Consider the following 57241-nt stretch of genomic DNA (forward strand, 5'->3'; position numbering starts at 1 on the left):
GGCGCAAGGCCAAGGCGGCCGCAAAGCCCGAAGTCCACAAGCAGATCGCCAAGGCGCAGGGGTTCCAGCGTCCCAAGACCAAGGCCGTCTCCGCAACGGCCAAGACCAGCCCCGCCAATGGTTTCGCTCTCGACATGAACGACGACGAGGCGATCGACGCCGACTTCAAGCGCCAGAGCGTGGGGTAGGCCGAGCGTCTTCCCTGCTCGAGGCCGGCCGTCTCCACGGCGGCCGGTGCTTGAGCGGGCAGCTAACTGCAAGAACCGAACGCCATTGTGTCCTCCGTGATGAAGAAAAACATGCACGCATCAACCCAAGCAGCGATATCCGGTGCGCTCAGCGACCAGCACTTCGTCTATCTGGCGAAGCTGATCGAGGAGAAGGTCGGCATCCGCCTGCCGCCGAACAAGCGGACCATGGTCGAGGGGCGTCTGCGCAAGCGGCTGAAGGCGCTCGGGCTCTCCAATGTCGAGACCTATGGCGACTACCTGTTCGAGGACGGTGCACTCGACCAGGAATTGCCGCACCTCATCGACTGCATGACCACCAACAAGACGGACTTTTTCCGCGAGCCCAATCATTTTAACGTCCTCGTGGAACGGATCCTGCCGGAGCTCTTCCAAGGGTCGATCCCGGGACAGGGCCGGGACGTCAAGGTCTGGAGTGCTGCTGCCTCGATCGGCGCGGAAGCCTTCACCATCGCCATGGTGCTGGATCAGGCTCTGCGCGGGTATCCGCGGGCCACGTATTCGATCCTCGGCACCGACATCTCCACCGACGTCCTGCGCCAGGCGACCCGCGCGATCTATCCGTTGGAGATGATCGCGCCGGTCCCGCAAGAGCTGCAGAGGCGCTACTTCATGCGTGCCCGCGACGCGCGCCGCGCGGAAGTCCGCGTGGTGCCGGAGCTGCGCCGCAACGTCACCTTCAAGCATCTCAATCTCATGGATCCGACCTATCCGGTCGACCGGGATATCGATGTGATCTTCTGCCGGAACATCCTGATCTACTTCTCAAAGGCTATTCAGGACGTGGTCGTGTCCAGGCTCATCTCTCATTTACGACCCGGAGGCTATCTTGTGCTGGGTCATTCCGAGTCGATGGCCGGTGGCGGCCAGCCCGAGATTGCCCAAGTCGTGCCGACCGTCTTCCGCAAGAGAGCATCCTCAAAAGAGCAACCGCAATGCCAGCCGCCCCAAAAGCGCCGATACGCGTCCTGATCGTCGACGATTCCGCGGCCGTACGGCAGGTGCTGACAAGCATCCTCGACGCCGAGCCCGACATCGAGGTGATGGCGACGGCCGGTGATCCGTTCTCGGCTGCCGAGAAGATCCGCCGCGAGATTCCCACCGTCATGATTCTCGACATCGAGATGCCGCGGATGGACGGTCTGACGTTCCTGCGCAAGATCATGGCGCAGCGTCCCATTCCGGTCGTCGTCTGTTCCGCTCAGTCCCGCTCGGACGTGGTTTTCGAGGCGCTCGAGGCCGGTGCGCTCGACGTCATCGGCAAGCCGCGCGTCGACACCACCCAGTTCCTGATGGAATCGCGAACGCGTGTTTGCGATGCGGTTCGCGCCGCCGCCCGCGCCAAGATGGACAAGGCCCGGCCCATGCGCTCCAGCCCGGTCGCGGCGAAGCTGACAGCCGACGTCATCCTGCCGCCGCCGCGTCCGACTGCCAAGACGCAGGGCACCGCAGACCGCATCGTGTGCATTGGCGCTTCGACCGGCGGGACGGAAGCGTTGCGGGACCTTCTCGTGGCGTTGCCGGAGGACAGTCCGGGGATCGTCATCGTGCAGCACATGCCTGAGCATTTCACGACGGCGTTCGCGCGCCGCCTCGATGGCCTGTGCCGCATCAACGTGCGCGAGGCGGTGGAAGGCGACGAGGTGCTGGCCGGCCGCGCGCTGATCGCGCCCGGTAACCATCACATGCTCCTGAACCGCATCGGTACCGGCTTCCGCGTCAGCATCAAGGACGGCCCGCTGGTGTCGCGCCACCGCCCGTCGGTGGACGTGCTCTTCCGCTCCGCGGCGCAATATGCCGGATCGAACGCCATGGGCATCCTGCTCACCGGCATGGGCGACGACGGCGCCAAGGGGTTGCTCGAGATGAAGACCGCCGGTGCCTTCACCATCGCCCAGAACGAAGCCACATGCGTCGTGTTCGGGATGCCGCGGATCGCCATCGAACTTGGCGCCGCCAACAAGGTGCTTCCGCTCGATCTGATCGCGTCCGAGATCCGAAGGACCCACCATGCCCATGCGTGATATCGGCAGCGACGATACGGCGCTCGAAGACCTGAGAAGCGCCGAGTCGCTTCTCGATGGAGTCTTCGCCGGCCGCACTCGGACGTTCGTCGCCGCCGGCGACGAGCTGGTCGAGGCGATCGGGGCGTTCCGCGGGCTGTCGTCGGTGTTCGACGCGCTGCCGACGGTGCTTGACAACGACGAGCTGCAGAGTGGCGCCACGACCCTCGAGGCGGTGGCGCACGACTGCACGGCGATTCATGATCTGATTCCCGGGCAGCTCGATGCCGTGGACAAACTGTTCGCGGCTAACGCGAACATCGGCAAGCGCCTGGACCAGTTGCGCGACAATATCAAGATCGTTGCCTGCATCGCCATCAACGCCCGCATCGAAGCCTCGGCGTTGAAGTCCAACAGCCAGGAGATGCTGACGTTCACGTATGACGTCGCCAAGCTCGCCGCGACGGCCGAGGCCATGATCGATCAGTACAGCCAGGAACAGCGTAAGGCGCATCAGGTCCTGCAATCGGCACACGATGTGGTGTCGGAGCTGTCCCGCCATCACCGCGCGCAGCTCGGTGCCATCGCCAACGAGGTGCAGAGCAACCTGCGTTCCGTCGAAGCGCGCCGGACGGTCGTGCTGAAAGAGGCCTCTTTCATCGGAGACCGCTCGCGCCAGATCACGGTTTCGATCGGCAAGATCATCACCGCGTTGCAGATTGCCGACATCACCAGCCAGCGTTTTGCCCACGTGCACGAGGCCGTCAGCTTGCTGATCGAAGGTCTTGGTGCGGGCGACGGAACGGATGGCAAAGACTGGTGGGCGGGGTTCGGGCCGGAAGAACGCCGCAGCATTGCCGCGAACGTCGCCTTGCTGCAGATCTCCCAGATCGACCACGCGCTTGCGGATCTCGGAGCCGAGACGCAATCGATCGAGACCGAGATCTCCAAGCTCGCCCGCGATGCCGCCGCAATGGCCGATCAGGGCGCCGCGCTCTACGGTGGGAGCGGCGATGTAGCCCGATCGTTTCTCGGTGAACTCGCGGACCGGATCAACGTCGCCGGGCGGTTGCTTTCCGGATGTAATTTGGCGTTCAGCCGCGTCAGTGAGCTGAACGAGAATGTGGGCGTAAGTTTCGCCTCGCTCCATGCCAAGGCTGCAAGCCTGCAAGGTATCGTCGGGATCGTAAACGGCGTTCGCCTGATCGGTCTCAACGCACATTTGAAATCGGACGGTCTCGGACACGAGGGCCGCACGCTCAGCGCCATTTCGCGCGAGCTGCGGACATCGGCCGATTCCATCACGGGGCATGCGCGCTATCTGATCAGCGAGATGGATTTCACGCTCGCGCAGTTCGACGAGCTGAAGACGCACAATGGCGCCGTCAGCACGGAGCGGCTGCGGGGATTGGTCGACGGCATGGCCGGCGCTCTCGATGCTTTCCAGCACGGCGGCGCGCGGCTTGCGGAAGCCCTGACCTCGCTGTCGCGCGAGGGGCAAACGGTGCGCAGGAACCTCGAGACGGCCATTTCCTGCATCGGTCAGCGAGACGATCTCGAGGCCCGTCTCAAAAACGCGCGCGACATCCTCGCCAAGGTTGGTGCTTCGGCCGGTAGCTCCGGGCAAACTCCCCGAGCCGACGCAGCAATCGCGACGTACTTCGCCGACCGCTACACGATGGCGGCGGAACGCAACGTGCATTCCGCGCAACAGACTGGAGATTGCCGCGCGTCGGGCAGCGCGGTCGCGCAGTCGGCGGACGAAGATCTCGAGAGCATTCTCTTCTGAGCGTCAGCATGACGGGATGGAAATACCGTTCAGTATTCTGCCGCATCAGATCGAATGAAAGTTGGGTTCACAGGCACGACATTTTTAATACCTGCGCTGCATAGTCGCGGGTGATTGGCTTTCAGTGGGTAGCAGCCGGTCCCACGATCGGTGTGGCTCCATGAAGAGGAGATTTTGCGGTGGGTCCTGCGATTCAAGCCCCGTTCGTACTCAATTGCGAGGGGTCGCTGACCCTGGCAAACGCTGCGCAAACCCGTCGGCGTCTGCTCGACGCGCTGGATAGCAATGAAAGCGTTCTCGTCGACATCAGCGATGCTGAGGACCTGGACATCACCTTCGTCCAGCTGCTGATCTCCGCGCGGAAATCCGCTGAATCGCAACACAAAGATCTCCGTCTCGGTGCGCCGGACCACAGCGAAGGCTCCAAAATCATCGCACGCATCGGCGTGGCGGCGGCCGATCTTCCGCCGCACGGCGACGTGCCCGTTGCAAACCCTGCGCCGGCAGTCCGCATCGATCACGCCGACCAGATCGACGACATCGACCAGGTCACGGTCGCAACCTTGGTCAACGAAATCGGACCGGCCGCCGTCAGCCAGTCTCTCGGCGTTTTCTTTGTGCAGATGATTGCGCGTTTGGACGTCTTGCGCGGCCTGTCAGAAGCAACGGATCTCGCCGAGATCCGGCGCGAAACTCATCTCTTGAAGGGCACCGCCGGGACTTTCGGTCTGCGTGGGCTGGTGGCCAATGTCGCGGAATTCGATCGCACGGCCGGCTCGCTGGGTGCTGACGGTTATCGGGTCGCGGTCGAGCGCATGGCGGAAACCCTCCGGCGGGCGCAGGTGGCTCTGCAGCCGACGCTGGCGACAGTGTCCTAATCGAGATCGGCATACGCGGGAGGCGGTCATGCGAGTTCTTGTTGTCGACGACAGTGCAACGACGCTCGTCCTGATGTCGCAGATCGTCGCTTCCATCGATGCCACGGCGTTGACCTTTGACGATCCCATCAAAGCGCTGAGCGAGGCCCCGCGCTTCGATATCGATCTGGCCGTCGTCGATTTCGAGATGCCGGCGTCGATTGACGGCGTCGAGCTGATCAAGCGGCTTCGCGCCATCCCCTGCTTCAGCGACCTGCCCGTGGTGATGGTGACCGCCTGCGACCGGCCGGCCATTCGCTATGCGGCCCTCGACGCTGGCGCGACGGATTTTTTGCGCAAGCCGATCGATCCCATCGAGGTCAAGTCGCGGCTCCGTAACCTTCTCAAGCTGAGGGACGCGCAGAACAAACTCCGCAACAAGGTGTCCTGGCTTGCTGACGAGGTCTCGCAGGCGACGCGTGCGTTGTTGGAGCGCGAGGAGGAGATCATCTACCGCCTTTCGCTGGCCGCGGAATATCGCGATACGGAGACCGGCTCCCACATTGCTCGCATGGCCCGCTATTGTCTGCTGATTGCCGAAGGTCTCGGACTGGACGCGGAGGATTGCCGCACGCTCTATCTGGCGGCGCCGATGCACGATATTGGAAAAATTGCCGTCGCCGATTCGATCCTACTCAAGCCCGGCAAACTCACTGCCGAGGAGCGCGCGGTCATGGAGTATCATACGCTCCACGGCTCCAAGATCCTCTCCGGCAGTAAATCGCCTCTCATTCGCGTCGCCGCGGAGATTGCCGTATCGCATCACGAGTGGTGGGACGGAACCGGCTATCCGAATCGCCTGAAAGGCACGGACATTCCGCTCTTCGGCCGGATCGCGGCGATTGCCGATGTGTTTGACGCCTTGACGAGCGAGCGGCCGTATAAGGCGGCCTGGTCGCCCGAGAAGGCGCGCGCGTCCATCATCGAAGCGTCGGGAACGCACTTCGATCCCGATTGCGTGGCGGCGTTTCTAGCATGCTGGGCCGATATTCTCGGTGTCGTCGGAACCGACGACCGCGACATTTGCAAAAAGTGGATGGCGACGGATCCTGCCGTTTCGAATTCTCCATCGGATCAGCCCGAAGCGGTCGCCGTCGCGCACCTGTCCTGAAGGGCCGGACAAGCTCAGAGCGATATGATGTCCAGGCTGCGGAGTCCTTATCGTCCGTGACGAACCGGATTCGAACGAGCCGCAGTCCTATTCCCGCATCTCGCTCTAAGCGGACCGGAACCGACTATCGCCAGCGGCCACAAATCGCATGATCGCCTCGCGGAGCTCCTCAACGCTATCGACGTGAACATCCGTGCTCAAGGCGCGAACCTGTACGTGGCTGTAGCCGTAGGAGACCAGGATCGCCGGTATTCCTGCTGCGATCGCTGCGCTGCTGTCGTTACCCGTATCGCCCACCATGAGTGCTCTTTCGCGGCTTCCGCCGGCGAGAGAAATCGCCTCGAGCAGTGTCAGAGGATCCGGCTTTTTGGGCCGGTCGTCCCGGTGCCCTACGACGGCATCAAAAAGGGCGCGAAGATCCAGTTGTTCGAGGATCTCGGTAGCAATGCCCTCAACCTTATTCGTGCAAACCGCGGTGTGCACCTCCACGTCCCGGAGATCCTCGATCATCGTCCTCATACCGGGATAGACCTGCGAGTGCCGCACGGGCGTCTGCCGGTAGGCGGCAATGAATTGGCGATAAACGACCGCCGCCTTCTCGGCCGGAAGGCTGAGCCGCTTGGCGACAAGAGCGCGCCAAAAGAAGCCGCTCAACCCCTCGCCCATCATGGCCGCTGCTTCTTCGGTTCGGGTCGGGCGGCACCCGTATGGCGCAAGCGCGCAGTCGAGGGCCGCCGCGATGTCGTCAACCGTGTCGACGAGGGTGCCGTCGAGATCGAATACAATTGTCGGCGCGGGAGGTCGCCTGCTCATGAGCGCGTACTCCGTCGATTGCCGCTCGCGTGAACGTCCGGTTTCCGAATGCCGGGCCCGGACCTTTCGAAAGAGTCGACGATCCAAACGGCAATCTTGTTCCCTCGGAACACGGGAACTCCGCGACTTTCCAAATCAACGCGTGGGTGCGCCGGGGGCGGGGCGCACGTGGCCAACCGGCACACGGTGATACGAGGGGCACAACTCAATCAATGGAAGCCAACGGCGGACTCACGCTCTCCAGCGGCTTGCGTTCGGCCGCAATTCCCCAAATGAACGCGATGACGGCCGCAACGATCATCAGCAACGCGCCGAGCAGATAGCCGGCAAAAACGCTTGTCCGCGAGCCTGTCTCGATCAGGAGGCCGAACAGCCAAGGGCCAATGGTGCCACCAACTCCCGCGCCGATCGCATAGAAGAAGGCAATGGCCAGCGCCCGGATCTCCAATGGGAACGTCTCGCTGACAGTGAGATACGCCGCGCTCGCCGCGGTTGATGCGAAAAAAAACACCACCATCCAGGCCGCCGTCAGCTGCCCTGCCGAGAGAAGCTCGCGGGCGAACAAGGCTCCGGTCAACGCCAGCAGCAGGCCGGACATCGCATAGCTGAAGGCGAGCATTTGCCTACGGCCGATCGTGTCGAAAAGGCGTCCCAGAACGATAGGACCCAGGAAATTGCCGGCGGCGAACGGCAGGATGTACCAGCCCACGTGCTCGGCCGGGATAGCGTAGAAGTCGGTGAGAATGAGCGCGTAGGTGAAGAAGATGGCGTTATAGAAGAATGCCTGCGCGCCCATCAGGCTCAAGCCGACCAGTGTCCGCTGCCGCTGGGCGCGGAAGAGCGTCGAGGCGACTTGAGACAGCGGCGTATGAGTTCGCGGACGAATGCGGATGGAGGGAAATGGGCCCGCAGGTAGGGTGTGACCACGATTTTTGAATCCGATCTCGATGGCCGACACGATGGCTTCCGCCTCGCCGGCACGGCCGTGCGTCACGAGCCAACGCGGGCTCTCCGGGATCCAAAGTCGCAAAATGAAAATGAACAGTGCAAGCCCCGCGCCGATCAGGAACGCCAGGCGCCAGCCGACATCGGGATCGAAGGTGGCGGGATCGAGCAGCACGATGGACCCTGCCGCACCGATCGCCGCGCCGACCCAGAAGCTGCCGTTGATGGCGAGGTCGGTCCAGCCGCGCACCCGCGCCGGCACGAGTTCCTGGATTGTCGAGTTGATGGCGACATACTCACCGCCGATACCGGCGCCGGTTAGGAACCGGAAAGCCATGAAACTCCAGGCATCCCAGGACAGGGCGGTGGCCGCCGTGGCGAGCGAATAGACCGCAAGCGTGATGAAAAACAATTTCTTGCGGCCAAGCCTATCGGTCAGCCAGCCAAAGAACACGGCGCCCAACACTGCCCCTGCAATATACGCGCTGCCCGCGAGGCCGACGTCGGTATTGCTGAACTGTAGCGTCGGACTCTGCTTCAATGCACCGGAGACAGCGCCGGCGAGGGTCACCTCAAGGCCATCGAGGATCCATGTGATGCCGAGCGCGACAACCACGAGGGTGTGAAATCGCCCCCACGGCAAGCGGTCGAGGCGCGCCGGAATGTCGGTTTGCACGACTGCATTATCTTGCGTTGCCTGTTGTTCCATGCAGCTTTGGGCCCCATCGACGACCCTCGATAAACGCCGTGGGCCGCCCGGCGTTGCCTGCAGTGTCTCCGATCGCAGCTCAGCTGGATTGAGCATCAGTCGCGAGCGAGCGCGTGACGAGGAGCCGGTTTACGAGTGAGGATGCGAGCGAGCTCAGCGTGGAGCGACGACCGAGAGGCGGCGGGCTACGTGCCCGGTGGGACCACAGCGCACAATATGCGTTCAGCATGTGAGAGAGATGGGATCTAACCCATTGAAACGATTGGCGCGCCGGAGCGGATGAAGATGAGAACTACAATTTGGTCGTGGCGTTAGGATAGCTCCAGCTTCAGTTGCGTCGGGAGTGACCGATTTCATATGCATGTGCGCAAGCGCTGCAGGGTGGTCGGTGGTCCGGCACTTCGGCCGAGCCACGTGTCCTGCGCCCTGTCCAATGCTGAGTACGACTCCGCGTTGACAGTCTTAGATCGGCGCGCGGAAGGCCGACAGGCCCTGAGCGGATCCGGTTCGTCACGGACGATAAGGACTCCAACCGCCACGAGACCTCACCGTCAACCCGGTATCGAGCGTGGCTGATTCCACTTATGATGAAGAAGACGGAGCCGCCGAGACGCTAAGCGCTTCGGCTTCCGACGCCCGTGCGTTCGACCTCTCGGCTCGTTCGCCACTTCTGCAGCCGATGATGAGCGCCGCAACTGGGCAGGTGGCACTTCGGCATGTTGCTGCCCCTCAGGTTCGCGCCAGCTCTCGGCCGCTAGGAGGCGGAACGTGGAATTCGGCAGGCACTTGGCGACAACGCAGGTAAGAGCCCCGGCCATAGGTTCCACGGCGGTGAAGCGCTTGCTCGTGGCGCGATCGCTGCGCAATTTCGGCGATGGTTTTGTAGCGTTGATCTTGCCGGTCTACCTGACGGCGCTCGGCTTTTCACCGTTCGAGGTCGGTCTGGTTGCCTCGGCGGCGATGCTCGGCTCCGCTTTGCTGGCATTTTTTATCGGCTTCCTGGAAGCCCGATACTGCAATCGCCAGCTCTTTCTCGCGATGGCCGGCCTTACGATCGCGACAGGCGTCGCGTTCTCAGTTTTCGATGACTATTCCGTGCTCCTCATCGTGGCCTTTGCCGGTACGGTGAACCCGTCGACCGGCAGCGCCAGCCCGTTCATGCCGCTTGAGCGTACCGTGCTCGCGCGTGAGGTCTCGAGTGCCGAGCGCACCAGGACATTCGCCAGCTACAGCTTCATAGGTGCGCTGGCAGGCGCCATGGGAGCACTCGCCGCCGCCACACCGGATCTGCTCGGGCAACTCGGACTTGGGCAGATCGCCGCGCTCAAAGCCATGTTTGTCGTATACGCGCTCCTCGGCCTCGCAGGCGCCCTCGTCTACGCGGGTATTCCCGCCCGCCACCCTAGTTTTTCACAAGATCGGTTTTCCCAAGAACGGCCGGCGGCAGTGCTCGGGCCCTCGCGTCAGTTCTTCTACAAGCTTGCTGCCCTGTCCTATCTCGACGCCTTTGCCGGCGGCTTCGTGGTTCAGTCGCTTTTGGCGCTTTGGTTGTTTGTGCGCTTCGACATATCACTCACGGCCGCAGCGCTGTTCTTCGCCTGGTCGGGGGTTCTGTCGGCTTTTTCGTTCCCGGTGGCCGCCTCGCTGTCGCGCCGCATCGGCCTCATCAACACGATGGTGTGCACGCACATCACATCGAGCATCTTCCTGATATTGGCCGCGATCGCACCGACACTCACGATCGCGCTCATCCTGTTGCTGTTGCGTGCTGCCTTCTCGCAGATGGACGTGCCGATCCGACCATCATATGTGATGCCGATCGTGACCGAACCCGAGCGAACGGCGGCGACAAGCTTCACGTCCCTGCCGCGGAGCCTTGCGGCGTCCACCAGCCCAGCTCTTGCCGGAGCGCTTCTGGCCGCTTCGTTCCGCGGATGGCCGCTCGTCATTTGCGGCGTTTTGAAAATCATTTGCGACTTGCTGCTTCTCTCGCAGCTCCGCCGCGTGAAGCCAACCGAGGAAGGCTAGGAAATTCGCGGCTTTCCAGGACGGAGCCACACGATGCCGCTTCCCTGCAAGGCATGATGTAATCACCGTTTCGATTGGCCGGAAATGGCCGAAGACCACGGGTGCGTTCGCATTCGAGGGTAACCACGCCACGACGCACGATTGATACAAACAGCCTTACGGTGTAGTATCGCCGGACTACAAGCGCCGCGACCTATTGATCTGCGGCGGCTACATGCTCTGTGTCACCACCCCGACGATTGAACCTGCTCGGACGAGCGGGAGAAGGGGACTGGCCATGACGAGTTTGAAGTTACACATCGATGACGCCGTGAGCCCCGCTCACCCGAACGTCCGCAGGATTGATCCGGCGGATCTGAGAGATGCTTTGGTCAAGGGCCTCGACGACTTCATGGCCATGCCGACCTTCGCGTTGTTCCTCGTCGCCGTTTATCCGATCATCGGTCTCATTTTATTCTGGCTGACGTTCGGACTTAATATGATGCAGCTGGTTTTCCCGCTCATCGCCGGCTTCGCCTTGATAGGTCCTCTGGCTGCGATCGGCCTGTATGAACTCAGCCGACGCCGGGAGCAGGGTCTCGCCATCTCCCTGGGGGCCTTGAAAGATATCCATTTCCCGTGCATTCGCGCCATTTCAGCGCTCGGTGTTGTACTCATGGCGATCTTTTTCGCTTGGCTGGGTGCAGCGATGGCAGTCTACCGTCTGACCTTCGGGGACTGGGTGCCGCCGTCCATTGCGGAGTTTGTGCACCAGGTTTTCACGACACCCGCCGGCTGGACACTGATAATCGTTGGTTGCAGCGTCGGATTGCTCCTTGGCATCGTAGCCTTCACGATCAGTGTCGTGTCCGTACCGATGCTTTTGGATCGCGATGTCGGCGTCGTAACGGCCGTTGAAACTTCAATCAGAGTGGTGCTGGCGAACCCGCAAACCATGGCGTTGTGGGGACTCATTGTTGCGGGCGCCTTGATGATCGGCTCTTTGCCGTTTCTCATCGGTCTCTCCGTTGTTTTCCCGGTGCTTGGACATTCGACGTGGCATTTGTATCGCGCGGCTGTTGAGGCTTGATGTGCTGCAAGATCTGGAGATGGCAACAACGGCCTTTTAGCCCACGTCACGGGACCTCAGAGGCAGGGATGAAAAACGATGGCTCTAGCGCTAGTCTTGATTCTGGTCGTCGTCGGCTCGGTGCTGTTCCATGTCTTGAGCCCGTGGTGGTGGACGCCGATCGCTTCGAACTGGCGCTATATCGATGACACGATCCTGATCACGTTTTGGATCACCGGGATCGTCTTTGTCGCCGTCGTACTATTCGTAGCCTACTGCCTCATTCGCTTCCGGTATCAGCCGGGACGGCAAGCAGTCTACGAACCCGAAAACAAAAGACTGGAATGGGGGCTCACCATAGCGACTGCGGTCGGCGTGGCAGCCATGCTTGCGCCCGGTCTGATCGTTTGGAATCATTTCATTACAGTTCCAGCAGATGCGACCGAGGTCGAAGCGCTCGGCCAGCAATGGCAATGGAGCTACCGCCTGCCCGGCAAGGATGGGAAGCTCGGTCTGTCCGGTACGCAAAACGTCAGCACCAATAATCCGCTGGGGCTCAGTTCGCACGACCCCAACGCCAAAGATGATCTCGTCATCGAAGCGGCCGACCTCCACCTCCAAGTGGACAAGCCGGTGAAACTGCTGATGCGGTCCGTCGACGTCATCCACGATTTCTACGTGCCCGAGTTCAGAGCCAAGATGGATATCGTGCCGGGAATGGTCACCTACGTTTGGTTCACGCCCACCAGGACCGGAACATTCGAAACCTTCTGCGCCGAGTACTGTGGCACCGGGCACTACACCATGCGCAGCAAAGTCGTCGTCGACAACGAGGCCGACTACCAGACCTGGCTCGGCGAGCAGAAGACATTCGAGAGCATGATGGCGCAAGCGGCACACATAAACACCGCTGCCTCAGACCAAGAGCCTGGGGATCAAGGCGCTGAGTCTATGGGAGTGAAACGGTGAGATTTCCGATGACCTAAGTCTCACCACAAGACGCGAGGAGGCATTTGATGGCCGACGTCGCACGTGACGCATACGAAGGTATCCGTCCCGCCGAAGTGCCGGATGTTGAGCTCTACCATCCCAAAAGCTGGTGGACGACGTACGTCTTTTCTCAGGACGCCAAGGTCATCGCAATTCAATACAGCGTCACGGCCCTGGGAATAGGACTCGTCGCGCTGGTGCTGTCTTGGCTGATGCGCATCCAGCTCGCCTACCCCGGCGCGCTCGCATTCATCGACGCGCACTTCTACTATCAGATGATCACCATGCACGGCATGATCATGGTGATCTATCTCCTCACTGCGCTCTTTCTCGGAGGCTTCGGAAATTACCTCATCCCCCTGATGCTGGGGGCGAGGGACATGGTGTTCCCCTACGTCAACATGCTGAGCTACTGGATCTACCTGCTCGCGGTGCTCGTGCTAGTGGCAAGCTTCTTCGCGCCGGGTGGACCGACGGGCGCCGGCTGGACGCTCTATCCGCCACAGTCAATCCTCGCCGGCACGCCGGGAGGAGACGACTGGGGCATCATCCTGATGCTCTCTTCGCTGATACTGTTCATCATCGGCTTCACCATGGGTGGCCTCAACTATGTCGTCACGGTGCTGCAAGGGCGCGCCCGCGGCATGACGCTGATGCGCATGCCCCTGACTGTGTGGGGCATCTTCACGGCGACTGTGATGGCGCTCCTCGCCTTCCCCGCTCTGTTCGTGGGCGCGGTCATGATGCTGTTCGACAGGCTCCTCGGCACCAGTTTCTTCATGCCGACCATTTCCCAGATGGGCGAGCAGATGAAGACGAGCGGCGGCACGCCGATCCTGTTCCAGCACCTCTTTTGGTTCTTCGGGCACCCCGAGGTGTACATCGTGGCCTTGCCCGCTTTCGGCATCGTCTCCGACTTGATCGCCACGCACTCGCGGCGCAACATTTTCGGTTATCGCATGATGGTGTGGGCCATCGTCGCCATCGGCGCCCTGAGCTTCATCGTCTGGGCGCATCACATGTACGTCAGCGGCATGGACCCCTACTTCGGCTTCTTCTTCGCCACCAGCACGCTCATCATCGCCATTCCGACGGCCATTAAGGTCTACAACTGGGTGCTGACCTTATGGCGCGGAAATATCCACCTCACGTTACCGCTCTTGTTCGCGGTCGCCTTCATCGTCACGTTCGTTAACGGAGGCATTACGGGTCTTTTCCTTGGCAACGTGGTCGTGGACGTGCCTCTCTCGGACACCATGTTCGTCGTCGCGCACTTCCACATGGTGATGGGCGTCGCGCCGATCCTCGTCGTGTTCGGTGCGATCTACCATTGGTATCCAAAAATCACCGGGCGCATGCTGAACAACACGCTCGGGCACATTCACTTCTGGGTTACGTTCATCGGCGCCTACGCCATTTTCTTCCCCATGCATTACGTGGGGCTCATGGGTGTGCCTCGCCGCTACTACGAACTGGGCGATTCAAATCTGAGTTCGTCCGTGGTGCTCAACCAATACATCACGATCGCGGCTCTGATCGTGGGCGCCGCGCAGATGGTGTTCCTGTTCAACCTCATCTGGAGCGTTTTCAAAGGCAAGCCGGCGGGCGGCAATCCGTGGAGAGCCACGACGCTCGAATGGCAGACGCCGGAAACCCCGCCGGCGCATGGCAACTGGGGCAAGGAGCTGCCGGTCGTCTATCGCTGGGCCTATGACTACAGCGTGCCAGGTGCGCCGGAAGATTTCATTCCACAGAACCAGCCCCCGGCTCCCCAAGCCGCCTAGAGGAGTGGCGAATGACCATCACACTCCTCTTTATGGCCATCGTGAGCGTCATCGCTGCACGGTGGCTGTGGCACCAGGGATTGGCGACAAAGCCCTGGCTCGAGGAAGGCGCGCCACGCGACATGCCTGGTATGAGCACCACGTCACTGCCCGCTTCGAAGGTCGGGCTCGGTGTTTTTCTCGCCGTCGTCGGCGCGCTGTTCGCGCTGCTGATGAGCGCCTATTCCATGCGCATGCCCGTGGGCGACTGGCTGCCTATGCCTATCCCGAATGTGCTGTGGTTCAACACAGCTATGCTGGTGTTGAGCAGCGTCGCACTCCATTCAGCCCAGCGCGCCGCGCGCCAGGGTCGGATCGACGGAGTACGGAGCGGCGTCCTGACAGGCGGCGTCACGGCGCTTCTGTTCCTAGTCGGGCAGCTTTTGGCCTGGCGGCAGCTGACGGCCGAGGGTTATTTCCTGGCGACGAACCCGGCCAGCTCCTTCTTCTATTTGATGACCGCGCTGCATGGGCTGCATGTGGCCGGCGGGCTCGTCGCCTTGGGCCGGACGGGCGCCAGCGTCTGGAACGACGATCGGGTGGTGCTCGAGGAAGCGTCCTTGAGCGTCCAGTTGTGCGCCGCGTACTGGCACTTCCTGCTCCTGATCTGGTTCTTCCTTCTTCTTTTGTTGACTGGCTGGGCAAGCGACTTCATCGCGATTTGTCGCCAAGTGGTCGCCTCGTAAGGTTCGAAAGCAATGGCTGAAGCAACGCTGAATTCCACAAGTACCGGCGAAACGCCGTTAGCCGGCTGGCAAGGCGCCACCGCAGATTGGTCCTCGGACCAACGGGCATTCAAGACCGTCTCGTGGGGGAAGGCCATGATGTGGATCTTCCTCCTCAGCGACACCTTCGTCTTCAGCTGTTTTCTCATCGCCTACATGACGGCACGCATGACGACGGTCGTGCCATGGCCCAATCCGAGCGAGGTCTTCGCCTTGAATATCGGCGGAGAGAACGTGCCCCTCATTCTCATCGCCATCATGACCTTCGTCCTGATCAGCAGCAGCGGGACGATGGCCATGGCCGTCAACTACGGCTATCGCCACGACCGCAAGAAGACAGCCATTCTGATGCTGGTGACGGCCGCTTTCGGCGCGACGTTCGTGGGCATGCAGGCGTTCGAATGGACGAAGCTGATCATGGAGGGTGTACGGCCGTGGGAGAACCCCTGGGGCGCGGCGCAGTTCGGATCATCCTTCTTCATGATCACGGGCTTCCATGGCACGCACGTCACGCTCGGCGTGATTTTCCTGATCATTGTCGCACGCAAGGTCTGGCGCGGCGATTATGACACCGGTGCGCGGGGATTTTTCACGAGCCGCAAGGGCAACTACGAGAGCGTCGAGATCATGGGCCTTTATTGGCACTTCGTTGATCTCGTGTGGGTGTTCATCTTCGCCCTGTTCTATTTGTGGTGAGAGGCATCATGGAAGCAACGACACACACGATGGCGACGGCCAAAGTGGCAACGCGCGAGCACGGGCAGCAACATCCAATCAAGCTCTATCTCGTGGTCTGGGGATGGCTGTTCGTTCTCAGCGCATGTTCCTATGCCGTCGATTATTTTCACGTGCAGGGATACCTCAGATGGTTCCTGATCCTTCTGTTCATGATGCTGAAGGCAGGCCTGATCGTAGCCGTTTTCATGCACATGGCCTGGGAACGGTTGGCGCTGATCTATGCCATCTTGATCCCGCCCGTGGCGGTTCTGGTGTTTGTCGCCATTATGGCCTTCGAGGCCGACCATACGCATCTTACGCGAGTGCTTTTCTTTGAACCGCACACCGCAGCCGTCGCGGCTCCACCTGCGCATTGAGGCGCCCCAAGGAACTCTCCAAAGAGCTCTGGGGCCGCCCGGCTATGCCGTCGCGCCCGTCAGTGCGCTACGACCCGGCGATAGAGATGCCAGGTCGAATGTCCGAGCACCGGGAATACGACGGCAAGACCGAAGAAGAAGGGTAGCGATCCGATCAGGAGCGAGGCCGCAACAATCAAACCCCACACGGCCATTGTCAGTGGGTTCTCGAGCACGGCCCGCACGGACGTTCGAACAGCGGTCGCGGCGCTGACGTTGCGGTCGACCAGCATGGGGAACGACACCACGCTGATCACGAGGACGAGGAGAGCGAAAAGGAAGCCGACGGCGTTGCCGACAATGATCAGCTGCCTGCCGGCGGGGGTGGTCAGGATCTGATTGACGAACTCCCCAACGGAAGCCGGCACCGCGGACCCAAAGATCTGCTCGTAGAGGAGCTGGGCCACGGAAAGCCAGGCAAAGAAAATCGCCAAGAGCGCCAGACCCAACAGCGCGATGGATCCGAGCGAGGGAAGGTGAAAGACATCAAAAACGTGTGACGGCGATGCATCGAGGCCGAGCTCGCGGCGCCGGCTCAGCTCATAAAGGCCTAGGGCCGCCAATGGGCCAATCAACGTGAACCCCGCGAGGAGCGGATAGACCAGCGGCAGCACTTCGTAGCCAAACGAGAGCCTGAACAGAATGAGCCCGATGATCGGGTAGATGACGGCCAGGAAGATCGGGTGGCTTGGGACGGCACTGTAGTCTTCCCAGCCTTTCTTCAGCGCGTCCCTCAGGTCCGCCAGTCCGATCGTGTTGATCACTGGCTCACCCGGCCGCCAGATGGCGGAGGCGGGCCATTTCAGCTCCACCCCCGGGTGGTTCTCCATTGGCGCGGCAGGGGCCCCTACCGCTATATGATCGAGGGCTTCGGCAGCAGCACGCTGCCGGTCCTCCGGAAGAGCATCAATCCTGGCTATGGCGAGTTCGAGAACCTTCAACATGGCATCGCTCCCGTTTCCGGTTACGAGCTGGCGCAAGGCCTAATGTCGCTTGGTAAGCGCACATCTTGCGCCGAGCGGGTCTGGCAACCCCGGCACGTGGCCGAAGGGCCGCCCAAAAACGACTTGGCGCACTATACCGAATTCGGCCTGCGGACGCAGCACACGTCTTTGAGGTGGTGCACTAAAGGCGGAGGCGCAATACCGAAATCCAGCAATTGTCTTGTATCGGCTCGGACCGACGGACTTTGCCTCAGAGCCCCCCGGTCAGCAGCAGCACGGCGCCGACAGCAACAAGCGCGAGTCCCGGCCAAACGGCCTTGAGTCCAAAGCCTTCCGCGGGGTTTATGGGTTCAAGCGTATTCGCGGGCTTGCCAGGTGGAAGCTGTTTTCCACCGCTTAACCGGTGTCGCCGCAGAGGTTGGTAGGCCATGAACACCAGACCTACGAGAACCAGCAGCGCACCAAGCAGTATGAGTGTCATGCTTTCCTCCTCTTGTTGCCCCCTCCCATCCTTCTTGCTTCTTGCCGATCGGGACACCCCCCAAGGCGCACGCCAATTCAGGCGCGCCGATCGGTGGCATATCGCCTGGGCCCATGCGCCGATCAGGGCCGCTCTCAGCTTACACCTTCTCGGCTGCGCTCGTCCGATGCCATCGCGGCGAAGAGCCCCGCTGGTCCGCGGGTCAGAAACCTTTTTCGCACCCAACCATTGCCCAATGCCGCAAAAAGCGAATATTTATTCTTTTGAAACCGTCAGCGTCACGAAGGCTGGTTTCAGATGGCAACTATTCGGCATGTGCTTCTGCAGAAGGGCCGCAAGGTCCACGAAATCCATCCCAATGCCCCCGTGATCGAGGCGTTGAGGCTCATGGCAGAGCACAATGTTGGCGCCCTGGTCGTAACTGACGACATTCATCTTGCCGGCATTGTTACCGAGCGCGATTATGCCCGCAAAATCGCGTTGAAGGGACGAACATCGCTTGAAACCCCAGTCCGCGAGATAATGTCGTCGAGGGTCATCTGTGCCCGGTTGGACCAGACCGTTGAGGAGTGCATGGCGATCATGACCGCCAGGGCCGTCCGTCATCTCCCGGTACTCGAGCACAAGATGATCGTCGGAATTGTTTCGATTGGCGATCTGGTCAGGAGCCTGATCGAGGATAAGCAATTCATCATCGAGCAACTTGAACACTACATTCACGGCGATCGCTGACGCAGCGTCGAGCGGCTGTCTTCATCCGCCCGGGCGTGCCCAATTTGACGAAGCCCCGCCCGGAGTTCTCGGTATGTCGGCAATGGCGCGCCGGAGCGGACGAAGGCACCGATGTCTGAACGAAAGATTTCCGATATTGAAGAAACGGAAGATGCGATGTTGCAACGGGCCCAACTTCGCCGGGTCTGTGCCCATCTGGTGGGCACAAGGGGCTCCAGATGATCTGGTCGAGACTGTCGAGATCGCGATCGAAAACATTGAGCGCTTTATCGATCCTGTCATCGAGACCGCCATGGCCGAACCTTCTCAACGGAGCTCATAGGTTTTGGTAGGCGGCTTGGCCTCCATGGCGTCTCGATGATCTCCGACAAAATGGTCCGTCACAACTTTAAGTAGATTTCCGACGGCGTCACAGAGGTCATTCCCGACGCATAAATCGCCATCCGTAAATAAACGGATGTACTTATCGCGTTCATCTAGCGCGTAAAAAGCCATCGGTAAGTACCCGGAGGGTTGACGTTGATTTTTTCCCTGTGTAGCGGGAAGAACATCCGAGAATATCCTGAGCGGACGATGCGTCGGCGCAACACCTGAGGAGTATTCAGCCCGTCTCGATGCATCGGGAAATGCGGCCATTGTGTGTTTATCGCTGCTTGAGGTCCCCTGGATGGATAAATCCAGCTGGGACCACGGTCTCCTGGCTGTTGGGGGAGGAAGCAGTGGTAATGACGCAGTTTAGATTTCCGTCACAACGTACGGTCGTAGCGCTGGGCTTGCTGGGGATCGGCTCAAGCTCGACATTCGCTCAAAAGCCGGCGGAGCCCGCGGGCGGTGCGCTTCCGGAAGTGCAGGTCATTCAGAAAAAACCCCCGGTCGCTGCTCAGAAAGCTGCACCTGCGGCCAAAAAGGCCGCGCCTGTCGCTTCGCCGGCGCCTCAGCCGGCACCCGAGGTGGTCGAGCAGGCCCCCATCGAGAGCAATTCGCCTTATGGCGCCGCGAACAGCGCTGGAGCGCGCGCACGAGCTGAGAATTCGGCGACGACGCCGGTCAATCCGACCCAGATGCTTCCGACGAACTTGGAAGGATTTTCAGCCGCGGCGACCAACGTCACACCTCAGGTGATCCAGCAGCAACAGCCGAGCGACCTCAACGAGGCGCTGACGCGCGTGCCGGGCGTGATCGTCATCAACGACGACGGAAACGCTCATCACGGCGGCATCGCCGTCCGCGGTTCGCCGCCGCGCCGGTCTCGCAAAATGTTGATCATGGAGGATGGTCATGCGGTCAACATGGCCTTGTGGCTCGATCCGTCCGTGCACTATTGGGCGCCCATCGATCGCGTCGAAAGCATCGAGGTGCTTCGCGGGACGGTGATTACGCAGGGTCCGAACAACAATTTCGGCGCCATCAACGCACGCAATCTGTCGCCCTTCGGACCTTCCGAGACGGTGATCAGCTCGTCCATCGGGTTCACCAAGAGCAGAGGAGGCACGTTCCGACCAATCGAGGAGGTCGAGATTGACAACGGTGACGTCGAGATCGAATTCGGCGACGCCGTCTCGCGCAAATCCTCGACGGACGTTTCGGGACGCTGGCACACGCACACGCGGCAGACCTTCGACAACGTCGGCGTCGTAGCGTCCTACACAGGCGCGGACGTGCAGGGCAATTGGGACACCGAACGTTTGCGCTTCAACGACTTCTACGGAGCGATCGGCTGGAAAGGAAGCAGCTCGGATCTCGTTGTTTCAATGGTCCACGCCAAGCAGCGTGACGATTACGACGAGCAGAACTTCCTAGGCGGCTTCGAAGTCGAAGGCGCTGGCAGCGAAGACGAGGCCGCGGCTGTCGCTGCCGGTATAGCGGAGCGGCAGTTCTACCAGTTGGGGCACTGCAAGACGTGCTTTGCGCCGGCTGCGGGGCTCAACACCTATACGGGCGAGATCTGGCGCGGACAGATCGTACACAACGCCTATCTTGACGACGATACGACGATCACCAGCCGGTTTTACGCTCAGCAACATCGCCGTGATCGCTATCAGCTCTTTTCGGCGCAGTCGGACCCGAGCGGCATACCTGGGGATGGGCCCGAGATCGAAGATGGTCCCGACGGTCCGGGCGGCCTGGACAACATCGAGCTTGGAATTGACAGCATGTTCGGCCGACTGCGCACGTTCCGCCACGTCGGCGGTGAGGTGCGCGGCGAGTGGGCCAATCGTCACTTCCTCGGGTTCAAACAGGATATCCAGGCAGGCATCCGGTACGAATACCAGGACATGACCAACAAGAACGTCATCGGCCGCGAAAATGAGATCATGAAGGACGGAAACAAGGGCGTGCTGACGTTCTTCGACCGTTCGCTGGACGCAAATACGGTGTCGGCGTTCCTGCAGACCAATATTTACGTCGCGCGGGACTTCAATGTCGTGCCGGGCGTGCGCTTTGAGTATTTCGATGTCGGCCGCCGCAATGGCGTCGTCGCGGCCGAGGAGGGCGAAGCGGAAATCGAAGGCGATGATCTCGAGATAGAAGGCATCGACTTTTCACCCAATCCCGCAACCGAGAGCTTCTCGAGCTCCAATGCGTTGCCAGGCGTCTCGTTCGCTTACACCGGGTTTAAGCGGACGACGATCTTCGGCGGCTATCACCGCGGGTTGACGACGACCGTCCTCCGAAACGAGGATTTCCCGGCGCCCGACGAGATCGGTGACAATTTCAACCTCGGCCTGCGCAGCACGGCGTTCCGCGGATTGGAATTCGAGGTCGTCGGCTTCCACCAGCGCTTCAAGGATTTCCAGTACGGCGAATCCTTCTCGGCGCTTGCCACCGACCGCGAGTTCGGACGGGCCCAGGAAGCGGAGATCAACGGTGTCGAGCTGTTCGGTCGCCTCAACTCTCAGCCATTCACGGGTGGCGCGTACAATTTGTTTGCAGAGGGCAACTATACCTATGCTCGCGGCATCCTGACGAAGGCGCTCATCTTCGACGAGAACGGCGACATCGAAGCCGACAACAGCGGAAACCGAATTCCGGAGGCGCCGGTTCACGTCGCGGCGCTTACGCTCGGCGTCGAAAAGCACACCGGGTGGCGCTGGGACGCGAGCGTGACGTGGACCTATCGCGGCTCGTTCTTCACCGACGCGGGCAACACTCCGTTTGGCCGCGGCTTCGAGATCGAGGACGAGGGCGGCGGCGAATTCGAGGTCGAGGAAGCCGGCGAGACGGGTGGCGTGCCGGACGTCTGGCTGCTGTCGGCCCGCTTCAACCTCGATATCGGCGATACGGGCGCGAGCGTATTCGTCGCGGGCGATAACCTTCTCGACGAACTCTACATCTCCGACCGTGAGGACGGCATGAAACCCGGTCTGGGCCGCACGATCTGGACCGGTTTCAAATACAAATTCTAATTCACGGTTTGCAGGTTTTAAGGCGATACGGCTGTGACGCGGCGCCCCGGGCTTCGAGGCGCCGCGTTTTTTTCTGAAACTCACACACACGCAATTTCACGTTCGCGTTATCGGGAAACTTGGCAACCGGCATTGGGAGATCATCCCATAGTGCAAGTCGATTGTACTGTTATCTTGCGCGGGCTTGCAGATGGCTTGGGCGTCGAGATAGCCGGTCTCCTCCTTAGGGTTTTCCCGACGCCCAGCCATCTTTTTTTAAAAAGAACCCGCGTTTTCGGGTCAGCACGCAGATTGCAAGTAAAGAACGCGCAAGGCGAGTGAGCTTTGTGTGGAGGGAGAACTCGTCTCAGGGGGCACTGCCCTTGAGGCTAGACGGAGCGGTTCGGCAACGTGATTCAAATGTTTTGGGCCGATGCCGCTTGCACATGGGAAAGGAAACGCAATGAGAAGAAGCTTAATGCTAGCGGCTGGCAGCGTACTTGCTGTGCTGCTCGGCATGAGCGGGCCGGTGCTCGCGAATGCTGAAATTGAAAAGAATACCAAGAACGAGAATCTCTGGCCTGCTCCGGGCCGCGACAACAAGCTGACGCGCCATTCGACGTTGAAAGACATCAACACGTCGAACGTTGCGAAGCTGCAGTTTGCCTGGTCGCAGTCGACTGGCGCTCTGCGTGGCCACGAAGGTCAGCCCGTCGTGGTCGAGCACAACGGCAAGCCGATGATGTACTTCTCATCGGGCTGCCCGAACATGGCCCAGTGCAACATCCTGCAGGCGCTCGATCTCAGCGATCCGGACAATCCGGTTCAGGTCTGGAACTACGTCAAGAAGACGGATCGCGATGAATCGGCCGTTCCCCGCGCGTGCTGCGATACCGTCCATCGCGGCGTGAACTATGCGGCCGGCAAGGTGATCTATCACACGCTCGACGGCTTCGTGATCGCGCTGGACGCGACCACCGGCGCAGAGAAGTGGGTCGTGAAGCATGCCTATCCCGAGCACGGTGAGACCATCACCGGTCCGACGCTCATCGCCGAGAACCTCGTCATTGCCGGCTTCGGCGGCGACGAATTCGCTGCCCGCGGCCGCCTGACGGCCTACGACATCGAAACCGGCAAGGAAGTCTGGAAGTGCCATGCGACCGGCTCGGACAAGGATGTCTGCCTGACGCCAGACACCAACAAGGCCAACCCGCACTTCGGCACCGCAGGCACCGACATCGGCATCACCTCGTATCCGGATACCAATGGCGGCGAGTGGAAAATCGGTGGCGGTTCTTACTGGGCATGGGGCAGCTACGACCCCGAGCTGAAGCTCATCTTCTGGTCGACCGGCAACCCCGGGCACTGGAGCCCGAGCTATCGCTGCAGCGCCAAGACGCACGATGAGTGCAACGATGGCAAGCACGACAACAAGTGGTCGATGACCATCTTCGCTCGCAAGGTCGACACGGGCGAGACCGTCTGGGCTTACCAGATGACACCCTTCGATCAGTGGGACTATGACGGTGTGAACGAGAACATCCTCACCGACATGGACATCGACGGCAAGAAGGTGAAGGCCCTCACGCACTTTGATCGTAACGGCTTCGCCTACGTCCTGAACCGCGAGAACGGCACGCTCCTGCGCGCCAACAAGTTCGTGACCGTTGATTGGGCCGAGAAGGTCGACCTCAAGACCGGTCGTCCGATCAAGGTTCGCGAGCACTCGCCGTTCGAAGTCGGCCGCAACACGCCGGCTTGCCCCTCCGCAATGGGTGGCAAGGACCAGCAGCCCTGCTCCGTCGATCCGAAGGAGCCTAACAAGTTCTACTGCCCGACGAACAATTGGTGCATGGAGGACGAGCCTCAGGAACGCACGCACACCCAGCAGGGCACGGTCTACGTGTTTGCCAACGTGTACATGTATCCTGAGAAGCCTGGCATCTCCGGCAAGATCAAGAAGTTCGACGTCCTGACGGGTAAGGCCGACTGGGAAATCCCGGATCCGTATCCGAACTGGTCGGGCACGATGGTCACGGATGGCGGCCTGATGTTCTACGGCTCGAAGAGCGGCCACTTCCGCGCTGTCGACCGCAACTCCGGCAAGGTGCTTTGGCAGAAGAAGCTGGGCTCCGGCATCATCGGCAACCCGATCACCTACAAGATCAAGGGCAAGCAGTATGTCTCGATCTTCGCAGGTCTCGGCGGCTGGATCGGCATCCCGGTCACGGCAGGTCTCGACATGAACGACAAGTTCGGCGCGATCGGTGCAACGGCGATGGCCAAGGCCACCGGCCTCGATAAGATCCCGCAGGGCGGCGAACTCTACACGTTCGCAATCAGCGAGTGATCGGATCGTAAGAAGAATGGACGCCCGGCTCCGCAAGGCGCCGGGCGTCTCGCTGTCTGCGGTCACAGGAGAACAGCGCGCGAAACCGTGATCGCCTGTGAGCACCCTGAGCGCAATCCAAGCTTGCCGCCGCTCCGGACAGCAAATAAGAAACATTATAACATTATAGGTGAAGCGTGAGAATGCTGCCCCGCGCCCTGCTTTTCGCAATTCTGTCGACGGCCCTGTCAGGTGCATCCGTCGCGGCCGAGAGCGCAGACAATTTGCGCTCCTACACCAAGAACAAGTCGTTCGATGAGCTGACGGCCGCGGAGCATACGAAGGCGCGCCAGGACGCTCGCACTCGCAAGCTTTCCAGCCCGCTTCGCGTGTGCGCGGATCCAGGGAACATGCCCCTCTCCTCCAGCAAGGAGGAGGGCTACCAGAACAAGATCGCAAAGATCCTTGCGGAGGACCTCGGTACGAGCGCGAGCTTCTTCTGGCGTCCTTACCACGAGCGCGGCCTCACCCGCGAAACGTTCCAGAACAACGAGTGCGATATCCTGATGGATATGCCGGTCGCACTGCAGGAACTGCTCACGACGGATCCCCTCTACAGCACGACCTATGTCTTCGCGTACCGTGAAGACAAGAAAATCGAGATCAAGAATCTCGAAGACCCGATCCTCAATACGTTGCGCGTCGGCGTGTTCCAGCATTCCGGTCTGCGCGAGGCTCTCGAGCGCCGCGGCCATAAGAACCTCGACCTGCACATCATCGCCTATGACACCGATCTTCAGCCGCTTCACCAGCCCTGGCAGCAAGTGCAGAGGGTGATCGATGGCGACCTGGACATCGCCGGCGTCTGGGGGCCGTTCGCCGGCTGGCTAAAAACACAGAAGAAGGCGCCGCTCATCATTCAACCCGTGAACCTGTGGGAGAACGAGGTACCGATGGAGTTCGAACTCGCCATCGGCATGCAGCGCAACCAGGTCATGCTGAAGTACATGCTCGACTGGGCACTCGACCGGAAGCGCAATGAAATAGGCGCCGTCCTGCGCGACTACGGCGTGCCGCTGGTCAAGTGCTCGAAGTGCGCGGTCGACGGCGATCTTCCTGCGCATGGCTCCTATTACGACCGCATTCGCAAGGTCTCGCAGGACCGTTTCCTGAAGGAGGCGGACCGCATTCTGCCGACAGACAAGGCGGCTGCGGACCAGATCGTCACCGAGGCTCGGCTCGAGGCGTGGCTTGCGGACGGCGCCGACGTCAATCAGGAGCTGGGCAACGCGATCGTCGCGAACGACCCGGACCGTGTCCGCTTCCTGATCAAGAAGGGCGCCGATGTCAACGCGCGCGACTCGGGAGGCTTCTCTCCGCTCGATACCGCCGCCCGCAATCGCGCACCAAGCCTGATCGCGCTCTTGATCGATGCAGGAGCCGATCCGAACGGCGTTGATGGTGATGGCTTCTTCCCGCTGCTGCATGCCATCAACCGCAACCACGTGCCGACGGTCGAGGTATTGGCAAAAAGGGGCGCAAACCTGGAGCTTCTCAACAAGCAGGGAATCCGGCCGTTGGCCTGGGCGATCGGCGATGGGAAGTTTTTTGCGGCCAAGGCGCTGATTGACAGTGGCGCCGACGTCAATGCGCAGTCCGGCTACGAGAACGTGACGCCGCTGATGGTGGTTGCCACGCAACTTGCCGCCAAGACACGCTCCGGCAATCTCTCTCAGGGGCCGCAGCCGCTCGAGCTTGCGCGGGCGCTGGTCGAGAAAGGCGCCGACGTCAATGCGGTGTCGAAGGATGGCGTGACGGCGTTGATGATCGCGGCCGGTCACAACAACGCGCCGGTCATTGGGCTGCTCGTAGGCTTGGGTGCGGATCCGAACGCAAAATCGGCGCATGGCCAGACGGCGCTCGAAATTGCGGCCAGCGCCGGGTTCGACTCTGCCGTCGCAGCGCTGAAGTTCATGGCCAAGCCAACGGGAGCTGGATCGAAGTCGCACGCCGTTCCCGCTGGGCCGAACTGAGCAAGATCGCGATGAGATCCATCAAAGGACCAGCAATGCAGACGAAGACAATCGCCACTGCCGCAATGTTGCTTTTCGCTGCGCCGCTGCCCGCAAGCGCTCTGACGATCTTCGTCACGAACGAAAAGGACAATACCGTCACAGTGCTGGACGAGAGCTTGAAGATCGTGAAGACGATCCCAACCGGCTTGCGCCCCCGCGGCATCCGCATCACGCCCGACCACAAAGAAGTCTTGGTCTGTATCGGCGATGACAATCGACTTGATGTGATCGATACCGAGACGCTGGAGATCTCACGCACCCTGAACTCCGGCCCGGATCCCGAGTTGCTGGATATCGATCCCGAAGGCAAGAAAATCTACATTGCCAACGAGGATGAGGGTTACGTGACCATCATGGAGCGCTCCACCGGACGCGTGCTGGCCGAGGTGATGATCGGCGTCGAGCCCGAGGGCATGGCGGTTTCGCCCGACAACAAGATCACCGTCGCCACGTCCGAGCAGACAAGCATGGCGCACATCATCGACACGACCACGTTCGAGGTGCTGGAGAACATTCTTGTCGATACGCGCCCGCGCGAAGCGGAGTTCACGAAAGACGGCAAGCATGTGTGGGTGTCAGCGGAAATCGGCGGCACGGTATCTGTCATCGATGCAACCACGCACAAAGTCGTGAAAAAGTTCGGCTTCCAGATTCCGGGCGTCAATCCGGAGCTGATCCAGCCTGTCGGCATCGAAATGTCAAAGGACGGCAAGCTCGCGTTCGTCGCGTTGAGTCATGCCAATCGCGTGGCCGTGGTCGATACGGAAAGCTACGAAATCAAGACCTATATCCTGGTCGGGCAGCGGCCGTGGCACATGGCCGTGCACCCGGACGGCAAGCAACTTTTTGTGGCCAATGGCCTGACCAATGACATGACCGTCGTCGACGTAGCGACCTTGAAGCCATTGCGCTCAGTGCCGGTGGGACGCTTGCCGTGGGGCATCGCAGTCAAGCCTTAGAAGGGCGCTGGGAAAGAGTGCGTCGCAGTGTGCGACTGAGCTCAAGGAGCATTCCCGATGAAAGTTTTAGTCGTTGATGATCACGTGGTGGTGCGGGAGGGCATTCGCCGCTTGCTGGCGACGATAACTGGGGCCGAAATTCACGACGCTGCAACCGCTCAGGATGCGATCGACCTTTCGCGGTCAATCAATCCAGATGTCGTCGTTCTCGATATCGACCTCAATGGAGCGAGTGGGCTGGAGCTTCTGAAGCTGTTCAAGTCGGAAAACGCCGCTTTTCGCATCGTCATGTTCACCATGCACTCGGAGGCCAGCTATGCAATGCGGGCGATCAAGGCTGGAGCATTGGGGTATGTGAGCAAGAGTTCCGGCGCGAGCGAGCTTCTGACGGCGGTCCGGAAAGTTGCCTCCGGATCGCGCTATATCGACCGATCCCTGGCGACCGAACTCGTCTTCAGTCCGTCGTTTGTAGATCCGATGCAAAAGATGTCCAATCGGGAAGCGGAGATCCTGCGTCTATTGGGTGAGGGCAAGAGCCTGATGGAAATCGCAGGCACTTTCGGGGTGGCATATAAAACGATTGCCAATTCGTGCAGCCGGATGAAGGAGAAACTTGGCGTGGAGCGCACCGCCGATCTCATCCGGCTTTCCGTCGAGCGTCGCCTGAAATAAGCGCTTACGTTATCGCTGCGATGCGCGGCGGACGCCCGTAAGACAAAGAAGGGGCGCGCTGCCTGCGCGGCGCGCCCCTATCCGCTGAGAGAAGCGGCTAGAATTTTATCTTCACGCCACCATAGGCAGCGAACGGTATCGCCGGGGTGATCGTTCGAGCGTTGCCTTCGGCAAAGGGGTCGGGCGGCAACGACGGATCCGCAGCCGCCGCGCCATTGGCTGCCTCGACGTTGATGTACGTCCCGTAGATGCCGTACCGCTGATCGGTGAGGTTTTCGATCAGGCCGTAGACCTGGATGTTGTCCGTGACATTATACGACGAGTGCAGATTGATCCTGTAGTAACCGGCAAGTGGCGTGTTGTCGTTGCCTTCGTCACCGTAAAAGATCTGGTTGCTTGCAGAGATCAAGTCCGCGCCGAACACCCACTTCGGCGTAATCCAATAGTCGAAACCAGCCTTGAAGCGGTGACGGGGAACTCCCGGCAAGCGGTCGCCCGGGCTCACGAAAACGCACGTCGGCTCTTCCTCGCCCGGATCGACCGGATCGGTAACAGGACATTCTTCAGAAGCGGGATTGTTCTCCGAGGGAATGATGCCAGCGGATTCGAACGTCGCGTCGATAAAGGCGTAGCTCGCATACGTGAAGAACCGCTGCGCGCGATAGGAGACGGCGGCCTCGAAACCTTGGCGCCGTGTGTCGCCGAAGTTTGCAAAGTAGCCGCGGCCTTGCTGCGAGTCGGCGATTTGGATGATGTCGTCGGAGTTGTCGCTCCTGAACACACCCAGGCTCCACTCAAATTTTTCGAGACCCGACTGGAAGTACTGCTCGCCTCGGAGACCGGCTTCCCACGTCTTAGAAACCACTTGCTCGAGCGGCGGATCGGAGGCGAGGGCGCTTTCGATGATGCACGGGTTTTCAGGATCCGAGCACGCGATCTCGGAGGCCGTGGGTGCGCGGTTGGCTTCCGAATACCCACCATACGCCGAGAGGCCCTTGTTGAACTTGTAAGTCAGGCCGGCCGACGGGTTGAAGCGATTGTACTCATTGATGCCGTTCAGCGTGTCGAGGAAAGGCGCTCCTTCGTTCTCAATCTGGATGCGGGCATGGTTAAAGCGCCCGCCGAGAGTGAGGGACAACTGATTGGTTAGATCCAGGGTGTCGACGGCATAGACGCCGAAGTAGTCGTTGGTCGTCGACAGCATGCGCGGCTCGATGGTGGGCGTTCCGCCGAGAAGCGGCCCTGTGGGCGCAACGACAAAACGCGGCAGGAACGTGCCGAGCTGACTCGACGCGGTGTAGTCCACTTCGCCGCGGTCATAGCTCGACCCGATCACGAACGTGTTGCCGAGGCCGAATAGGCGCGACGTTTCCGTCGCCTGCAAGGCAACTCCATACCCCTTGGCATTCTGCGACGTGCGATCGATGGAACCCAGCGGTCCCAATGCCTCGAAAGCATCGACGTCGATTGGAACGCCCGGATTGTCGGCCGCGAAGATCTGCTCGCCGTCCTCAGTGCAGAGGCCGACGCCTCCGGCACACTCATCGAACTCGGCGATGTTTCCATCGTCATGCTTCTGGTTGAACCGGCGCAAATAGGTGACGCCGGAGAACGTCAGCGTGTTGGTTGCTTTCACCGTGCCGTTCAAACTGTACATCTGCATGTCGTTGAAAGTTGTCTGAGGCGACGTGAATGTCCGTTTGTCCCCGAACGCCAGCAGTTCCGGCGGGACTGCGGCCGTGACCCCGACATAGTTGTCGGCGCCGGTGAAGTTGAAGTGAAACTCAGCGTTGTCCGTCTTGACGCCGAGATCGGCATACCCGCGCCGCACTTCAGCATCGGAGAAGTCGCGGAAGCCGTCGTCGTTGATGCCTTCGAATGCGCCGTATAGCGCGAATGCGCCGCTCTTCGCGCCGGCTTCGGTCGCCACTTGCCTACGACCGAAGGAGCCGAACCGCGTGTCGACCTCACCGCCCTGATACGCGAAGCCGTCCTTCATCGTGACGGCAAGCGAGCCGCCGATGGCGTTCAGGCCGAAGATGGGATTGGACCCCATGATGGCCAAATCGCTGATCGCGTTCTCGGGGATGAAATCCCAGTTGACCGTATCGCCGAAGGCTTCGTTGATGCGAACGCCGTTCTGGTAGACGGCGAGACCTTGCGGCAGGCCGTTGACGGGCGAGGCTTCGAATCCGCGGTATTGGATGCCGGTCTGAAACGAATTGCCTTGCAGGTCGTCGACGGTCACGCCGGGCACGCGACTGTTCAGGAAGTCTTGCGGAATGACGGAATGCTCTCGGTTGATGTCTGCCGACGACAGGCTGGTGACCCCGCGCGGGATCTTTTCGATCGGCACCTCGCTCCCGGGAAGCGGCGAGATGCTGACTGTGCCCGGCGCCTCGGGAAGTGCGTAAGTCGGCTCCTGCGATGCAACAGGCTCGGCAACGTCCACCGGCGGAGGCTTGGGTGTGGGGGATTTTTTAGGTTTTGGAGCGGCGGCGGCCTTGTTGGTGTTCTTCTTCTGTATGACCTCGACCTCAGGCAATTGGCCCTTGGTGGCCGGCTCCGCGGCTTGGGTCAGTTGGTAGATCGGCTCCACCGAAATCCGCGTCCCCGATGCCCGCAACTGAGCTGACGCATCCGTCGAACCAATTGCCGCAATTGTCCCGATTGCCAATGCAGATGCCCGCAACATTCGTTCCATTCTTGCCTCCCCACACGCGCGTCATCCATCGGCAACAGCACCGACGTAATATTACTGAGGCAGGGTTGCGGAGGAGGTTCGCGGCAACAAGAGGATCTCTTCCCGGGGCCAGCATTTCGTTTCAGAGTGGCAATTAAGCTACTGAAATCACGGAAATAACGTCAGATTGTTCCTGGCGTTATTGCAACATGTTCCCGACCTTGAAGGACTTTCGGGCGATCGCTTCCGCCCCTGAGCTGGGTTCATTCATCGCCCGCACAAAAGCGGATGAGACCCGTCGCGCGACGACGCTGTTACGCTTTCCGTCGCCCATCTTCATCGTGTGGTTCCCGATAGGTGGGGCGGATCGTCTCTTTGCCTGTAGCGAGTCTGGCTCACGATCGCGTTATCGGGAAACATCGCCTCGATCTTGGGGAGGATATCCCATGTTGCCGGGCAACATTGTAACTTAGCTTCGGCGCGTTCCGTTGCACTCCGCCATATCGACAGGATGCCGGCTCCGGCGTGTGTCGGATGTCGCTTAAATCGCAAAGGCTCAGTTTGAACTGCAAAATCTCAGTTATTTCGGGTGAGTTCTTTTTGTTCTGGTGATTGTGGGACTGGAGATACGCGCAGTCGGATAGCTGGGTTGGCGCGATGTTCCGCCGCCGCCAGCTCATTTTTCATTCGCAAGCTGAACAAGGAGTGTCCCGTGCAATCGACTATTCTTCGCCAGACGTGTCTCGCATTTTTGCTCGTCACGGCAGCCGTCGCCGCCGACGCGGCCGAACATACGATTCCAGAACGCAAAGCCGGACTGTGGGAACTCATCACAACAATGGATGAGGGCCTCGGACCCAAGACACAAACGCTGACCATGTGCATCGACGCCGACATGGAGCACATGACGGTTGTTGCAAGCAATGATGAGCATAGGCAGCAGTGCTCGAAGTACGACATCGTTCGGGAGGGCGACAACACCATCGTCAATATGTCGTGTCAGTTCGCGTCGCGTCAGGTTGTCAGCAAGACCGAAATGACCGGAGATTTTTCGAAATCTCTTTCCGTCAAGATCGAGAGCAGCACATCCGGCGATCACAATGGCCAGTCGGTGACGGTGAAACGCACAATCACGCAGACCGGGAATTATCTAGGCGAGAATTGCGGAGACTTGGCCGCCGGCGAAGCCAAGGGAACTGACGGATCGCGGATCGTGGTGCAATAGGCGACGCTGGGGGCGAAAACTCCCGGAGCGGCCCCGTTTAGCGCGACACCCTCAGGCATGGGGCCTCGCATCGGCTCAATGACTGCTTATCGGCAAAGTGCCGGAGAGTGTTCAGTGTCAAAAACGGGCAGCCGAGCGTCTTGCGCAAAGCTTCGATGAGTTCATCCTCGGTGGACACGGAATAGTACTTCCCGCCCGTTTCGTCAGCGAGACACCGCGCCTTGAAATATTCGGATTCGCCCTCGCGATAGCCGATGACGTGGACAGTCAGATTGTGTCCGGCTTTCTTCAACAACGCGCCGGTTTTGCACGGGTCGCCTCCGCACGTCTCTTCGCCGTCCGTCAAGAGCACGATCACAGCGTCCCGGTTGGTGTAGTCGAGAACGTCTGCGGCTTGGCGCACGGATTCGGTGAGGGGCGTGCGACCTCGCGGATTGATACTGCTAACAATTCCAAGCATCTGTTCGGCCGCATTTGCTGTCGGCCGCATATGGAGCCGGATGCTTTTGCAGTCATCGTACGCACCTTCTCCGTAGACGATGAGGCCCAGCCGGCGCACGGGCGCGACTTCGGGCAGGACGCGCGCCAGGGACTGCTTGACCCTGGCGATGCGTGGGACTTTGAGAGCGTAGTCGGTAGTGCCCATCGATCCCGACGCGTCGAAAACCAGCATGGCGTCGGATTGGCAAGTGTCTGCCTTCTTCTCCTCGGAGTATGCCGCAGGTGGCGAGACGAGCATGAAGCATAGAGCCAGCGCGGACCAAAGCGCTTGCCGAGAGCCGTGACCGATCATTCTTCCTCCAACGGGCGTACGCCGCCGGCAACGACATTGACGAATGGCAAGTGACGACTGCGCGGGTGGGATGAGCATCCGCTGGACGCACTGACAAGTTCTCCGGAAGGCAAAACTTATTTATGTTATCATGTTTCAAATTCTGCTGCAGCGCCACCTCGCGATAACGGAGTTCGCCAATGTTCCCGGCCGGAGTTTCGCGCGCATTACGCGCCATGCAGTTTTTTACGGCGTTGCTCGTTGTGGGTTTGATCGCCGTTGCTCCGTCGCTTGCCTCCGAGCCCGAGTTTGGCGGTCAATGCGCCATGGGGCTTGCCGAAGGAAAGCGGATCAAGACGGATTGCTCGGTCAATTGGACTGCGCCGGACGGTAAGAAATTTTGCTTCGGGAACGAGGATTCAAGAACGACCTTCCTCAAGGACCCGGACACGAATATCCGCAAAGCCACCGAACAGTTCGCCATGGACGACGGCGGGGCATCCGCGAACGAGATGGGCAAGTTTTCGGCGGGCGACGTCCAGGCGTTCATCGAGAAGGAGATCGCCTCTGCCGCTGAGAAAAACGGCGGACTGTTCCCAGTCAAAGACACGATGCTCGATCAAACGTTGGCGCTCAAGCTTGTCGGCGTGGATTTTGTCCGCACCCTTCATGGATACGGGTTCTTCCCCAACGTCGTCTTTGCCGATAGCGCGGAGGCCGACAAGAAATATCAGGTCGATTTCTGGGTGAAGCCGAAGGCTGGCAAATTGAGCATCGTCGATGTCCGGATCTACAAAGCCCCGCGCAAGGAGGGCGACAAATGGGTGCAGATGACTCGCCAGCCAAAACCGTGGTGGTGGATCCCAGCCTCAGAGCATCCTGGTGAAAGCGAGGTGAAGCGCGGCTGGGAAATCATGAGCGCCCTTCACGAGCATATCGCTGTCGAGCGCACCAAGGGAGGCGGCCTGTACAAGCTCAAGGACGATAAGACGGGGGAAGAACTGTCTCTCGACTTTGTGGGGATCCATCAACCCGTACGCAAACTCAAGCAGGACGGTCGCTTCTTTGCGTGTACGGATTTTCGCAAGGCGGGCACCAAAGATCAGTTTTATGACATCGATTTCTGGCTGGATGAAAAATCCGGCAAAGTTACTGTAGGCGAAGTGCGCGTGCATAAGGTGCCAACGCTCGAGGACGGCAACTTCGTGCAGATTCCACGATACTCTTTCGATCCCAAGACGTTCGATGTGGTGCCCTAAGCGGCGATGCTAGAAATTTTGTCGCTGCAAGTCGTAGCTGATTAGACAGGGCGTTCGCGGGAGATCGTCGTTGTCCTTGATGCGCCAGGCAGGCGCCGGCAGTCGGCTCTCAACTTGGGCCGCCCCTTGGCTCGGGTTGGGCCTTCCCCTGAAAGCCAGACACTACCTCATCGCCCTCCGGCAGGCCTCGGGCGTCCAAATCGTTCGATATCCGCTTCTGTGACCTGCGATTGCTGGCATTTTTGTCGGGTTGCACATTGCTGGAGGTTCGATGCAACTGACGGGCCGATGGTGAATTGCATATCAGATATTGTTCAACAACAAGGCGAGTGGACCAGTTGCAGAAGTGATGAATCCATATAACCTTGGCCATAAGAAAATTCTTGGGAGGTTCCGTCCGGCGAACTCTGAGCGATAGAACTGCGGTTGGCGGTGAACCCATGAAGCTGCATAATTGCCTCGTTCGCGGCCGGGCCGAGCCGGTCAACTCGACGCGACCTAACCTGCGAGCATATCGTCGCTGCGTTGCGGCCCTTTGCATCTTGGTTTACGCCTTCCCAGCCACAGCAGATCATCCTCTCAGAGAAGCACATTCGCTCGAAGGGCTCCTCCAGTCGGGAGATCTTATCGTTCTCGCCGACGTCAAGCACGGCGTGCGCGATCGCATTTCTTTCTTCTCATCGGAATTTTTGTTCGAGGCCATGACCCGATCAGGCGTGCGCCACGTCGCGATAGAAATCCCGCGGGTACTCGGCCGCCAAGCCTCGCGGATCGAAACCGTAGAGGACGTCGAAGCGTTCGCTCAGGATGTTATCCGTTCAGGGCTCTGGCATTTCGTCGACCCGGATCATCCTGAGGAGCAATCCACTACGACGCAGCACCGGGTGGCGATCGCCATTGGCCGGCAGGTTCTCCTGTCTCGGCAGCTCGGCATCAACGTCATTTTCTACGACTTCAACAATCCGCTGGGTGGCTTCACGACTTTCAATGACCCCGTCTACCGATGCCTCGCCGAGCTCGATGACGTGGCATGGCTCAGATATGGCCTCGATGGCAAGGTGACGAAGGCACAGCGAGACTCAGCCATCATGCGCGAGCGGTTTAGCCACGATGACGAACTGGCGGCCTACATTGAGCGCGAAGTTACAGCCAGCGGGGGTGGCAAGCTGGTTGTCATCCCAGGTTACGCCCATGCAGTCATGCCCGGCGGCATTGCCGATCGTATCGGAAAACGGCTCCGTACCTCGCCAACAGTCGTTGCAGTCTTCAAGGACGATACCGAGGACAAGGCGTTTCACACGTTTCTGTGGCAGCAGTCTCGCCTGCTAGCGATCGATCTTTCACGCCCTCCTCAGTTCTACTACACGATCGCGGGCGACTCGCTGCGCGAGGAGGAGACGCCAGGGCGGTATGTCGCTCTTGATGGGTCTCGCGAACGCGACATTCCAGCAATTTGCTCGCAGCTCGCTCATTTCGACTAAGCAGCGCCGTCGTCATGCATCGGATTGCCTGCGGCGCCGGTTAGCCAGTGAACGGTTCTCGCGTGTCAACGCACCCAAAGCCCGCGTCAGAAAAAGCGATGCAAATAGACAGCGATTGGTCGGCTTGATAGGCTTTTCAAGCAGATGCCGACGCCGGGAGGCCATGCATCCGGAGAGGACATCAATGCGCACCTCAAGTCGATTGCCACGCCTTAGCATTGCGGTCATTACCTCATGGACGTTGCTCGTCGGTGTATCCGCAGTGCTCGCTCAGTCGCCATCTCTCCAAACATTTTCCGCCCCCACTGACGTTTCAGATGACATGCTGACAATTGTTGTCGGCACCCGCTTCGTTGCGTCATCTGCAGCCGATAAATCTGCGAGAGCACAGTTCAACGACGAGCGCATTCCCCTCTCGGCGTTCAACGAGACAGATCACTGCGTCGACCAACGCGCTCTTGAGCTGGCCCAAGAATATTTTAATACGCTCGGCCCGGTGCTCGGCAAAGCTGGACACTACTATTTCGTCGCCGATGACGAGATTAGCAAATCGGTCGCGGCCTGTGAGAAGCTGCATGGACGTCCGCCGCAAGCCTGGGTCAGCGATAAAACAAAGGTGATCGCGTTCGGAAGAGTCGTGGCGACGGAAGATGCGCCTGCCCTTGAAAAATCCCTAAGGTGATTGACAGAGGCGAGGCGCCTCAGCGGATCTCGCCCACGACGCGCAGAGCGCGCGCAACTCGTCTTGACCGCCCCTAATTGCGTGGGCGACAAACTGCGCGAGTAACGCATGAACTCCGACGCACCGTTGCAGGCGTATTTGGTGATCCTGAATCAAAGGCCCCGCCGAGAGCGGGGCTGAAGAAACACTGCAGACGCAGACCACTATTTTGCTTTATCGGCAGAGCTCCCGCCTTCTCCTGACGAAGCGCCAGTGGCGCCGCTGGAACCGTCAGAATTAGTGCTCTTGCCGGCAGAACTTGGGTCTGACCCTGTATTCTTGCTCTGGTTGATAGCCGTGCCTTCCGATGAGGGATTAGCTCCGGCCGATCCGTCCGAGTTCGTGCTCTTTCCAGCGTCACCCGTAGTTGGTTCACCAGGCTGCATCTTGGTTTCTTCAGCCACGACCGTGGCCGTAAACAGGAGCAACGCAGCGGTGGCTGCTAGAATAGCCTTCATAGCTTCCTCCATTTTTTAATTGTCTCAGCCAAACGAACGCGACGATCGGCAGTTCCAGGGAAAACCACCCGATCGAGCGCGCGTCAAAGCCAACCGGGGGGAGGTCGTCGGACCGACGTCAGAATCCCTGTTGGCTCCGCTGGCCGTTGAGACAGCAAGTGTCGTTACGGCCTTCCGGCCATGCGATTGGTATGTTATTGCATAACGTGCTTATTGTTCCCGGATCTTGTGGGAAATAATCCCCATTCGCAGCTTCGGAAAGCCATGAAGATTTTGGTAGTCGACGATCACGCCGTGATCCGCAACGGCATTCGCCAGCTCTTCGCCCGCGAGCCTGACGTCTACATATTCGAAGCATCCGATGCCAAGTCTGCCATCCCAATCGCGCGGGATATGAAGCCCGACTTGGTCATCCTCGATATGAAGCTCAATGGTGTAAGCGGTATCGAGGTCCTTCGAAGAATCAAGGCCCATGACCGAGCTGCCAAAGTCTTGATCTTCACCGCTTACGCAGACCCGGCCATGGCGAGTCGCGCCATTCGGACTGGAGCTTTTGGCTACGTAACCAAGAGTTCGCCGCTTGAGGTGCTGCGCGATGCGATCTCTCAAGTAATGAAGGGTGAGCGGTATGTGGATGCTTCGATGAGCGAGAAGGTCTCTTTGTTCTGCGCCACATCCGAGGATGCTCTGAACAAGCTGACCAATCGCGAGCAGGAAATTCTTCGTTTGCTGGGCGAAGGCAAAAGTTTGCAGCAGGTCGCAACGGAGATGGGCTCCGCTTATAAAACGATCGCGAACGCCAGCTCGCGCATCAAGGAAAAACTCGATTTGTGTAGAACGTCGGATTTGATCCGCTTCTATATGGAAAACTATCGGGAGTGACGAGCGGCTCGACGGGCCCGCGCGTTTGCGCGGGTGCCACGCCGACCGGTAGCAATTCTAGAATGTGGTTTCGTTTCCAGCTGTCGGCGTCTCGCCGAGGCAGGGTGCACATCTGCGGCGATCAGCGCATCACCGGACAGAGCATCGCCGTCATCGAGAGATACATCAGGGACTACAACCGCGAGAAGGCCGCGGTGAAGGCGATGGCTTCGATCAAGGACGACCACGACGAGAACGAAGCTCAAACGAAAACTGGCTAACCTGAAACTCGGGTTAGCCAAGCGCGGCGTCTAATGCATTGATGTAGTTGTGTGGAGTTGTGAGAATGGCGCGCCCGGAAGGATTCGAACCTCCGACCCCCAGATTCGTAGTCTGGTGCTCTATCCAGCTGAGCTACGGGCGCATCTTGCCAAAGATCGTGGAAACAAGCCCCTCGACGGCGCGTCGGCCGTCTGTGACATGGCAAGGCGGCAACTTCTAATCGGTGTATTGCGCGAGCGCAAGGGTCTTGCTCGCGGCCCGTTGCCTCAAGGGGATCATGCCGCCAACTCCCTGAGGTTTCAGGGAGGTTGAGGCCCGCGCAGGCCAGCAGGTGGGCGTTCGGATGCTCCCGCTCAAACGCGAGAGGGCTCTCCGCTGGGTGCCGGTTGGGCGGGCGCTCGCGTCGTTGCCGGCTCGTACTCAGGGGGCGCTCCCGCACGAGGGGCGCTCAGATGTTGTGGTCGGCGCGGACCTCAGACGTTGTGGTAGGCGCGGTACCAAGCCACGAACGCATTGACGCCGTCGCGGACGGTCGTGGCCGGCTTATATCCCACGGCGTTCTCGAGCGCCTCGACGTTCGCGTACGTGGACGGCACATCGCCTGGCTGCAACGGCAGCAGTTCGCGAATAGCCTTTTTGCCGACGGCGTCCTCGATGGCGCAGATGTAGGTGTCGAGCGCGACGGGCTTGCTGTTGCCGATGTTGAAAATGCGGTAGGGCGCGTTGCTCGTTGCGGGGTCCGGCTTGTCGCTGTTCCAGGCCGGATCAGGTGCCGCGATCTGGTCGCTGGCGCGCACGACGCCTTCGACGATGTCGGACACGTAGGTGAAATCGCGTGTGTGGTTGCCGTTGTTGAAGACCTTGATCGGCTCGCCGGCGAGAATGCCCTTGGTGAAGAGGGATAGTGCCATGTCCGGGCGGCCCCAGGGTCCGTAGACCGTGAAGAAGCGCAGGCCCGTGGTCGGCAATTTGAAGAGGTGGCTGTAGCTGTGCGCCATCAGCTCGTTGGCGCGCTTGGTCGCGGCGTAGAATTGCAGCGGGTGGTTCGCGCCCTCATGCTCGGAGAAGGGCATGGCCGTGTCGGCGCCGTAGACGGACGAGGTGCTGGCGTACGTGAGGTGCTGCGTCTCGTGGTGGCGGCAGGCTTCGAGCAGGTTCGTGAAGGCGACGATGTTGCTTTCGACGTAGGCATGCGGGTTGACGAGGCTGTAACGCACGCCGGCCTGGGCCGCGAGGTTGACGACGCGATCGGGCTTATGGGTTTTGAAGCAGGCGTCGACCACGGCGCGGTCGGCCAGGTTGGCGCGCACGAAGTGGTAGCTGTCCTTGCCGCCGTTGGCGCGCGCGGTCTCTTCGAGAACGGCGAGGCGCGCTTCCTTGATGCCGGTGTCGTAGTAGTCGTTGACGACATCGAAACCGATCACCTCGTCGCCACGTTCGAGCAGACGCTTGGCCAGGTGGAAGCCGATGAAGCCCGCATTGCCGGTCACAAGAACCTTCATGTCGAATTCTCAAGCCTCTCGCCGCTGCCGTGACCGTCACTAATCATGCGGTCCTGGCGATCACAAGGCCCATAGATCCTCGCCGCCGCCAAGCTTTCTGCCGCGAAGCGCGGCGGCAGCATGCAGGTGCCGAAGCCGGGATTGCTCCCTAAAGCGGTGTTCGCACTTTGTCGCCTTGGCCGCGTCCGGCGGCTGCGGCGAAGGTGATTTTTTGATCCTCGAGGCATTGGGACAGCACGGCCGCGAGGAGCACGCATGCGGCCCGTCCTGAGCCCGTCGTCCGGCTCGGATGAGGGGACAAGCCCGCCTTCATCGCGGCCCGTTGGTGACTCTCCCATCACGTTGTCAGCGGCGCGTCAGATTTGCCTTGATATTGCGCATATATCCCGACTAATCGGGAAAAAGTCCTTGGGGAGGACGTATGCGTGGGTTGAGGGAGGCTGGCGCCAAGGGCGCTGTTTGGATTTTAGTCGCCGCTGGGGCCTCTGGCCTCGCGAGCGCGGCATCGACCGCGACCTGGGCCGGCCCGGCAATCGGCCAGTTCGAGGTCAAATCGCTCGACGCCGATCCAGGCGAAATCGAATTCCAGAGCCAAAATGCCTATTCCCTCGGCGTGCCCCGCCGCAGGACCGTGCTTGAAAACGGAGAGCTCGAGGGCGACGACAATACCCAGGCGCGATCCCGCAACGCGCTCGAACTGGAATTTGTCCTCACGCGTAATTTCAAAACGCGTATCGGTATCGAGTACGAGGCTGAGCGGCGTGAAGAGTTCACCACGCTCCGTGAGGCCGACGGTTTCCAGGACCTCAAGCTCGACGAGTACTCGGGCGAGGTGATCTGGATCGCGATCCCGCGCGAGGGCGACGGCTTCGGGCTCGGCTTCGTTGCCGAGTATGAAGTGCCCGCCGAACGCGGTGGGGCGCAAACCCTCATCACAGGCCCCATTTTCGAATGGGCGAGCGGACCCTGGCAGCTCACTCTCAATCCGGTGCTCGTGCAGTTTTTTGGCGGTGAACGGAACGATGCCGGGCAAAAGGACGAAAAGATCGATTTTTCCTACGCCAACCACCTCAAATATCATTGGTCGGAGAGCATCGATCTCGCGCTGGAGACGTACGGCACCATCGAGCGTGTCGGCGGGCGGGGCGGGCGGAGCGAAGAGGCCGCAGTGTTCGGTGATTTCGACCAGCATCGCATCGGGCCGGTGGTCTACTGGAATTTCGATCCGGGGCTCGGCGGAACCGCCGCCAACAATGACCACAAGCACGACGACAGGGAGGCGCCGGTGAGCCTGGGGCTCGGGGCCCTGTTCGGCTTGAACAGCAACACGCCATCGACCACGCTCAAGCTCAGCCTGGAAGTCGTCTTCTAGCGTCGAAGGAAATAGAAAACCCGCGCAGGCCGAAGCCCGCGCGGGTCATATTTTTTAGACCGTCTTTTCAGAACGTCAGCCGAAATGCGAAAACGGCGCGCGTGCCGTCTACTGCATGTGCGGCTGTCGCCGCTTACTGCATGTACGGGCTGTCGCCGCCACGCGGTGCGCTGGGCGACGAGAAGAAGAACCCGTTGTCAAACGGTCCGCCGACCGTCTGCTCGGTGATGGTCGGATCATTGAAGCGACGCGTGTCGACGCCCTGCAGGTACTTGTACGAGTACCCGCCGCGCCGAGGTGACGGGCGAACGACGCCGCGGAGCGGCTTCGTTTTGGCGCCTGGGCTCTGGGCGAAGGCCGGAGCGGAAACCGTGGGCAGCGCAAGCACAGCCGCAACGGCGACGATTTTCAAGAGACCGAGAGTTTTCATGGCTCTACGTTAACCCACGTTGTGCGCACTGTCGATGCTGGGAGGCGATTTCGGCCGATGGTGTGGCTTTCGCAACTCCCCCGCCGCCTATCCCGTCGTACCATCGGGGATACCCCATTGCTCTTCCGTTAACACTCAGACGTAACACTTAGAGGGCCGCGTACGTTCCCCGGCGGTCGTCCGGGGCCCGCCGAACGGCAGAGCTAGCTGTGGCGACCCTTGACCCGCGGCGCACAGCTCCGATATTGAGGGCTTGTTTCCGCTCGTGGTGATTTGGCCGGCCGGCTTGCAGCCACGTTAAATAAGTCGCTAAATGGGCCGTCGCGCACCCGGATCATTTTCGGTTGGGCCGGTCCAGTTCAGGCCGGTGTCGAGCGCCCGCGCCTGTCGCGGGTCTGGGAGCGCACAAGGCATGGGCACTTTTTCCGCGCCTAAGGACGAAAGCCGCGCGGGCGGGCCGCCGAAGGCGGAACAACGCCTGTCCGAGGTTCACAATCCCTCGAGCCAACTGGTGGTGTTTCCCGACGACCAGCCGTTGCGGCTCGAATCCGGCCAGCTGCTGGCGCCGCTCTCCATCGCCTATCAAACCTACGGCCAGCTCAACGCCGACAAGTCGAATGCCATTCTGATCTGCCATGCGCTGACCGGAGATCAATACGTGGCCGACGTCCATCCGGTGACGGGCAAACCCGGCTGGTGGCAAGCGCTGGTGGGTCCCGGCAAGCCCGTCGATACGGAACGCTTCTTCGTCATCTGCCCGAATATCCTCGGCGGCTGTATGGGCTCGACCGGCCCCGCGTCGCTCAATCCGAAAACGGGCAAGCCCTACGGCCTCGATTTTCCGATCATCACTATCGGCGACATGGTGGACGCACAGGTGCGCCTCATCGATCATCTCGGGATCGGCGTGCTGTTTTCCGTGATCGGCGGCTCGATGGGCGGCATGCAGGTGCTCGAATGGGCGACGCGCCAGAAGAGCCGCGTGGCGACCGCCATTGCGATCGCGACGGCGCCCTGGCATTCGGCGCAGAACATCGCCTTCCACGAGGTCGGCCGGCAGGCGGTGATGGCCGATCCGGAGTGGCGGGGCGGCGCCTATTCCGAGTTCGGCGTGGTGCCGAAGAACGGCCTCGCGGTCGCGCGCATGGCCGCGCACATCACCTATCTGTCCGAGAAGGCGCTGCAAGGGAAGTTCGGCCGCAACCTGCAGGATCGCGCAACGCGGTCGTTCTCGTTCGACGCGGATTTCAAGATCGAAAGTTATCTGCGCCACCAGGGCTCGACGTTCGTCGACCGCTTCGACGCCAACAGCTATCTCTACATCACGCGCGCCATGGATTACTTCGACCTGGAAGGTGCGCATGGCGGCAAGCTTGCCAACGCGTTCACGGGCACGCAGACGCAGTTCTGCGTCGTGTCGATCACCAGCGACTGGCTTTATCCGACGCGCGACAGCAAGGCGATCGTGAAGGCGCTGAATGCCGTGGCGGCCAACGTCTCGTTCGTCGAGATCGAGAGCGACAAGGGCCACGACGCCTTCCTGCTGCACGAGCCCGAGTTCCACGACACGGTGCGCGGCTTTCTCTCGGCAGCGATGGCCAAACGCGGACTTTCGCAAGAAGGTCGCGCGCAAGAGGGGCGAGCCTGATGCAAAAAGCCGTTCCGTTCTCAGGCTTGGTTCGCGCCGACCATGCGCTCATCGCCGAAATGGTAACGCCGCGGGCCCGCGTGCTCGATGTCGGCTGCGCCGACGGCGCGCTGCTGCATTTGCTGGCGGCAACGAAGGACGTCGATGCGCGTGGCGTCGAGCTGTCGCGCGAGAAGGTGAACCAGTGCGTGACGCGCGGGCTCTCGGTCATTCAGGGTGACGCCGATCGCGATCTGGCCGATTATCCGGACCAGGCCTTCGACTTCGCCATTCTTTCGCTGACGATCCAGGCGACGCGGCATCCTAAGACGGTGCTCGAGAACCTGCTCAGGATCGGGCGTCACGCGATCGTGTCGTTTCCGAACTTCGGCCACTGGCGGATCCGCGCCCAGCTTTTGCTCTCCGGCCGCATGCCGATGACGCCGAACCTGCCCGAGCCCTGGTACACGACCGCAGACGCGCACCTCTGCACGATCAAGGATTTCGTCGATCTGGTGGCGCTGGTCGATGCGGAAGTCGAGGACGCGGTGGCGTTCAACGCCAAGGGGCAGCGGCTGCCGATCAAGCGGTCGCTGTCGCTGCAGAACCTGCTCGGCGAGAAGGCCGTGTTCAAGCTGCGGCGCAAGAGCTAGACGGCCTTCGCCCGCCGCCCGATGTCTGTCAGCGGATCGTGACCATCTCGCGCAGCGCCTTGGAGCGGACCGCCTTGCCTGAGATCGGCGCCGTCGTTTCCTTGCGCGCTTCCACGATCAAGACGCCGCCGAAGCGCGGCGACATCTTCGCGCCAATCCGCTCCCACGCGGCGGCGGAGCGCACGAGCATGGCGCGGTCCAGCGGCGGCAGGTGCAGCGCCGTCTCCCACGACATCGGCGTGAACAGCGACTGCTGCAACAGGAGGTCGAGCTGCGAACGGCTGTACGGGCGGCCTTGGCCGAACGGCGTCGTGTCGACATGGGCCCATAGTCCGCGCCGGTTGGGGACGACGACGAGCACGCGGCCTTCGGGCTTCACGACGCGCCACAGCTCGCGCAGCAGCGGCTTCACCTGCTCGGCAACTTCCAGGCAGTGGACGACGAGCAGGCGGTCGATGGAATTGTCGCGCAGCGGCAGAGAGCCTTCCTCGACGAGCGTCGACAGGATCGCGGCGGACGGCGGCCAGATCAATGCGCCCTGGCTTGCGGGCATCAGCGCGCAAATCTGCTTGGCCTCATTGCGATAGGCGCCGAGGAACGGCGTCCCGAAGCCAAGCGCGGCCACGGTGTCTCCCGTCGCCGCACCCCAGTGGGCACGGATGCGCCGCGCCAGCAATCGCCGTGCGATTTGCCCGAGGGGCGTCGCATAGAATTCTTTGAGGGCGGCGACATCCAGATGCATGCAGGTGAACGGGTCCGATTAGATTGTCATTTCATGTTATCGGCATTGGAAATGAGCAAGCGGCATTGAAATGACGCGGAAGCGACTATAGCCTTCCGCCACGCCGTCGGCATTAACGCAGGCGCGTTTCAGCGCGAAGACATGACCCAACCCGAAATTCACCAATTCCCGTGCCTCAAGGACAATTATGGCGTTCTCGTCCACGATCGGGAAGGGGGCGTCACACTTGCGATCGATGCGCCGGACGGCGCGGCCGTGCTGGCGGCACTCGACGAGCGCGGCTGGACGCTCACCCATATCCTCGTCACGCATCATCACGCCGATCATATCGCGGGCATCCCGGCGGTGCGGTCGAAGACCTCGTGCAAGGTGATCGGTCCGAAAGGCGAGGCGGGACGGATTCCGGGTCTCGACCAAGCGGTGGGCGAGCCGGACGTGCTCTCGCTCGGCAGCCTCAGGATTGCGGTGCTGGACACGCCGGGGCACACCCTCGGACACGTCAGCTATTGGATCGAGCAGGCCGGCGTCGCGTTCGTCGGCGATACGCTGTTTGCAATGGGATGCGGCCGGGTGCTCGAAGGCACGCCGCAGATGATGTGGGGCTCGCTCGAGAAAATCGCGCGGCTGCCGCCGGAGACGCTCCTCTACTGCGGGCACGAGTACACGGTGTCGAACGCCAAGTTCGGGCTCTCGATCGAGCCGGGCAATGCGCGTCTGGCCGAGCGGCTTGCGGATGCCGAAGCGGCGCGCGCGGAGGGCCGCGCAACGCTGCCGACACGCGTCGATCTCGAACGCGAGACGAACGTGTTCCTGCGCGTCGATCAGGCTTCGATCCGCGCGCTGACCGGCTTGGCGAGGGCGGAAAACTGGAAGGTCTTCGCCGATCTTCGCGAGCGCAAAAACCGCGCGTGACGCCGGGCGTAACGCGGCTTTATTCACAGCGCCGTTTCGAGAGAGCATCCCATGACCGCAGACGAGATCATCGCCGTGCTCGACCTCGCGCCGCATCCTGAAGGCGGCTTCTTCAAGGAGACGTTCCGCGACGCCGACGGGCCCGCGGGACGCGGGCACTCGACCGCGATCTATTTTCTGCTCAAGGCCGGAGAGGTTTCGCGCTGGCACCGCGTCGATGCCGTCGAGATCTGGCACTGGCATGCGGGCGCGCCGCTGATGCTCGCGACCGCGCCGCCGGACGGGCCAAGCTCGGCCATGCGCCTCGGCCCTCATGTGCTTGAGGGCGAGCGGCCGCAAGGAGTGGTGCTGAAGGGCCACTGGCAGCAGGCGTGGTCGCTCGGCGACTGGACGCTGGTCGGGTGCACCGTGTCGCCTGGGTTTCGTTTCGAGGGCTTCGAGATGGCGCCGGCGGATTTTGCGCCTCCCGGTGCGTTTCCCGCGGCCTGACGGGCAATTGCCGGGGCGGAAAAGTTTTCCACCGTTCATTACATCAGGATAGTCGTCCTAAGTCGCTGATTTATCTGTGCGACCTGTGATTCCTGCGGAGCGCGTCCGCGCTACGCTTGCCGCTGAAACCCGACTCGTAAACAGTGCAAACCAATCGAAAAAGTGTGCGCGCAGCGGGGGTTGCAGAATATGAGGGTGGAGTCCACCGGGGCTGTTCTCAGTACGGTATTTGTCGACTACGACAACATCTACCTGTCGCTGAAACGGAAGAATGAAGAAGCAGCCAAGCGGTTCGCCAAGGACGCGGCGCTGTGGCTGCGCGAGATCGAAAGCGGGCGACTGATCACGCCGACGGCGGGGAGCGACTTCGCCCAGCCGAGGCGCATCGTCATGAGCCGGTGCTACGGCAATCCCGTTCCGCGCCGCAATGCGAGCGACAACTCGACGGACATGAATTCGTTTCCGTTCGTGCGCCATCACTTCCTGCGCGCCGGCTTCGAGGTCATCGACTGCCCGCCGCTGACGGCCCAGCTCAAGAACTCCGCCGATATCCGCATGGTGATGGATGTCCGCGATATGCTGACCCACGAGACGCGGTTCCAAGAATTCATCCTGCTGTCGGGTGACGCGGACTTCACGCCCGTGCTGCATCGCTTGCGCGCGCACGACCGCCGCACGGCAGTGTTCGCAAACGATCACACGGCGCAGCCTTACACCGCCATCAGTGACGGCGAGATCCGCGAGGCGGACCTCATCACGCTGTTGCTCGATGGCCGGCTCGACGCCGAGCCGCGCGCGGGCGGTGAACTGCGCGCGCCGACCTCGGCCGATCTCGAGGTCATGCGCAAGTCGATCGTCGCTGAAGTGGTTGGTGCAGTGCGTCAGGCTCAGCAGCCGGTGCCGCTCGAAGCGCTGGCGGATCGCGCCGTTCGGGTGCTGGGCCATGAGAAGACCGTTGGCTCCGGATGGGGCGGGGCTGGAAGCTTCCGCGACCTCCTCACCAAGGGCCTGCCGCAGGACGTCAAGCTGTCGGCTGAGCCGCCTTACTTCGCTTATGAGCCGACGCGCCAGATCGGCCGCGAGCTCGACGTGCGTTCGCAGGCGCAGATCACGCGCGAGCCGCGTGTCGAACAGCGTGCGGACGTCCGTTCCGAGGTTCCGGTTGCGCCGCCGCAGCCGCTCGCGTCCGAGCCCCGCTATAAGGAGCCTGCGCCCGTTCGTCAGCCGGACGCGCGGTCCGACTTCGCCCGCGAGCCGCGGATGGAGCCCGCCTACACGCCGCAGCGCCCCGTCGATCAACGCATTGGTGAGCGCGATCCGCGCCTCGGCGAGCGCGGCTTGAACGAACGCGTCGAGCCGGCCCGTTTCGAGGAGCCGCGTTACGCGCCGTCGCGTGACACGCGCAGCGACCTCGGTGATCCTCGCATGACGGCCGATCGCCGTGCGCCGGAGATGGCTCCCCGGGCCGAGCGTCCGATGCCATCGCGCCAGGAGCCACAGGCCCCCGCCTATGGACAGTCCGGTTACTTCGCGCCGCCGCCTGAACGGCCGCAGCTCGGTGGACCGGCGCGTCCGCAGGCTCCCGAGCCCGTGCCGCAGCAGAGCGTCGTGCCACAGCAGCAGCTCGGCGCGCAGGGATACGCAGCCCGCCCGGCCGCTCCGCAGCCTTCCCGCGCTGCGGATCAGGCGTCGCAGATCCAGCAGTCGATCGCGCGGATCCACGAGGCTTGCCAGGCGCCGCCCCTGTCGCCGCCGGAATATCGCGTGCTGTTCGAGGTGATGGCGGAGGAGATCGCCACCAACAACCTTTCGGGTCAGCAGACGCTGGTCAACATCGGCCAGCGCGCCCGCGAGATGGGTCTCGATGTGCGTCGCGATGATGTGCGCTTCGTGCTCGAGGTCGTGAGCGAACCGGATCCGTGGTTCGAGCAGGGCGCCTCGGCCAATCTGTTTGCGGGCCGCTTCCGCAACTTCGTGGTCGCGCGCTGCCGTTCGCAGGGGCTCAACCTGTCGGCGGAAGAGATCGATCTGATCGACGCGTGGTTCGGCGGCGCTCCGCCGTCGCAGCGGGCCGCGCAGGCCGCTCCTGCGCCTCAGGGCGCGCGGCCACAGCAGCAACAGCCGCAAGCTCCGAGCTACGCGCCGGCCCCGCCGCAGGGTGGAGACCGGTGGCAGGCTCCGGCCAGCGGCCAGCACGGCGCCGCGCCGAACCTCGGGTCGTCGTTCGGCAACGATCCGGACGAGGAATTCCCACGCATCGTGCGCTCGCGCCTGCGGGGCTAGCTGCTCCGCATGCCTACGGTTTGCCTGAATTGAAGGCCACACAGGGATATGGACCAAGTTGTCGACATCCTTGCAAAGCCTGAGATTTGGGTGGCGGCCGTCGTTTCCTATCTTCTCGGAGTTGTCGCAGATGCTGTCCGCGACCGCGTAGGTGAAGTCAACGTTCGCAAGGTTCTGTTTCCAACTATAGTTGCGAACTCGGCTTTGCCGCCGCTGCTTGTCGCTTGCGGTTACGCCGGCGCTACGGGCGATTTTTTTTTCGACGTGTCGGCGGCTTTGTCGATCAGTCTGATGTTCGTGGCTTCGACAGCGATGTCGTCCACTATCCATCGTGGTTTCGCGCTGTTCGCGCCGAACGTGGCGATAATAGCGATCGCCATTGCTGCCGGTCGGACCAAGTTGACCCCGGAGCAGATTCAAGACGGACTGTTGGCGATGTACCCCCTGGTATACTCGCTATTTGGTCTGGTGGTTTTAGTAACCGGCGTTCGACCTACACTTCGGACATTGGACGCATTCGAAGCAAAGCAAGGTTAGAACCGCGTTGGCGCGGCGTTTTTGACCGAGAGATTTGGAGGCTGCCTAGCGCAGCCGTTGTCGAATTTCGACGAAAACAGAAAAAAGCCGCGGAGGGCAACCTCCGCGGCTTGTCGATTTGAAAACGCTTGTGGCGATCAGAGCGCGATGTAGTGGCCGCCGTTGACGTCGAGGCAGGCGCCGGTGATGAAGCCGGCGTCGTCGGCGGCGAGGAAGGTCACCGCGCGAGCAATCTCCTCAGAGGTGCCGAGACGACCGACGGGGATCAGCGGCAGGATCTTGGTTTCGAGAACTTCCTTCGGCACGGCCGCCACCATCTCGGTGTTGACGTAGCCGGGGGCGATGGTGTTGACCGTGATGCCCTTGGCGGCGCCTTCGAAGGCGAGCGCCTTGGTGAAGCCGTGTACGCCGGCCTTGGCAGCCGAGTAGTTGGTCTGGCCCATCTGGCCCTTGCGGCCGTTGATCGACGAGATGTTGATGATGCGGCCGAAGCTGCGCGCGCGCATGGAGTCGATGACGGCGCGGCTCATGTTGAAGACCGAGTCGAGATCGACGTTGACGACTTCGCGCCACTGGTCAAGCGTCATCTTGTGCAGCATCGCATCGCGCGTGATGCCGGCGTTGTTGACCAGGACGTCGACTGGCCCGAGGGCCTTGGTGATTTCGGCCACGCCCTTGGCGCACGCATCGAAGTCGCCGACGTTCCACTTGTAGACCGGGATGCCGGTCTCAACCTGAAACTGCTGGGCGGCGGCATCGTTGCCAGCGTAGTTCGCGGCGACGCGGTAGCCCTTGTTCTTGAGTGCGATCGAGATGGCGTGGCCAATGCCACGCGTTCCCCCGGTTACGACAGCGACGCGCGTCATGAGTGCAAACTCCCTAGAGCAGGTTTCTGATTTATTTTTGGGTCAGTAACCCCGCGCAGCGGGCGCGGGAAGTCAGCAAAATGAAGCAGGGTTATCGGGCAGGGCTGCTTCGCCAACGGGGTAGCAAAAAGCCCCTCCCTACGGGTAGGGAGGGGCTTAGTGAGATCAGTCGCGTTCGACGCACATCGCAACGCCCATGCCGCCGCCGATGCACAGCGTGGCAAGGCCCTTCTTCGCGTCGCGGCGCTGCATTTCGTACAGCAGCGTCGTCAGAATGCGGGCGCCCGATGCACCGATCGGGTGGCCGATGGCGATCGCGCCGCCGTTGACGTTGACCTTGTCGGCGTCGAGGCCGAGGCCCTTGTTGACGCAGAGCGCCTGAGCCGCGAACGCTTCATTGGCTTCGATCAGATCGAGATCCTGCACGGTCCAGCCGGCCTTCTCGAGGGCCTTCTTCGACGCCGGGATCGGACCCGTGCCCATGATCGAGGGATCGACGCCGACGGTCGCCCACGACTTGATGCGCGCGAGAGGCTTGATGCCGCGCTTCTTGGCTTCGGCTTCCGTCATGAGCACGACGACGGCGGCGCCGTCGTTGATGCCGGAGGCGTTCGCAGCCGTGACCGAGCCTTCCTTGGGATCGAAGGCGGGGCGAAGCTTGGCGAGGCCGTCCGCCGTCACGCCGTCCTTGATGTATTCGTCGGTGTCGACGATGACATCGCCCTTCTTGCCCTTGATGGTGACGGGCGCGATCTCGTCCTTGAACTTACCGGCCTTGCGGGCGGCTTCGGCCTTGTTCTGCGATGCAGCGGCGAAGGCGTCCTGATCGGCGCGCGGAATCTGCCACTGCTTGGCGACGTTCTCGGCGGTCGTGCCCATGTGGTAGTTGTTGAAGGCGTCCCACAGGCCGTCCTTGACCATGGTGTCGATGAACTTGACGTCGCCCATCTTGGTGCCGTCGCGCATGTGCGCGGCGTGCATGGAGCGGCTCATGCTCTCCTGGCCGCCGGCAACGACGATGGCGGCATCGCCGTTCTTGATCTGCTGCATGCCGAGGGCCACGGCGCGAAGGCCGGAGCCGCAAATCTGGTTGATGCTCCAGGCCGGCGCATCGACGGGAATGCCGGCTGCAATCGACGCCTGGCGCGCGGGGCCCTGGCCCTGACCGGCCGTCAGCACCTGGCCGAGAATGACCTCGGACACCTCACCAGGCTGGACGTTTGCGCGCTGGAGCGCGGCCGTGATGGCAACCCTGCCGAGTTCGTGCGCCGGCAGGCTACCGAGTGCGCCATTGAAAGACCCCACCGGCGTTCTTGCGGCGCTGGCGATGACGATGGTCGTGTTCTCCGCACTCATAGGTGCTTCCTCCTGGGGGGATTCGGTCGTTTCTTGACGTTGATCGGTGGGCAGCGTTCGACATGCATCATGGTTTGACGGCAGCCCAATTATGACGATAGCAGCAGCGCGTCGTGGCGTGCAATTAGGTCTTTCCGCCAGATGTTGCTTGGCTGTTATGCAGTTAGGTCTGGTAGCACGTCTCCCGGCTGTGCTACGATGACGCACTGCAAACAGGTGTGAGTTTGATGGCCCAAGCGATGCTGAACAAATCCGACGCAGGCTCCGAAAAGAAAGAAGCCGTCGTCATCAAGAAGTACGCGAACCGACGTCTCTACAATACCGAGACGAGCACGTACGTGACCCTCGACGACCTCGCGCAGATGGTTCGCAAGGACAAGGACTTCGTCGTTTACGACGCCAAGTCCGGCGACGACCTCACCCACGCCGTACTGACCCAGATCATCGTCGAGCAGGAGAGCCGGGAGGGCGGGCAGACGCTGTTGCCGATCCCGTTCCTGCGCCAGCTCATCCGCTTTTATGACGACAACATTGGCACGATGGTGCCGAGCTATCTCCAGTTCAGCCTCGAGAATCTCGTCAAGGAGCAGGAGAAGTTCCGGACGATGTTCGCAAGTGCGTTCTCCAATCCGGCAGCCGCTTTCGAGGCCTATCAAGACCAGGCCCGCAAGAACATGGCGATGTTCGAACAAGCCATGAGCATGTGGACGTCGTTCGGTGGCGTGGCGAAGTTTCAGGCCCAGGCCGACCGGGATGAGGCGACGGCGCGCGATGCGGCGCAAGGGATCACCACGCCGGAGGCTCCCAAGGGCGCGGAGATCGACGAGCTCAAGGCGCAGCTCGATGCCATGCAGCAGCGCATCGAACGGCTGGCGCGCGACCGCGACTAACGCTTTTCCCCGGTTTCACATTTCTGAGGGCCCGGTTTCGGGGCGCGTCTCATGGTGCGGCGCCGTGCTTCAGGGCGCGACGCGGAGCGCTTCGCTGGCCGCGAGCTCCTCGACGGGCATCGGCTGGCCGTACAAAAATCCCTGCAGGTAGGTCACGCCCGCGTCGCGCAGGAAGCTCGCCGCTTCGGCGCTGCCAACCCATTCCGCTACCGTCTTCAGGCCCATGTTGTGGGCCATGTCGATCATCGTCTTGGCGATGATCCGGCTTTGCGGGTCGCCCGGCAGATCGGTGATGAACGCGCCGTCGATTTTCAGCACGTCGACGTGCAGCGACTTCAAATGGCGAAACGATGTGTAGCCGGCGCCGAAATCGTCGATCGCGACGCGGCAACCGAGCGCGCGCACGTCGTCGACGAAGGCGGCAACCTTCGCCATGTCCTTGATGATCGCGGTCTCGGTGATCTCGATCGTGAGGCGCGGGGTGAGATCGGGCGCACCGGCCGCCAGCGTCCGCAGCAGGGCCACCCAATCGCCGTCGTGGGCCGTCAGGCTCGAAACGTTGAGGGACAGCACGAGGCCGGGATGGCGCTTCAGAAGCGCCAATCCCAGCTCCAGGGCGCGGCAATCGATGTGCTGCACAAGATGCGCGCGCTCGGCGCTTTCGATCAAATCCGTGGCCGAGTGAAGTGCGCCGTCAGTGCCGCGCAGGCGGAGCAGCCCCTCGTAGGAGGCGATCGCTCCGCTCTGCGCGTCGATGATCGGTTGAACGACGAGGACCAGTTTGTCGTTCTCGAGCGCGGCAAGCACCGCGTTCGCGTTCGTTTCATCGGTGTCGGGGCGCTGTTCGGTCATTGCGGCAGCGCCTTGCGGTGGGATTGCAGTTAATTGTCACCCGAGCCGAAGCCGATATCGCGCTTGGCGACGCGAATGCCGATCGTGAAGCCGGCGATGACGTCCACCAGCAGCGCGACCAGCACGAGGAAGAACACCGACGTGGCCGCCTGGGGCACGACGATGAACTCGATCAGGGCGGCAATGAACACCAGCATCGAGAGGCCGTGATCGACCAGCGAGGAGGTCGACGTGTAGGTGGCTTTGAGGATCTCGGCGAACAGCACGAACAGCGTGGTGGTGAGGATCAGGTCACCCCAGGTGAAGGACCATTTGGCGCCGCTGATCATCGGGATGCCGAAGATCTCAGTCCCCAGGAGGGCGCGCGCTGCGGCTGCGCCGTCGCCGCCTTCGGTTCCCGCCGATCCGGAGAATAGAACGAGGACGTTGTAGAGGATGAAGATGAAGAAGGTTAGCGGAATGGCTCTCAGCGACATAGCTCTCTCCTGGTGGGCCGATGCGAGCCCTTTTACCCTATCCCCGGAGAGAATGCGACGGACCGTGCGAGGCTGGGCCGTCCGTATGCACCAGAGTGCGCCGCGCGGGGCCTAGAAAGCACAACCGCGACGCAAGCGGGTGCCTGCATCGCGGTTCCGTGAACAGTCTTCGCCGGCGAACGTGGCTTACGCCTCGGCCTTCGGTGCGAGAATCTGGCGGCCGTTGTACTTGCCGGTCTTGAGGTCGATGTGGTGGGGACGGCGACGCTCGCCGCTCTCCTTGTCCTCGACATAAGTCGGGGCGGTCAGGGCGTCATGCGACTGACGCTGGCCCTTCTTCATGGGAGAGGTCTTTTTCCTAGGAACTGCCATTGGTTAACTCCAATATTTCGGGCGCCGCGCAAGGGGCGCCTTGTGTCGTCGAAAGGGCGTTTCGGGCGATGCCAACAGCAAAATGCGACGCCAACCGGTCGATCGGGCGCCGCAGGCTCCAAACCCAAAGTTGGCGGCGTTATAGCGGCAATCCGGGGCTCACGCTAGAGCGTTTTTGATCCGATGAAATCGGATCGAACGCTCTAGATTTCTGTTTTGTCGCATTTTCTTGCGACGAACCGGCATCCACTTCGTCGGAAAATGCTAGGGGGCAAATCCGGGCGTCCGGCTGAGGTCCGCATTAGGGTTCATTGCGGGCCCATCCGGACGGTCGCGCCCCAGTCTTCGATGGTTTCGCGGCGCGGCGCCTTGCGCTGCGGGGTCGTCTTGCGGGCCGGTTGATTGCGGGGCGTCGCGGTGGCATTGCCAGGAGCGGCGGGGGGTGCAGCAGCCTCCAAGGCGCGGGACTGGGGTCCGACGACGCAGGCGGCGATGGCGCCATACGCTTTGACGCGCGCCTGGACCACGCGCGCCTTGCTGGAGGTCAGCGTGTTCGGCGATCCGGCATCCCGGCGGACCGGATTGGGCAGCACCGCGGCCAGCAGGGCGGCCTCGCGCTCGTTGAGGCGATAGGCGGGCTTGTTGAAATGATGCCGGGCCGCCGCTTCCGCACCGAAGACGCCGGGGCCCCATTCGGCAATATTGAGATACATTTCAAGAATGCGCCGCTTCGGCCAGACGATTTCCATCACGAGGGTCAACGGAATCTCGATCACCTTGCGGATGTAGCTCTTGGCGTTCCACAGGAAGAGGTTCTTGGTCACCTGCATCGAGATGGTGCTGGCGCCACGCGCGACGCCGCCCGAGGCGCGTTCGATGGCGTCCTTGATCGCGTGCGTGTCGATGCCGCTGTGCTCGCAGAAACGGCCGTCTTCCGAGACGATGACGGCGCGGACCAGGGCCGGGGAAATCTGCTCCAGCGGCACCCACGTCCGGTCGACGGAATTGCCGGTCAACAGCTTCGTCAGCATCAACATCGAGCCGGGCGGGTTGACGAAGCGGAAGAGCACGATGAGCACGAGTACGAGCGCCAGGTAGCCGCCGGCTGCATAGGCCGCGTAGCGGCCGGTGATCCAGAGGCGATCCTGCCACGATGCCGTCTTCCACGTCGGACGGAGATGCGTCTCGGGGTCCGGCTCGTAGCGGGGCGCGATCACCGGCGCTACGGGGCGCGGAATGCGCAAAGACGGATCGAGGCGCCGGCCGAGGGTGATCAGGTGCGGGTCGCGCTCGATCTCGGGCGGGCGGAACAGGTCCTCGGCGGCGGCCGTGAAACTTGCGTCGCTTTGCGCTTGCTCCCGGTCGCTGTCGTCCGGCGCGTGTGGCGTGTCCGGACTATGTGGCGGCTGGTCCAGCTCCGCGGTGGGTGCCGGGCGCGCCTCAAGCCGCCAATCCGAAGGTGCCGGGGCTGAGCGCTCCGGCAGAAGCTCGATCGAGGCCCGAGGGTAGGCGGGCACGCTCGCAGGTGGAGAAGCCTCTGGGGCGGGTGGCGCGAGAACGGGCGCTTCAGCGGCAGGCTCGATTGGGAGCGGGGGCGGCGGTTCGGCGCGGGCGGACGGAACGGGGTCCTCGTGAGCGGGCGGCGACGGCTCGAAGAGAGCGTCGGCGATCGCGGCCCGCCATGAACCACGGTCGTCGGCGGCGACTGCGGGAGGGGCCGTCTCGGCCTCCGGGACGGGTGAGGGCTCGACGGCATCGGGCGGTGCCCTCGCCGCTGCGTCCTCTGCGGGCGCGGGAACTTCAGGCTCGGCGAGGTCAGACTCAGTGAGGTCAGGCTGGGAGACTTTCGCCTCGAATTGCGGAGCGTGTTCAAGCTCCGGCCAAGCGGTATCGGGCATCCGCTGAGCCGATATCTGATCCTGCGGGCCGGTATCCGGTATCGCCTCGGATGGATCGATGGCATCGGCCTCAGGCGCTGGGGGCTCGATAGGCGGAGCGGGGTCCAGCTCAAGAGCCGCGGCTTCCTCCGGCCAGGGCGCTATCCAGGGCTCGTGGAAGAAGGGTTCGTCGACTGTGGGATCCTCGACGATGGCGGGTTCGACGCGGGGACCATCGCGCGCGGGGGCGATGCCCGTTCGGGCGTCGGCGCGCATCGCCGGGTTGTGGGGCGGTCCGGGCGGCTTTTCGAGCGCTTCCGATGTTGGGGTGTCGGGCGGAGAATCACGCGAGACCGGCCCGCCCTCCGAGGGAGGAACATCCGCCACTGGGATCGGGTCGCCGTATGCGCCCAGGTCGTCACGGGTGTCCTTATCGGCCACGAATGCTATATCCCGCGCCACTCGCCAGTTTCTTCGGACAGTCTAGGTACTTCGTCTATGACCTTCGCGCAAAGGCTCGATCTGATTGCAGGGCTAACGGCCGGCCGGCTGCGCGCGCTTGCCGGATCGACAACTCAGCACTCCGGTGGTGCCGGTGCGGCTCCGCAGCGGCTCCTTGACGCCGTTCAGCACGCGACGCTCGGCGGCGGGAAAAGGTTCCGGCCATTTCTTGTGCTTGAAAGTGCGGCTCTTTTCGGGCTCTCCCACGCCCAGGCTTTGGATACCGCGGCCGCGCTCGAATGCATCCACTGCTATTCGCTCGCCCACGACGATTTGCCGGCCATGGATAACGACCGGGTCCGCCGCGGACAACCGTCGGTCTGGGTCGCCTTCGACGAATGGACCGCCATTCTGGCCGGGGATGCGCTGTTGACGCTCGCGTTCGAGATCCTGGCGGCGCCGGAGACCCATCCCGACCCGGGCACCCGGCTGGCTTTGATCACCGGGCTCGCCAAGGCCGCCGGAGCCGCCGGCATGGTGGGCGGGCAGGCGCTCGACCTCGGGGCGGAACGGCTCAGTGCGGGCGTCCCGCAGACGGTTGACGCGATTCTCCACATGCAGAGCCTCAAGACCGGGGCGCTGATCCGCTTTGCCGCGGAAGCAGGCGGCATCCTCGGCGGAGCTAGCCCCGAGCAGCGGGCCGCGCTGAGCGCGTACGGGCATCACATCGGCGTCGCCTTCCAGATCGCCGACGATCTGCTCGACGCCGAGGGCGACGCTGAGACTGTCGGCAAGGCCGTGAGCAAGGACGCCGAGGCTGGCAAGGCCACGCTGGTGTCGTTGCTGGGGATCGCGCAGGCCCGCGCCGAGCTCATGCGGACCGAGCAAGCCGCGGTCGATGCGCTGGCGCCGTTCGGCGCGCGAGCAGCGACGCTCATCGAGGCGGCACGCTTTGTCGCCCGGCGCGACCGGTGACAATTGCAGCGCACATTGCCGCCAAATAATCCCCGTCGCAGTGCGAGTTGCTATTGTGTCAGTCCACAGATTCGCACGTTAACTTGTTGACACAATTTGTTAATAAGATTCCCGCAAGCTTCGCATGCGAAATCTTTGTGAGAAGCCCATGAGTGCAACCCTTTAAGGTTGCGCTACGTTATAGGTTTGCGCGCAGGTGTTTTGGCAGATGTCAAGCCTAGACCTTGCGCGAACGCGTCTAACACGCTATCTGTATGCAACGGTAGACCGCACTAGGACCTTATAAATATTTGATATGATTGAGGTTGTTATGGAAAAGGGAATGGAAAAGCTCCAGGCCCTCCTTTCTGCTGAGGGGAGGGAATTGGTCAACATCAAGTTCTTCCCAGGTAGCGGGAGGGGCGCGACTCCTGATTCGCTCGCGGGTGCGGCTTGCGAATTGCTTGTTGTCGTCGACTTTGACAACCTAGTGGATAACCCTCCGTTTAGTGGTCTTAGAAGGACTTCACTTTAGAAGCGAACATTTCTACGCTTGCTCTGGTGGATGAAGGCCCGGTAACTGTCCGGGCCTTTTTCATGAGGGTACTGAATGTCGTTATTCAAAAAGCTCATTTCCGAGTTCGCTGATCGAAGCGAAGTCCCCGTCGAGATTGACGAAATAAGGGACGCTATCGTTAAGCTCGGAATGCAAGATGAAATAGTATTCATTGGCAACGATGTTGATCCCGGACAGATTTGGGGCGCAATCTACCAGTACACGAAAGCAATAGCAGTGTACTCTCCGCCTGAATTCCACACCATAATCGGCTATAACACGAGGCTGCCAATTCCTTGGCAACGAGTTGTCTGCTGCAAGGAGCTGGTACATCTTTTTGATCGCAAGGAAGAGAGGACAAATACTCCTGAGCATGTAAAAGAGCTTGCTGAAAAAATCCTTGGACCGATGTCGAGCGACGAATTTGGTCTCGGTGCTGCTTTTTTCTAACG

General features: G+C 61.5%; 50 protein-coding genes, 1 tRNA gene and 1 riboswitch (1 of these 52 running past the window's edge). Of the genes, 35 read left to right on the forward strand and 16 right to left on the reverse strand.

Annotation, left to right across the window (positions count from 1 at the left end):
• The 6 genes from ACTIFK_RS11585 to ACTIFK_RS11610 form a co-directional block, all read left to right on the forward strand.
• Positions 1 to 188: the end of a methyl-accepting chemotaxis protein gene (locus tag ACTIFK_RS11585; protein ID WP_439543224.1), read on the forward strand. 1726 nt of this gene lie to the left of the window's left edge; 188 of the gene's 1914 nt are visible here — the last part of the coding sequence; the start codon falls outside the window, past its left edge; its stop codon occupies positions 186 to 188.
• A 111-nt stretch (positions 189 to 299) separates the two neighbouring features.
• Positions 300 to 1220, forward strand: a complete 921-nt coding sequence (locus ACTIFK_RS11590) for a CheR family methyltransferase (protein WP_439543225.1) — start codon at positions 300 to 302, stop codon at positions 1218 to 1220.
• Positions 1184 to 2272, forward strand: a complete 1089-nt coding sequence (locus ACTIFK_RS11595; RefSeq protein WP_439543226.1) for a protein-glutamate methylesterase/protein-glutamine glutaminase — start codon at positions 1184 to 1186, stop codon at positions 2270 to 2272. Before ACTIFK_RS11590 ends, ACTIFK_RS11595 begins: the two co-directional genes overlap by 37 nt.
• Positions 2265 to 4040, forward strand: a complete 1776-nt coding sequence (locus ACTIFK_RS11600) for a hypothetical protein (RefSeq protein ID WP_439543227.1) — start codon at positions 2265 to 2267, stop codon at positions 4038 to 4040. The genes ACTIFK_RS11595 and ACTIFK_RS11600 overlap by 8 nt, the downstream gene beginning before the upstream one ends.
• A gap of 179 nt (positions 4041 to 4219) precedes the next feature.
• Entirely contained in the window at positions 4220 to 4918 is a 699-nt protein-coding gene (locus tag ACTIFK_RS11605) for an STAS domain-containing protein (protein WP_439543228.1), read from the forward strand.
• Positions 4919 to 4946: 28 nt separating this feature from the next.
• Complete coding sequence (locus ACTIFK_RS11610; RefSeq protein ID WP_439543229.1) at positions 4947 to 6068, forward strand: HD domain-containing phosphohydrolase; 1122 nt, start codon at positions 4947 to 4949, stop codon at positions 6066 to 6068.
• A 105-nt stretch (positions 6069 to 6173) separates the two neighbouring features.
• On the opposite strand, the gene ACTIFK_RS11615 is transcribed toward ACTIFK_RS11610, so the two are convergent.
• Both ACTIFK_RS11615 and ACTIFK_RS11620 read right to left on the reverse strand, forming a co-directional pair.
• Positions 6174 to 6881: an HAD family hydrolase gene (locus ACTIFK_RS11615; RefSeq protein WP_439543230.1), complete on the reverse strand. Its 708-nt coding sequence runs from the start codon at positions 6879 to 6881 to the stop codon at positions 6174 to 6176.
• Between the two features lie 205 nt (positions 6882 to 7086).
• Complete coding sequence (locus ACTIFK_RS11620) at positions 7087 to 8535, reverse strand: MFS transporter (protein WP_439543231.1); 1449 nt, start codon at positions 8533 to 8535, stop codon at positions 7087 to 7089.
• A gap of 831 nt (positions 8536 to 9366) precedes the next feature.
• Between ACTIFK_RS11620 and ACTIFK_RS11625 the strand changes: the two genes are divergently transcribed.
• The 7 genes from ACTIFK_RS11625 to ACTIFK_RS11655 all read left to right on the forward strand — a co-directional run bounded on the left by ACTIFK_RS11625 (position 9367) and on the right by ACTIFK_RS11655 (position 16243).
• On the forward strand, positions 9367 to 10563 hold the full coding sequence (locus tag ACTIFK_RS11625) for an MFS transporter (protein ID WP_439543232.1): 1197 nt from the start codon (positions 9367 to 9369) through the stop codon (positions 10561 to 10563).
• Positions 10564 to 10840: 277 nt separating this feature from the next.
• Complete coding sequence (locus ACTIFK_RS11630; protein ID WP_439543233.1) at positions 10841 to 11632, forward strand: DUF2189 domain-containing protein; 792 nt, start codon at positions 10841 to 10843, stop codon at positions 11630 to 11632.
• 78 nt (positions 11633 to 11710) lie between these two features.
• The gene (locus ACTIFK_RS11635; protein ID WP_439543234.1) at positions 11711 to 12580 is read left to right on the forward strand and encodes a cytochrome c oxidase subunit II; all 870 of its coding nucleotides are present in this window, start codon (positions 11711 to 11713) and stop codon (positions 12578 to 12580) included.
• A 47-nt stretch (positions 12581 to 12627) separates the two neighbouring features.
• Positions 12628 to 14385 (forward strand): cytochrome c oxidase subunit I, encoded by a 1758-nt coding sequence (locus tag ACTIFK_RS11640; protein ID WP_439543235.1) that lies wholly within the window; start codon positions 12628 to 12630, stop codon positions 14383 to 14385.
• 11 nt (positions 14386 to 14396) lie between these two features.
• Complete coding sequence (locus tag ACTIFK_RS11645) at positions 14397 to 15110, forward strand: cytochrome c oxidase subunit 3 (protein ID WP_439543236.1); 714 nt, start codon at positions 14397 to 14399, stop codon at positions 15108 to 15110.
• 12 nt (positions 15111 to 15122) lie between these two features.
• The gene (locus ACTIFK_RS11650) at positions 15123 to 15845 is read left to right on the forward strand and encodes a heme-copper oxidase subunit III family protein (protein ID WP_439543237.1); all 723 of its coding nucleotides are present in this window, start codon (positions 15123 to 15125) and stop codon (positions 15843 to 15845) included.
• Positions 15846 to 15874: 29 nt separating this feature from the next.
• Positions 15875 to 16243 carry a cytochrome C oxidase subunit IV family protein gene (locus tag ACTIFK_RS11655; protein ID WP_439543238.1) on the forward strand — a complete coding sequence of 123 codons (369 nt, stop codon included), beginning with the start codon at positions 15875 to 15877 and terminating at the stop codon, positions 16241 to 16243.
• 59 nt (positions 16244 to 16302) lie between these two features.
• Here the strand turns inward: ACTIFK_RS11655 and ACTIFK_RS11660 are convergent, their stop codons facing one another.
• Positions 16303 to 17226 (reverse strand): DUF2189 domain-containing protein, encoded by a 924-nt coding sequence (locus ACTIFK_RS11660; protein ID WP_439543239.1) that lies wholly within the window; start codon positions 17224 to 17226, stop codon positions 16303 to 16305.
• A gap of 250 nt (positions 17227 to 17476) precedes the next feature.
• Positions 17477 to 17707, reverse strand: coding sequence for a hypothetical protein (locus ACTIFK_RS11665; RefSeq protein WP_439543240.1), 231 nt, complete (start codon positions 17705 to 17707; stop codon positions 17477 to 17479).
• A gap of 297 nt (positions 17708 to 18004) precedes the next feature.
• On the opposite strand from ACTIFK_RS11665, the gene ACTIFK_RS11670 reads away from it, so the two are divergent.
• The 6 genes from ACTIFK_RS11670 (at position 18005) to ACTIFK_RS11695 (ending at position 27860) form a co-directional block, all read left to right on the forward strand.
• Positions 18005 to 18439 (forward strand): CBS domain-containing protein, encoded by a 435-nt coding sequence (locus tag ACTIFK_RS11670; RefSeq protein WP_439543241.1) that lies wholly within the window; start codon positions 18005 to 18007, stop codon positions 18437 to 18439.
• Between the two features lie 725 nt (positions 18440 to 19164).
• Positions 19165 to 21846, forward strand: coding sequence for a TonB-dependent receptor family protein (locus tag ACTIFK_RS11675; protein WP_439543242.1), 2682 nt, complete (start codon positions 19165 to 19167; stop codon positions 21844 to 21846).
• Positions 21847 to 22288: 442 nt separating this feature from the next.
• Positions 22289 to 24175, forward strand: a complete 1887-nt coding sequence (locus ACTIFK_RS11680) for a PQQ-dependent dehydrogenase, methanol/ethanol family (protein WP_439543243.1) — start codon at positions 22289 to 22291, stop codon at positions 24173 to 24175.
• Positions 24176 to 24357: 182 nt separating this feature from the next.
• Complete coding sequence (locus ACTIFK_RS11685) at positions 24358 to 26187, forward strand: quinoprotein dehydrogenase-associated putative ABC transporter substrate-binding protein (RefSeq protein ID WP_439543244.1); 1830 nt, start codon at positions 24358 to 24360, stop codon at positions 26185 to 26187.
• A gap of 35 nt (positions 26188 to 26222) precedes the next feature.
• Positions 26223 to 27188, forward strand: a complete 966-nt coding sequence (locus ACTIFK_RS11690) for a PQQ-dependent catabolism-associated beta-propeller protein (protein WP_439543245.1) — start codon at positions 26223 to 26225, stop codon at positions 27186 to 27188.
• Positions 27189 to 27245: 57 nt separating this feature from the next.
• Entirely contained in the window at positions 27246 to 27860 is a 615-nt protein-coding gene (locus ACTIFK_RS11695) for a response regulator (protein ID WP_439543246.1), read from the forward strand.
• Positions 27861 to 27957: 97 nt separating this feature from the next.
• Here the strand turns inward: ACTIFK_RS11695 and ACTIFK_RS11700 are convergent, their stop codons facing one another.
• Positions 27958 to 30459, reverse strand: a complete 2502-nt coding sequence (locus tag ACTIFK_RS11700; protein WP_439543247.1) for a TonB-dependent receptor — start codon at positions 30457 to 30459, stop codon at positions 27958 to 27960.
• A gap of 835 nt (positions 30460 to 31294) precedes the next feature.
• Between ACTIFK_RS11700 and ACTIFK_RS11705 the strand changes: the two genes are divergently transcribed.
• Positions 31295 to 31768: a DUF3617 domain-containing protein gene (locus tag ACTIFK_RS11705; RefSeq protein WP_439543248.1), complete on the forward strand. Its 474-nt coding sequence runs from the start codon at positions 31295 to 31297 to the stop codon at positions 31766 to 31768.
• A 37-nt stretch (positions 31769 to 31805) separates the two neighbouring features.
• On the opposite strand, the gene ACTIFK_RS11710 is transcribed toward ACTIFK_RS11705, so the two are convergent.
• A complete protein-coding gene (locus ACTIFK_RS11710; protein ID WP_439543249.1) occupies positions 31806 to 32561 on the reverse strand; it encodes a vWA domain-containing protein in 756 nt (251 codons plus the stop codon).
• A 179-nt stretch (positions 32562 to 32740) separates the two neighbouring features.
• Between ACTIFK_RS11710 and ACTIFK_RS11715 the strand changes: the two genes are divergently transcribed.
• From ACTIFK_RS11715 to ACTIFK_RS11735, 5 genes are all read left to right on the forward strand, one after another.
• On the forward strand, positions 32741 to 33799 hold the full coding sequence (locus ACTIFK_RS11715) for a hypothetical protein (protein ID WP_439543250.1): 1059 nt from the start codon (positions 32741 to 32743) through the stop codon (positions 33797 to 33799).
• A 440-nt stretch (positions 33800 to 34239) separates the two neighbouring features.
• Positions 34240 to 35280, forward strand: a complete 1041-nt coding sequence (locus ACTIFK_RS11720) for a hypothetical protein (protein ID WP_439543251.1) — start codon at positions 34240 to 34242, stop codon at positions 35278 to 35280.
• Between the two features lie 184 nt (positions 35281 to 35464).
• A complete protein-coding gene (locus ACTIFK_RS11725; RefSeq protein WP_439543252.1) occupies positions 35465 to 35962 on the forward strand; it encodes a hypothetical protein in 498 nt (165 codons plus the stop codon).
• Between the two features lie 761 nt (positions 35963 to 36723).
• Complete coding sequence (locus tag ACTIFK_RS11730; protein ID WP_439543253.1) at positions 36724 to 37341, forward strand: response regulator transcription factor; 618 nt, start codon at positions 36724 to 36726, stop codon at positions 37339 to 37341.
• 104 nt (positions 37342 to 37445) lie between these two features.
• Positions 37446 to 37601 carry a hypothetical protein gene (locus ACTIFK_RS11735; RefSeq protein WP_439543254.1) on the forward strand — a complete coding sequence of 52 codons (156 nt, stop codon included), beginning with the start codon at positions 37446 to 37448 and terminating at the stop codon, positions 37599 to 37601.
• Between the two features lie 66 nt (positions 37602 to 37667).
• Here the strand turns inward: ACTIFK_RS11735 and ACTIFK_RS11740 are convergent.
• Positions 37668 to 37744: transfer RNA gene (locus ACTIFK_RS11740), tRNA-Arg, on the reverse strand.
• Positions 37745 to 38075: 331 nt separating this feature from the next.
• Positions 38076 to 39104, reverse strand: coding sequence for an NAD-dependent epimerase (locus tag ACTIFK_RS11745; protein WP_439543255.1), 1029 nt, complete (start codon positions 39102 to 39104; stop codon positions 38076 to 38078).
• Positions 39105 to 39525: 421 nt separating this feature from the next.
• On the opposite strand from ACTIFK_RS11745, the gene ACTIFK_RS11750 reads away from it, so the two are divergent.
• A complete protein-coding gene (locus tag ACTIFK_RS11750; RefSeq protein ID WP_439543256.1) occupies positions 39526 to 40476 on the forward strand; it encodes a hypothetical protein in 951 nt (316 codons plus the stop codon).
• 133 nt (positions 40477 to 40609) lie between these two features.
• Here the strand turns inward: ACTIFK_RS11750 and ACTIFK_RS11755 are convergent, their stop codons facing one another.
• The gene (locus ACTIFK_RS11755) at positions 40610 to 40906 is read right to left on the reverse strand and encodes a hypothetical protein (protein WP_439543257.1); all 297 of its coding nucleotides are present in this window, start codon (positions 40904 to 40906) and stop codon (positions 40610 to 40612) included.
• Between the two features lie 255 nt (positions 40907 to 41161).
• Positions 41162 to 41240, forward strand: a riboswitch (SAM riboswitch).
• Positions 41241 to 41318: 78 nt separating this feature from the next.
• Between ACTIFK_RS11755 and metX the strand changes: the two genes are divergently transcribed.
• Positions 41319 to 42554: a homoserine O-acetyltransferase MetX gene (metX, locus tag ACTIFK_RS11760; protein WP_439543258.1), complete on the forward strand. Its 1236-nt coding sequence runs from the start codon at positions 41319 to 41321 to the stop codon at positions 42552 to 42554.
• Positions 42554 to 43186 (forward strand): methionine biosynthesis protein MetW, encoded by a 633-nt coding sequence (gene metW / locus ACTIFK_RS11765; protein WP_439543259.1) that lies wholly within the window; start codon positions 42554 to 42556, stop codon positions 43184 to 43186. The genes metX and metW overlap by 1 nt, the downstream gene beginning before the upstream one ends.
• A gap of 28 nt (positions 43187 to 43214) precedes the next feature.
• On the opposite strand, the gene ACTIFK_RS11770 is transcribed toward metW, so the two are convergent.
• The gene (locus ACTIFK_RS11770; RefSeq protein WP_439543260.1) at positions 43215 to 43928 is read right to left on the reverse strand and encodes a methyltransferase domain-containing protein; all 714 of its coding nucleotides are present in this window, start codon (positions 43926 to 43928) and stop codon (positions 43215 to 43217) included.
• Positions 43929 to 44069: 141 nt separating this feature from the next.
• On the opposite strand from ACTIFK_RS11770, the gene gloB reads away from it, so the two are divergent.
• From gloB to ACTIFK_RS11790, 4 genes are all read left to right on the forward strand, one after another.
• The gene (gene gloB, locus ACTIFK_RS11775; protein ID WP_439543261.1) at positions 44070 to 44840 is read left to right on the forward strand and encodes a hydroxyacylglutathione hydrolase; all 771 of its coding nucleotides are present in this window, start codon (positions 44070 to 44072) and stop codon (positions 44838 to 44840) included.
• Positions 44841 to 44891: 51 nt separating this feature from the next.
• Positions 44892 to 45329, forward strand: coding sequence for a cupin domain-containing protein (locus ACTIFK_RS11780; RefSeq protein WP_439543262.1), 438 nt, complete (start codon positions 44892 to 44894; stop codon positions 45327 to 45329).
• Between the two features lie 189 nt (positions 45330 to 45518).
• On the forward strand, positions 45519 to 47612 hold the full coding sequence (locus ACTIFK_RS11785) for an NYN domain-containing protein (RefSeq protein ID WP_439543263.1): 2094 nt from the start codon (positions 45519 to 45521) through the stop codon (positions 47610 to 47612).
• Positions 47613 to 47660: 48 nt separating this feature from the next.
• Positions 47661 to 48149, forward strand: a complete 489-nt coding sequence (locus tag ACTIFK_RS11790) for a hypothetical protein (RefSeq protein ID WP_439543264.1) — start codon at positions 47661 to 47663, stop codon at positions 48147 to 48149.
• 137 nt (positions 48150 to 48286) lie between these two features.
• On the opposite strand, the gene phbB is transcribed toward ACTIFK_RS11790, so the two are convergent.
• Both phbB and ACTIFK_RS11800 read right to left on the reverse strand, forming a co-directional pair.
• On the reverse strand, positions 48287 to 49015 hold the full coding sequence (gene phbB, locus ACTIFK_RS11795) for an acetoacetyl-CoA reductase (RefSeq protein ID WP_439543265.1): 729 nt from the start codon (positions 49013 to 49015) through the stop codon (positions 48287 to 48289).
• 165 nt (positions 49016 to 49180) lie between these two features.
• A complete protein-coding gene (locus ACTIFK_RS11800) occupies positions 49181 to 50371 on the reverse strand; it encodes an acetyl-CoA C-acetyltransferase (protein WP_439543266.1) in 1191 nt (396 codons plus the stop codon).
• 227 nt (positions 50372 to 50598) lie between these two features.
• Here ACTIFK_RS11800 and phaR point away from each other — a divergent pair, with 227 nt between their 5' ends.
• Positions 50599 to 51261 (forward strand): polyhydroxyalkanoate synthesis repressor PhaR, encoded by a 663-nt coding sequence (phaR, locus tag ACTIFK_RS11805; RefSeq protein WP_439543267.1) that lies wholly within the window; start codon positions 50599 to 50601, stop codon positions 51259 to 51261.
• A gap of 69 nt (positions 51262 to 51330) precedes the next feature.
• On the opposite strand, the gene ACTIFK_RS11810 is transcribed toward phaR, so the two are convergent.
• The 4 genes from ACTIFK_RS11810 to mtgA all read right to left on the reverse strand — a co-directional run bounded on the left by ACTIFK_RS11810 (position 51331) and on the right by mtgA (position 55279).
• A complete protein-coding gene (locus ACTIFK_RS11810) occupies positions 51331 to 52113 on the reverse strand; it encodes an EAL domain-containing protein (protein ID WP_439543268.1) in 783 nt (260 codons plus the stop codon).
• A 29-nt stretch (positions 52114 to 52142) separates the two neighbouring features.
• Positions 52143 to 52589 (reverse strand): hypothetical protein, encoded by a 447-nt coding sequence (locus ACTIFK_RS11815; protein WP_439543269.1) that lies wholly within the window; start codon positions 52587 to 52589, stop codon positions 52143 to 52145.
• 186 nt (positions 52590 to 52775) lie between these two features.
• On the reverse strand, positions 52776 to 52961 hold the full coding sequence (gene rpmF, locus ACTIFK_RS11820) for a 50S ribosomal protein L32 (RefSeq protein WP_439543270.1): 186 nt from the start codon (positions 52959 to 52961) through the stop codon (positions 52776 to 52778).
• Between the two features lie 308 nt (positions 52962 to 53269).
• The gene (gene mtgA, locus ACTIFK_RS11825) at positions 53270 to 55279 is read right to left on the reverse strand and encodes a monofunctional biosynthetic peptidoglycan transglycosylase (RefSeq protein WP_439543271.1); all 2010 of its coding nucleotides are present in this window, start codon (positions 55277 to 55279) and stop codon (positions 53270 to 53272) included.
• A gap of 57 nt (positions 55280 to 55336) precedes the next feature.
• Here mtgA and ACTIFK_RS11830 point away from each other — a divergent pair, with 57 nt between their 5' ends.
• Together ACTIFK_RS11830 and ACTIFK_RS11835 are read left to right on the forward strand one after the other, a co-directional pair.
• Positions 55337 to 56254 carry a polyprenyl synthetase family protein gene (locus ACTIFK_RS11830; protein WP_439543272.1) on the forward strand — a complete coding sequence of 306 codons (918 nt, stop codon included), beginning with the start codon at positions 55337 to 55339 and terminating at the stop codon, positions 56252 to 56254.
• 589 nt (positions 56255 to 56843) lie between these two features.
• Complete coding sequence (locus ACTIFK_RS11835; RefSeq protein WP_439543273.1) at positions 56844 to 57239, forward strand: hypothetical protein; 396 nt, start codon at positions 56844 to 56846, stop codon at positions 57237 to 57239.
• Positions 57240 to 57241: the final 2 nt, after the last annotated feature.

It is taken from the genome of Hyphomicrobium sp., from assembly GCF_051860585.1.
Classification (GTDB): Bacteria; Pseudomonadota; Alphaproteobacteria; order Rhizobiales; family Hyphomicrobiaceae; genus Hyphomicrobium_C.

Coding starts and splice junctions, on each gene's coding strand:
- ACTIFK_RS11590 (WP_439543225.1), top strand. CDS start 300: ATGCACGCATCAACCCAAGCAGCGATATCCGGTGCGCTCAGCGACCAG.
- ACTIFK_RS11595 (WP_439543226.1), top strand. CDS start 1,184: ATGCCAGCCGCCCCAAAAGCGCCGATACGCGTCCTGATCGTCGACGAT.
- ACTIFK_RS11600 (WP_439543227.1), top strand. CDS start 2,265: ATGCGTGATATCGGCAGCGACGATACGGCGCTCGAAGACCTGAGAAGC.
- ACTIFK_RS11610 (WP_439543229.1), top strand. CDS start 4,947: ATGCGAGTTCTTGTTGTCGACGACAGTGCAACGACGCTCGTCCTGATG.
- ACTIFK_RS11615 (WP_439543230.1), bottom strand. CDS start 6,881: ATGAGCAGGCGACCTCCCGCGCCGACAATTGTATTCGATCTCGACGGC.
- ACTIFK_RS11620 (WP_439543231.1), bottom strand. CDS start 8,535: ATGGAACAACAGGCAACGCAAGATAATGCAGTCGTGCAAACCGACATT.
- ACTIFK_RS11630 (WP_439543233.1), top strand. CDS start 10,841: ATGACGAGTTTGAAGTTACACATCGATGACGCCGTGAGCCCCGCTCAC.
- ACTIFK_RS11635 (WP_439543234.1), top strand. CDS start 11,711: ATGGCTCTAGCGCTAGTCTTGATTCTGGTCGTCGTCGGCTCGGTGCTG.
- ACTIFK_RS11640 (WP_439543235.1), top strand. CDS start 12,628: ATGGCCGACGTCGCACGTGACGCATACGAAGGTATCCGTCCCGCCGAA.
- ACTIFK_RS11645 (WP_439543236.1), top strand. CDS start 14,397: ATGACCATCACACTCCTCTTTATGGCCATCGTGAGCGTCATCGCTGCA.
- ACTIFK_RS11650 (WP_439543237.1), top strand. CDS start 15,123: ATGGCTGAAGCAACGCTGAATTCCACAAGTACCGGCGAAACGCCGTTA.
- ACTIFK_RS11655 (WP_439543238.1), top strand. CDS start 15,875: ATGGCGACGGCCAAAGTGGCAACGCGCGAGCACGGGCAGCAACATCCA.
- ACTIFK_RS11660 (WP_439543239.1), bottom strand. CDS start 17,226: ATGTTGAAGGTTCTCGAACTCGCCATAGCCAGGATTGATGCTCTTCCG.
- ACTIFK_RS11665 (WP_439543240.1), bottom strand. CDS start 17,707: ATGACACTCATACTGCTTGGTGCGCTGCTGGTTCTCGTAGGTCTGGTG.
- ACTIFK_RS11670 (WP_439543241.1), top strand. CDS start 18,005: ATGGCAACTATTCGGCATGTGCTTCTGCAGAAGGGCCGCAAGGTCCAC.
- ACTIFK_RS11675 (WP_439543242.1), top strand. CDS start 19,165: ATGACGCAGTTTAGATTTCCGTCACAACGTACGGTCGTAGCGCTGGGC.
- ACTIFK_RS11680 (WP_439543243.1), top strand. CDS start 22,289: ATGAGAAGAAGCTTAATGCTAGCGGCTGGCAGCGTACTTGCTGTGCTG.
- ACTIFK_RS11685 (WP_439543244.1), top strand. CDS start 24,358: ATGCTGCCCCGCGCCCTGCTTTTCGCAATTCTGTCGACGGCCCTGTCA.
- ACTIFK_RS11690 (WP_439543245.1), top strand. CDS start 26,223: ATGCAGACGAAGACAATCGCCACTGCCGCAATGTTGCTTTTCGCTGCG.
- ACTIFK_RS11695 (WP_439543246.1), top strand. CDS start 27,246: ATGAAAGTTTTAGTCGTTGATGATCACGTGGTGGTGCGGGAGGGCATT.
- ACTIFK_RS11710 (WP_439543249.1), bottom strand. CDS start 32,561: ATGATCGGTCACGGCTCTCGGCAAGCGCTTTGGTCCGCGCTGGCTCTA.
- ACTIFK_RS11715 (WP_439543250.1), top strand. CDS start 32,741: ATGTTCCCGGCCGGAGTTTCGCGCGCATTACGCGCCATGCAGTTTTTT.
- ACTIFK_RS11720 (WP_439543251.1), top strand. CDS start 34,240: ATGAAGCTGCATAATTGCCTCGTTCGCGGCCGGGCCGAGCCGGTCAAC.
- ACTIFK_RS11725 (WP_439543252.1), top strand. CDS start 35,465: ATGCGCACCTCAAGTCGATTGCCACGCCTTAGCATTGCGGTCATTACC.
- ACTIFK_RS11730 (WP_439543253.1), top strand. CDS start 36,724: ATGAAGATTTTGGTAGTCGACGATCACGCCGTGATCCGCAACGGCATT.
- ACTIFK_RS11745 (WP_439543255.1), bottom strand. CDS start 39,104: ATGAAGGTTCTTGTGACCGGCAATGCGGGCTTCATCGGCTTCCACCTG.
- ACTIFK_RS11750 (WP_439543256.1), top strand. CDS start 39,526: ATGCGTGGGTTGAGGGAGGCTGGCGCCAAGGGCGCTGTTTGGATTTTA.
- ACTIFK_RS11755 (WP_439543257.1), bottom strand. CDS start 40,906: ATGAAAACTCTCGGTCTCTTGAAAATCGTCGCCGTTGCGGCTGTGCTT.
- metX (WP_439543258.1), top strand. CDS start 41,319: ATGGGCACTTTTTCCGCGCCTAAGGACGAAAGCCGCGCGGGCGGGCCG.
- metW (WP_439543259.1), top strand. CDS start 42,554: ATGCAAAAAGCCGTTCCGTTCTCAGGCTTGGTTCGCGCCGACCATGCG.
- ACTIFK_RS11770 (WP_439543260.1), bottom strand. CDS start 43,928: ATGCATCTGGATGTCGCCGCCCTCAAAGAATTCTATGCGACGCCCCTC.
- gloB (WP_439543261.1), top strand. CDS start 44,070: ATGACCCAACCCGAAATTCACCAATTCCCGTGCCTCAAGGACAATTAT.
- ACTIFK_RS11780 (WP_439543262.1), top strand. CDS start 44,892: ATGACCGCAGACGAGATCATCGCCGTGCTCGACCTCGCGCCGCATCCT.
- ACTIFK_RS11785 (WP_439543263.1), top strand. CDS start 45,519: ATGAGGGTGGAGTCCACCGGGGCTGTTCTCAGTACGGTATTTGTCGAC.
- ACTIFK_RS11790 (WP_439543264.1), top strand. CDS start 47,661: ATGGACCAAGTTGTCGACATCCTTGCAAAGCCTGAGATTTGGGTGGCG.
- phbB (WP_439543265.1), bottom strand. CDS start 49,015: ATGACGCGCGTCGCTGTCGTAACCGGGGGAACGCGTGGCATTGGCCAC.
- ACTIFK_RS11800 (WP_439543266.1), bottom strand. CDS start 50,371: ATGAGTGCGGAGAACACGACCATCGTCATCGCCAGCGCCGCAAGAACG.
- phaR (WP_439543267.1), top strand. CDS start 50,599: ATGGCCCAAGCGATGCTGAACAAATCCGACGCAGGCTCCGAAAAGAAA.
- ACTIFK_RS11810 (WP_439543268.1), bottom strand. CDS start 52,113: ATGACCGAACAGCGCCCCGACACCGATGAAACGAACGCGAACGCGGTG.
- ACTIFK_RS11815 (WP_439543269.1), bottom strand. CDS start 52,589: ATGTCGCTGAGAGCCATTCCGCTAACCTTCTTCATCTTCATCCTCTAC.
- rpmF (WP_439543270.1), bottom strand. CDS start 52,961: ATGGCAGTTCCTAGGAAAAAGACCTCTCCCATGAAGAAGGGCCAGCGT.
- ACTIFK_RS11830 (WP_439543272.1), top strand. CDS start 55,337: ATGACCTTCGCGCAAAGGCTCGATCTGATTGCAGGGCTAACGGCCGGC.
- ACTIFK_RS11835 (WP_439543273.1), top strand. CDS start 56,844: ATGTCGTTATTCAAAAAGCTCATTTCCGAGTTCGCTGATCGAAGCGAA.